This is a genomic window from Micromonospora qiuiae, from assembly GCF_016863555.1.
Lineage (GTDB): Bacteria > Actinomycetota > Actinomycetes > Mycobacteriales > Micromonosporaceae > Micromonospora > Micromonospora qiuiae.
Window position 1 is genome coordinate 1 of sequence record NZ_BOPC01000056.1, and the last position, 57,671, is coordinate 57,671.

A 57,671-nucleotide genomic window follows, 5' to 3' on the forward strand; every position below is an offset into this window, starting at 1 on the left:
AGCGGTGAAAGCTTTCTCCGCCAATTGCCGAACGGCACCGGTGTCGGGCTCGATGCGCTCGCGCGCAAGCATGTTGATCGTGTGCAGTTGGACGCGAAGCTCGGACGGTGCCGCTTCCATGGCGGAGGTCAGCCGCGCGTTGAGGTCTGTGGGGAGGAACCCGTTGGCGGTGAGGATGCCGTCGACGGAGAACCCGCCGCGGTAGCCGAGATGCTCCCGTAAACCAGCTCCGAGGCGGGCGGTCTGGGCGACGAGGTCGGCAGCGTCGCCGAGGGTGGGTACGGCACCGGCGCAGAGAAAGGTTCCGTGCTCGGGGCGGGGTAGCGTGACGAGTTCCATGGGCGGAAATGGGAGCACGGTGCTGCCGAGGACCATGCCGTGCAGGCGTACCGGGGTGCCTTCGAGCAGGGGCATGAGTCGGATGCGCCATGATCCGGCCTTGGCGGTGGGCATTCGTGCTGGTGGGATTCCGCTGCGCCACCACCAGATGCCATCTCCGCCCGCTGTCGGGCCGGTGCCGGTGGGTTGGTAGGAGCAGACGACACCGGCACCCTGGTCGACCAGATGCCCGAGCACCCCGATGTCGGCGGGATTGTTGGTGATGATCGAGGGTGCGCGTGGGATGCCGGCGGAGTCCCAGAGCGCGTCCACTGTCGTCTTGTCCTCGAACATGCGCCACGGGGGCTGCCGCGCGCCGATGCGCCGCCGGTCCCCGGCTCGGGGCGGGTCGAGCGGGTCGGGTAGCAGGAGCGAGGCGCTGTGATCCGGGTCGAAGGCATCGGCCAGAGCGGCGAGCCAACCCGAGCCCTCCAGGCCCGCGATGGCGTCGTGCTGCCAGGCGAGCTGGTCAGAGGCACCGCGTATCGGCCGGGTGCGTACCTTCGGCGGAGCGTCGTCCAGCGCGAGGGCGAGGCATCTGTGTGCGCCGAGCAGTTTTTGCCACGCCTGCGCGTCGTCGGCTCGGCCGCAGATCACGATGACGCGGCCACCGGGCGGCAGCAGTTCGGTCACGTGCGCTCCGACGTTCATCGGCGATGCCGCCCGGAGGGATCCGTGCGGTGCAGGACGAGGTTCGCCGGGGTGACGTGGACGAGTTCGTAGGTCTCCTGTCCCAGCCGGTCATGAATTGAACGGCGGTGTCGGTCGGGGTGGCTGTCGTCGTACTCGATGATGACGATTTTGGGTTGGTGTTTGTCGGGGTCGAAGGAGTTCCAGACGTCGAGTTCGGTGCCTTCGACGTCGATGCTGAGCAGGTCGATGTGGTTGATGCACCACTGGTCGAGGAGGTCTTCGAGGGTTCGGCAGGTGACGACGATTTCTTGATAGTCGGTGCCGGTGCGGTGTAGGCCGGACCAGGAGGGCTTGTGGCGGTACATGCCGAACGGCCACAGGCCGGGGGTGGCGGAGACGGCGCAGGTGTCGACGGCGCAGCAGCGTTGGCGTAGGCGCTGGTGGTTGCGGGGGTCGGCGTCGACGCAGAGGCCGCGCCAACCGAGGTTTTCGACGTAGAGGGTGTTGCTGCCTCGTACGCCGTCGCCCGCGCCGATGTCGACGAAGACACCGTGGGTGGATAGGTGCAGGTTCTCGGCGATCCAACGGTCTTCGCCCCATTGGGAGTGGTAGGGCGGGGGTTGGGTGTAGGGGAGCATGGCGTTCACCCGTGCCACTTCCACAGCAGGAGTTGTTCGCGGGTGCGGTCGAGCCAGCGTTGGGACCAGCGACGGCGTAGCGCCTGCCAGGTGAGCGCTTCGGCGATGGTGTTGCTGAGGGAGCGGTGGGTCAGGCCAGCGTTGGCCGCGCGGCTGGTGTTGACCGTCATGAGGGCGAGTTCAGGGCTGGTGGCGGGGAGCCAGAGCGGATCTCGGTCCAGGGGCGGATGCCGTGGGCGAGGGCGAACTCTTCGCCGACATGGCAGGCGGTGGCGGCCCGGCCGGCGTGGGTAAGGATGGTGTCGACCAGGGTGTGGGCGTTGGTGGTGGGGCCAGCGACGTTGACGATCCCGGTCACCTGCCGGTCCACTGCGGTGCGGATGAACCGTGCGACGTCGGTGGCGTCGATGAGTTGCAGGGCCTGGTCGTCGGACATGGGGACGAGGACGTCGCCGCCGCGTAGGGCGCGTTCGAGCCAGTAGGCGAGGCGCTCGCTGTCGTCGTACCGGCCGATGACCAGGCCGAGGCGGACGATGAGCAGCGGTACGTCCTGGCGGGCGAGGCGTCGTTCGAGGTAGCGCTCGCAGCGCAGTTTGCGGGTGGCGGAGGCGCGTACCGGGTGGGAGGCGTCGGCGGGGATGGTGGGCGAACGTTCGGTGAGGCCATGGCTGCCGGGGTCGCGACGGTATACGCCGCAGCTGGAGATGAGGACGTACCGGCGGATGTCGGTGAGAAGGGGCAGCACGGGGCGGAGGTCGTCGAGGTCGTGGGCGCTGGTGTCGATGACCGTGTCCCATGGTTCGGCCAGGATCGCGGCGGCCTCGGGGGTGGGTGCCCGGCGGTCGGTCAGGATGTGTCGGACGATGCCGCTGAATGGTGAGGGGGATCGGCCCCGGTAGAGCAGAGTGATGTCGTCGTCGCGGGTGATGCACTGCTCGACGATGTGACGGCCGATGAACCGGGTACCGCCGAGGATGAGGATCTTGCTCATCGTGGCCCGCCGGCGGGTGTGGGGCTGTAGCCGAGCACGAGGAGGCGGCGGGGGTGGCCGGAGGTGTTGGGTCCGCTGGCGTGGACCAGTGCGGCGTCCCAGATCAGTACGGTGCCGGGGGCGGCGACCAGGGTCACGGCCGCCTCATCGGGGGCGTCCTGGTCGGGTACGACGGGTCCCTGGTTCAGGGTCGGGACCATCTCGATGGTTCGCCGGTGGCTGCCGGGCCAGATCCGCAGTGCGCCGGCGGCCGCGGTGCAGGGGTCGAGGCAGACGGCGACGGTGAGTACCCGTGGGTAGCCGCGGGCGGCGTAGTAGGCGGCGTCTGTGTGCTTGCGGACCTCCTCGCCGAGGACCGGCAACGTCGCCCATCCGGCGGCGATGTCGATGGTCCGCTTGTACATGAGCTTGTTGTCCATCAGCGTCGGATCCGGAGCGCCGAGCAGGTCCGTGACCACCCCGCACAGCCGGGAGTCGTCGGCCAAGGCGGCGGCGGTCGGGGACAGGTCGACCACTGGCTTGACCTTGAGGACGTACGGCTTGCCGTCGGGAAGGCGCCACCAGGTCACCCTCGGGTCGGCGGACCTGGTGGCGATCATCTGGGCGAGCCGCTGGTCGAGGAGGTCGTCGGCCTCGACGCGCAGTTTCTGGATGGTGGCGGCGGGGACCAGGTCGGGTAGGACGAGGTATCCGTGGGTGGCGAAGTGGTCGATCTGCTGCGCGGAGACGACCGGCGCGATCGGCGTGGTCATGCGCTACCGCCTTTCGTGGCGATGGGGATGAGGAAGTCACGGGTGGGTTTGGTCCAGTGCGATGGGGTCTGCTCGGCCGGCATCGTGTAGGGGTGGGCGGTCCACTCGGCGAAGTGACGGTCGAGGACCTGCCGGCGGGCGGGGCTGATCGAGGTGCCGCTGTGGAAGAAGCTGAACCGGCCGCCCGGTCGCAGGCAGGGGATCGCCACCTGGGCGACGAACTGCGCAAAGTCGGCGTCGGCGTGCCCGTCCGGCGGCCAGGTGTCGTACATGATCGCGTCGAACGCCTCGGCGGGCAGGGGCACCAACTGCCACGGTTCGGTGTGTACCCGTACGGGTGCGGTGACGTGGTCGAGCACATGGTCACGGGCCATCAGGGCCACGCCCGGGTGCGGTTCGATCGCGGTGTACGAGCCGACCCGGCCCAGCTGGGTGGCGAAGACACCCAGGCCGAGGCCGACCTCCAGCACACGTGGCCGGTCGCACCCCTCAATGAGCAGGCGCGCGTGTTCGCGCATCAGGTCCGCCTCGGCGAAGAACATCACGTACTGCGTCCCGATGCGCAGACCTTCGGCATCGACCGTGGCGGGCTGGGCGCGCAGGTGGGCGATGTGCCGCCGGTGTACCTCGGACAGCACGGGCGGGCTCACAGCCAGTCTCCGTCGCGGAACCGGGCCAGTGGATCGACGTCGAGGAACCGGCTGGCGAAGGTCGGGGTGGTGGCAATCGCCCGACGGACCACCTTCTCGATGCGGGCCGTGGTGGCGGTGTCGAGGGCGCGGTCCACGGAGACCAGGACGTGAGCCGGGGCGTCGAGGTCGCCGCCGTTGCGGGCGACGATGGTGACCTCGGCGTACACCGAGAGCTCCGCCAGCACCCGCCGCGCGGCCTCGGCGGCGACGGCTGTGTAGATCTTCCCGCCGTGGTGCACCGGGTTCTTTCCGGCAGGTGCCTCGCCACTGGCCGGCCGCAGCGGCTCGATGACCCCGCTGTACCGGTTGCCCCGGCCGACCGCCCCACAGTCACCCTTGCCCAGCGAAGTGCCGAACGGCGCCAGGTAGCCGCGTCCCGGCACGTCCTTGGTGTTGAGGTGCAACGCCAGGGCAGTGATGTTCCGCGCTCGCGGATCGCGGTCGAGCAGCGCCTTCAACTCGGCTGCGACGACCTCCTGCGCCTCACCGAGAGCGACCCGGTACGCCGCCCACGAGCCGACCCGCTCTGGGTGCAGCGGTAGCGCTGCGGTGACCTCGAGCGTCGAGCCGACCCGGACCACCATGACCTTCACGTCCGTGCCGGCAGCGGGCACGTCCAGCCGGAACGCGGCGCTGGTGAGCCGACGTTCCAGTTCGACCGCGAGGTCGGCGGCGAGCCCGCGCCGGCTGGTGCCGACACAGACGACGGTGTCGTTGGCCACCGACTCGACCTCAAGCACCGCGCGGATGTCTCGCGCCGTGCCCGGGCGATAGAACCTCGGGTCGTGGTCGACCGCGCTACCTCGGGTGTTGTTGATGTGCAGGCGCAGGTGTTCGAGGATCCGACCGTCGCCGAGCGCGGCCGGCAGGACATCCAGGACCACCTCGCGGAAGAGTTCCTCGACCGGCACCTGGACCTCGCCAACCCGGTCGGTGATCTTTCCGAACAGGTAGCAGTCGGCTGGCTTGCGAATGTCGAAGCCACCGAAGCGAACGTCGGCGGCGGCACCGACCAGGTTCACCTTGTCGACCCAGTGGTTCGGGATCGCCCCGAACTCCCGCAGGCACCACGACGAGTACCGCTGAGAGAAGGCGTCGGCGACCAGGTCGGCCAGGCTGTCCGGATGGCCGACACCCTTGCGCTCGGCCACATCGAACGGCTGGTCATCGGGCGCTACGCAGGCATGACGAATCGAGATCTGCATGTGAAGAGGTCCCTCGGGCTCAGAGGTCGTCGGTGTCGGTGTCCGCTTGGACCGGCGGATCGACCAGATAGGACAGGCATTGCGACAGGACCAGAACCCGCTTGGCCGGGCACGGCTCGTTGAGGTCGGCGGGCCGGAAGGTGCCGTCGTAGAGGTTTCCGTAGCCGGTCGGCACGGAGGCGCACCGGCGAACATCGCCGGTGACGGTCACCTTGAATGAGGTGACTCCGGCCGTACACGGCTGGCCGCGGAAGGAGAGCAGGCCGTCGAGGTACGGCCGGTTGAACACGTACTCACCGGAGTTGTCTAGGATCAGCGCCTTCTGCTCCTCGGTGTAGCCCTCCGGATAGCGCACGCCCTGGTGAACGCCCTTGAACACCTTCGCCCGCACGTGATCCACACCCAGCTCCCGCAGGCGGGTCAGGTCGCCGGCCAGCCGGGGCAGCAGCGGCGGGTACAGCACGTACAGCGCCGTCACGTCGAACCCGGCCCGCCGCAGGACCAGGTAGTTACGGGCGTACGAGTCCAGCTCCAGCCCGCGCAGCTCACGCTCCGGCTGGTGGATCGCAGCCACGATCTTCGCCACCCGCTCGGCCGGCACGCTGTCGGCGAAGCTCTGCACGTCGTCGGAGGCGAGATTGGTGTTGATGCTGATGAAGTGGTTGTTGGTCAGCCCCGCGCACAGTTCGACGAAGCCGGGGTACATGAACGGCTCGCCGCCGGACATGTGCACCAGGCAGACCTTGCCCAACTCGTCGAACCGCCGTACCACCAGCTCGGGTGCCGGTTCGTCGAGATGCTTGCGGTTGAGCACGTACCGGATCTGCGGGTGGCAGTACTCGCAGAAGAAGTTGCAGCGGTTCGTCAGGTGCCAGTCGAACTCCCACTCCCACGGCGGCTTCGCCTGGGTCATCGCTGAGGTGCGCATCGGTCCTCCGCTCGACGGTCGGATCACCCGCCGAAAGCCATTGATGGCGGTACGTCGGCGGGGGCCACGTCCAGCAGACCCCGGACCAGCCCGACCCAGGCAGGGGATAGAACCGTCAACACCGTCAATTCATTGACCGAGAGCACCAACACGATTCGATACGTTCGCGATACTGTCGGTCGACCCTGCTGAGGAGCCGATGGTTTCGCGTCCCGACCGCACCAACCACGCCCTCGCCACACTGATGGCCGAGGCCGGGCTCACCCCGCGTACTCTCGCCCGGGAGATCAACCGGCTGTTCGGTGCCGGCACCCTCGCCGAGACCGCGCCCTACCACTGGCGCGACGCCGGCGGAGTGCCGCGCCCACCGTTGCCGGCGCTGACCGCGTACGTGCTCTCCCGCAGACTCGGGCGCATTGTGACCGCCGGGGACCTTTGGCACGGGCGACCCGACGCGGTAGATGGCACCCTGGTGATGACGGCCAGCACCGGCATGGACGGCCCGTGGACCCGCGCGAGCACCATGCTGGTCGCCGAGGACTGGCTGCTGGGAGGACTGGTGGACCGGAGGATGTTCCTCTCCGTATCCGGGGCCGCCCTCGCCCAGGCGGTGAACATCTACCTGGACACCCAGCTACCCGCCGGCACCGCGCCACCGGCCGCAGCCCCCGACGACCCACTCGTGGAGCAGATCGAAGCCAGCGTGCCACGCCTCCAACTCCTCGACGACGAACGAGGAGGAGCCGCCGGCCTCGGCTACGTCGGCGCCCAGGTCCGCGCCGTCCTCCTGGTTCTGCGCGACGGCGGTCACACCGACGCCACCACCCGCCGCCTCCTGGTCGCCCTTGCCGACCTCGCCCAACTCGCTGGCTGGAAAGCCTTCGACGCCGACCAGCACGGCCTGGCCCAGCGCTACTTCTTCACCGGCCTGCGCGCCGCCCACGACGCTGGCTACCGCTCGATGGAGGCACACATCCTCGCCGACCTGTCCTTCCAGGCCGCCTCCCTCGGTGACGCCGACGACGGCCTGCGCCTCGGCATCGCCGCCCGCCGGATCGCCGGCCGATCCGCCGCGAGCGTCCAAGCGTCCGTGCTGTCCCGCCTCGCGTACGCCCACGCCGCCGCCGGCCGCGTCAATGACTGCGAACGCACCTGGACGGAATCCCGCGACCGGCTCGCCGCCCGGCAACCCGACCGCGACCCCGAATGGATGTACTACCTCACCCCGAACCACCTCGACTGCCAGGCCGGCTACGCAATAATCCTCGCCGGCCGGCAAACCATCGCCAACGGTCGAGGCAGCGACGGACGCGCCCTACTCCGCAAGGGCGAAGCACTCCTACGCACCGGCGCCTACGCTCGCCGACCAGACGTGCCCTACCAGCGACGAGCCCTCTACGAAGGTGCGTGGCTGGCCCTCGGCTACACCGCCCACGGCAAACTCGACGACGCCTGCGCCGTCACCCGGATGGCCCTACCCCGCCTCGAACAGGTCCGCTCACCCCGCAGCACCGCCCTGCTCAACACCCTCGCCCAGGAGCTACGCCGACGCAAACGCCACCAGGCCGTCGCCGACCTCCTGCCCGACCTGGAGAACGCCCTCGCGCGCCAGCCAACCTGACACTACGGTCGAGCAAATGAGCCGCCGCGACATCGACGCCCTCGTCATCGGCGCTGGCGTATCCGGCCTCACCACCGCCATCTGCCTCGCCGAAGCCGGCCTACGCGTCACCATCTGGACCGCTGAGCCACCACAGCAGACCACCTCCTACGCCGCCGGCGCGATGTGGGGCCCGTACCTCGTCGAACCCGTCGATCGGGTAGGCGTCTGGAGCGCCCAGACCCTGGATGTCCTGCGGCAACTCGCCACCGACCCGCAGACCGGGGTACGGCTCGTCTCCGGCATCGAAGCCTCCCGCAAGCCGGTCAACCCGCCCGAGTGGGGCAGCCAGCTCGACGGATTCCGGCTGTGCGAGGCGGACGAGCTGCCGGAGGGTTTTGCCGCTGGATGGCGCTACACCGCGCCAATCGTCGACATGCCTACCTACCTCGGCTACCTCGAACAACGGCTGGCTGCGGGCGGCGGCCGAATTGAGATCCGGCGAATCGACTCGCTCGACCAGGCTGTGGGCGTCGCGCCTGTTGTCGTCAACTGTGCCGGCATCGGTGCGCGGGACCTCGTACCGGATCCCGAGCTGACCCCGATCCGTGGGCAACTCGTCGTCGTCGAGAACCCCGGCATCACCGAGTTCTTCTCCGAAGACACCGGGCTGTCTCCTGACCTGGTGCACTTCTATCCGCAAGGCGAGACCGTCATCCTCGGTGGCGCCGCCCAGCCTGGCGACTGGAGTCGGGAGCCTGATCAGGACACTGCTGCAGCGATCATCACCCGCTGCAGCGACGTCGAACCACGGCTTCTTGGCGCACGGGTGCTTGGGCACCGCGTGGGGTTACGCCCCACGCGGCTGTGCGTCCGAGTCGAAGGGCAGCGGCTCGAAAGCGTCACGCTGATCCACAACTATGGCCACGGCGGCGCCGGCATCACGCTCTCCTGGGGCTGCGCCGCCGAGGTCGTGGCCAGACTCTGACGGGAGAGTTTGCCGCTACGGTTTCTGTGACCTACGCCGTCAAGCCCCGCGACACGATCAGAGGACGCATTGCCGGATCCACTGGCCGGAACAACGTAGGTGATCGAGGCTGCCCTGCGACCCACCGGGGCCAACTCGCGGGCTGCGAGAACGGGTGCCTCACACCCCGTAACTCAGGGAACAGTGAACCGCCCCGGATCTTGTAGAGTTTTTCCTAACCCGAGGATCCGCTTGTGTCCGCAGGCCGATGACCTGCGGCTTTCCCTTTTTCTGCCTGCGTGTGCCGGTTGCACCGGGCGTTGCTGTGGTCGCCTGCTGAAGATCAGCCAGGCGCGTTCGTCATGGTCCAACGGTGAGAGGAGGGACCGCGGTGGACAGCGTCTCGTTGCCCTCCCATCCGAGGGAGCCCCTTACTCGAAACCTTCTGATCCGTAGCCTCGGAGAGGCTGTCCAGTGCGGTGCGGCGTCGGCTGGTAGCTCTGGTTCTACCCGCTCGCCGGTCCTCCGTGGTTTCGACCCGTCCGGCGCTGTTGCTGTCAATCGTTGCTGCCATGGCGGGACGGCCGTGCCTCACTGTTCGTCGCGTAGACGGTTTCGCGCTTCGTCGACCAGCGTCCGGTACTCCGCTTGCACCGGGTCGAAAAGTTCGCGTTCGAGGAGAGCGGTGAGGTTCCAGAGCGCCCGCTGTTCGGCCTGGTCCTCGATGACGTCTGCGAAGTCACTGGTGCGCTCATCGGTGCGGCTCAGCCACTCGAACAGAACCAGCGCCTCGTCATGGCTCAGCCGGACGACTACCTCGCGCTCCTTCATGTCGGGCAGCGTAGGCCACTCGCAGCTTGGGAATTGGACAAGATCGGGTCAGAACTCGGCGTTTCCCCTTGTCGGCTTGGCCGGCGGTCGCCTCGTTTGGCCTCTCGTGACACCACCCCATGGCCCGTGGATGGTGGCGGACACCTACCGCTTCCACGCTTCTGCGGGTAGGCAGTTGGTGGCGGGCTTGCCGTAGATCAGCCTCCCGGACGGTGTGGTGTAGCAGCGATCGAGTTGGTCCTCGGCTTGAAATAGCGGGCGCCTGTCGATCTCCACTCCCTGGCCGTCGTAGCTGACCAACTGCGGGTCATCGTCGGCCTTGAGCCGCGCACCGGTCGTCATCAGGCCGAACGCCCCGCCGGAGAGGCGCGCGACGGTGGTACGGCCGTCTCCGTGGTCAAGCACCAGCCGGTCAACGCGCCCGCTGACCCGCCCACTGACGCTGACGTCCCCGCCGTGATGCTCGGTGGACGTCAGCAGGAGTCTTTGCACGGGGCCGGGCAGCCATTCGCCGTGCGGCCAGGGATCGGTTGTGCCTCCGATGTACGGCACCTGGTTCGATCCGGCGGACTGCAGGTCACACGTCGAGTAGCCGACGTCGTTCATAAACAACACCAATGCGTGGCCACCGCGCTCTGTCGCCACTGATAGGTCGGCCAGGGACAGCGAGACCCCTCGCACACCCCCAGGCAACCCAGTCTTCTCCTTACGGACGTTCCACCACCTGAGGCATTGCTCGGCCGCGTCGCGCAGCGTCGGCGACAACTCGCCAGACCCCATCGCCAGTACCTGGACGGTCTGGCCGTCCGGCCCGTCCCACACACTCGCCACGCCGGACGTCACGACCAGCAGCACGGCTCCAACCACGGCGGCCCTCAGCCGCAATGTACGAGCTGGGCGACGGCCCGCCGCCTGTAGGAGATGGGCTCGCATCTTCCGCGCCGCCATTGGCGGCAGGTCCCGCTCCATGGGCGGGTCAAGGATCTCGTTCACCGCTTCCCCTCCTGGATCTCGTTAGGCATCAGGCGGGCCAGGCGGCTGCGGGCACGACTGACCCGGGATCGCACCGCCACCTCGCTGATTCCAAGAACAGCCGCCGCATCCGAGTACGAAACGCCCGACCACAGGCACAACGCCACCGCCGCCCGCTCGGCTGGCGAAAGCCGGCGCATCATTGCCAGGATTTCGGCCATCCGCCGCTCGTCGTCCAGCCGCGCGGCCACCTCATCGGCAAGATCACCATCCGCATGCCGCTCCGATGGCAATCGTCGCAGCAACGCCAGCCACCGTCGGGCCGACCGCCATTCCGAACGCACCGAGTTGGTCGTCACCACGAGCAACCACGGCAACGCCGAACCGTCCACTAGGCGAACATCGTCCCGGCGGCGCCACGCGACCAGGAACGTCGCCTGCGTTACGTCCTCTGCCGTCGACCACGACCCGGTCAGCCGGAACGCATGGTTGTAGACCGTGCGGGAGTACCTGTCGAAGAGCCAACCAAAGGCCGTCTCGTCACCAGCGATGATCGAGGGCCACAGCTCCTCGTCCGACGGCCGTACCTGATGCGTCACACCACACTATGGCCGCCGGCGCCCTTCCTGTTGCGGCGCATCGTGATCAGGATTCCTGTCGGCGCTGAGGCGGAACTCTGGGGAGGGTAGCCCCATGTCTCGGATAGTCCCCGCTTGCGGCGCACGACTACGCGGTCACCGCGATAACGTGGCGGACCGCGGTCGTGCTGATTTAGCCGCCGTTGTGCTGCAACGGTCGGGAGCATCCGATCACCCACAGATCACCCGGCGATCAACTACGGCTATCGCGCTCACTCGTAACCACCTCTGTCGACCCCCTTCGTCGCCCAGCGAGGATTCCTCCGGTTAGGGACCGGCGATGGGCGCACTCTGGCCTACGAAGGCAGATAGAGGCCCGATGGCCGCGGCGCTCCGGGTGACAATCGCTGGATGGGCGCAGCAGGCCGGATGGTTAGGGCCGTGAGGCCGCCGGGCACGCCGAGGGCGTCGAGCGCACGGTCAAGCCATGCCGGTTCATCGGCGCACATTTCAGCCATCAGGCGGTACTGCCCCGGCACGGCCAGGCGACGGTGAACGACGACGCTCTCGCGCATCAGCCCACCTGGCAGCGTCCGCCGAAAAGCTACGCCACGGTGGCCGACATGATCGATGTCGTCACCGGGAGTACCGACTCGCTGTTGGCCGGAGGTGAGGACCACACCCAGGACATGCGGATGGGCGTCGAACAACGGGTCCAGGGCCTGGCGAAGTGCCTCCTCTTTACGCGGCAGAGAGTCCTGGGTAAACGTAGAGAGCGGCCACAGGGCGCCAGCGTCCTCCAACCACAGCCAGGCTGCTCCAGCTGACTCCGTCTTGACGGCTTTCGCCACAAGCGCACGCAACAGACGAGGGCCTTGATCCGCCGCCCATACCGGGCCGGAGACCACCGTCCCGGCCGGTGCCGGGCCGGGTCGCACGGTGAGCGTCGCATCTTCCAGCGCAACCTCGACGGTCGCCCTGTCCGCCGCGGACTTCTGCGCGGCGGAGCCCAAAGCTTCCCGCCACTGATCAGTTGGCTCGTGGGGCAGTTCGCCGTCCCAGTGCACCCCGTGCCGATGCTCAAGTTGCCGGAGAAACGCTTGCGCCTGGTCCACCTGCTGGTTGTACTCCAGGAACTTCTTGTCCGGTCCGAGCGTCCGCAACTCAAGGAATACGTCGCTGCCGGCGCGGACCGCCCGCAGGTCTCCCGGGCCGCCCTCGGGCTTGCTGGGCTCCAGCACTACCCTGGCGCCGGCTACCTTCGCCTGCACCGCGAGCCTCGCCAAGGCAAGGTGATGGCGAAATTCGTCGGCGACAGGGTTCGCTCGGAGGTTTCGGCGTAGATGGCCGACGCCCGGCGTCGCGGCATCAACCAGGTACTGCAGACGCGCCCACAACCCCACCACGGTCCCGAAGGCGCCGATGCCCGCCAGCGAGGCGAAGTATGGCCCCATGGTCGGGCCCGCTACACCGTTGGCGGGACGCACGGCCTTGTGCAGCCAACCCTGCCCGAAAAACGCTTCGAGATCATTGATCATGCGAGACGCCGTCTGACGACCCAGTGGTGTCAGGTAAGCAGCCTCTGCCGGATCACCGACCGCGATGGACCAGTCGAGCTCACGGCGGCCTGCCTCGACGTCACGCCATCCATCGTTCACAAGTCAAGCATCCTCAACGCCGCCACCGATTTCCGTCGCCCCGGCGCCGGGAGCCCAGGTCACATTCAGGTTGACCAGGTGCCAGCGAACTGGTCAGTGCAGCATGGTCAGGGGCGAGCCAAACTCACTACAACCTCACTGCCGCCTCTCATCTTTACTGCGGCCCTAATAACCTAGCTAGCGCTCGGGCCGGGCGGGATCGCACGGCGGTCGGATCACGTCCCGGCGCCAACACGCGCGAGAGCCAGAGAGTTGGCCGTTGGCGGAGCCACCTGCCGCGCGGGCCGCACTACGTGTCCCGAAGCTGATGGTGGGGTTTTCGTACCATCGGCCCGACATCGAGCCCGCTGAAGGGGGACGCGCCGTGTCGGTGCCGGACGAGCCTGAAGAGATAATTATCCACATACCCGGCGGTCGAGCAGTAGTGATCGGCCCCGATGCCGAAACGGAGGAGCCGCGGTGGGGACGCCGAGTCGCCAATCTCGCTGCCGGTGAATGGGCGTCCGTGCTACGGACGCTGGACCCGGTGACCCGCGCGTTCGTTGAGTCGCAGCGCTGGGCCGGCTCACTGGTCGAACTTGACGAGGTCTCCCGGTCGATGTTGCCGACCGCCCGGAAGATCGTCGAGGAAGACGGCTGGATCCAGGCCACTCTCCGCAACGACGAAGGAAAGTTCTCGCGGGTGATGCGGATTCGTCCCGGCACCGGTGTCGCCTCCCTCGTCGGCGGGGCTGCCATCCTGAGTGCGGTTGCGGCCCAGGCACAAACAGCCCAGATGGCCCGCGACATCCGCGTCATCCGGCGACGTATGGATTCGCTCTACCAGCACTTGCAAAACGACCAGATCGGTGCTGCCGCGAATATCGCCGAACAGGTCGACGGTCTGGTGCTGCGGCTTCGCGAACATGGCACCGACGGCGTCGACCCGAGCGAGTTCCCAGTCATCCGCAACAGCCTGGGCGACACAAGAAACAAATGCCTACGCCACCTTCAAGATGCGGTCACCACCTTGGAAGACGCCGATTATGGGTCTCCAGGTGAGGCGCAGAAGAACATGCACATCGACACCGCGCAAAAGGTAATATTGTACCTCGACCTGCTCGGGAAAATTCATCTCGACAGCGTGCAGTTCGAGCTCGCGCAGGTCGCGTTCTACTACCACTCCGGGAAGGCCGACGTCGCCAGGACCTGGAGCGCCAGCACCACGAAGGCTCAGGACCAACTTCGCACTCAGATCGAAGACGTATGTGGCCGGCTCGGCCGACTGGACGCGAGCATCCGTGCCCTGTTCCGGCCAGCCCTAAAACATGCGCTCGGACGGACGCAGAAGGCTGGCGCAGCCGTGACCGCTTCTGCCTACACGACGGCACGCCAGGTCGCGAGAAGCAAAACCTTCCGCATCCCCGGTGTCTCATTCCCGATCCCGGTGGCGGAAGCCGCCGCTGTCGGCGGCGCGGTGTTCACGGTTGGAACCGCCGCGGTCAACGCGGTAAGTCAGGCCCGCGCGCAGAAAAAGCTGGACCAACGACTGCGGCAGTTGGAGGAGGCCGGGATCCGGAGCCTGCAGACCGTGGACCAGGCCAGACCGAATCTCGAATTACTCGAGACGCTGGCCGAAGAACTTGCCACCTCCGGCGGGCCGCGATAGGTCGCACGGCCTGCGGCACGTCGCCGCGTCCCTGGCCCATGAAGCCGGATTCCAGTTGTCCCATGCTTCGGGCCACGGCCACCACGATCGGCACCGTTCCAGGCCGGCTCAGCTAGGCCAGCTTGGCTACAGTAGCTGGCTGACGTTGGCGTCGGCCGGGCCAGCGTGCCGCTGCGCCGGCCATGATCAGGCGGCTGCAGAGATGCCGACGGTCACGACCAACGGTACTCCAGACGTAGACCCTGTCCGACGAAGCGATACCGGCCGCGGCTCGCCGGGTCGAACGGGTTTGGCAGCATACGGATTTGGCGGTTCTCCTTCATGACGTTGGTGATCACTATCAGCCGCCACTGCCGGTTTCGGGCGTTCTCCTGCGCCGCGATAACCTGAGTCTCGCCCAACTCGATTCGACCGCCCTCGGCGAGGGTGGTCTTGACCTCGTAGTACCAGGTGCGGCGCCGGCCGGGGACTTCAAAGTCCCAGCCCAGGCTGTCGTCACCGGTGCCGGGGAAGACCCGCTCACGGTATCCCGACACCCAGCACTCCGGGCTGAAGTCGGTGCCATAGTGCCGCTCCAGCCATCGATAAGCGAACCACTCGCCAGCAAAACCCACCCCCAACTTCTGCAGGCTTGACAGCTCGGACTCGAACCCACCGCCGCCGAAGCCGCCACCGGCGAGCCGGCTGCCGGGGCCGGACCGGGCGTCGGTTTCCTTGAGGCCGGTGAACCTGCGCGGAGTGGCCAGGAACGCGGGTGTTCCGTCCAGCGAATTGTCGAGAGCCGCGCGTAGCGAGGTGAAGCCGTCGTTTAGGTCGAATGGCTTGTCGTCGATGTTTACGATCCGCCGCTGCCGTTCCCGTTCGGCGCGTTGCTGCCGCTCCTCGGCTTTTTGGCGGTCGAGGTCGTCGGGGGTGAGACCAAGCGCGTCAACGTCGTCGGTCGCGGGCATGTCCGCCGGCCAGACGCCGAGCGTTTGCAGCCAGCGGAGCACGTCCGGAAGCGTTAGCATGCCGAAGTCGAGCGCGCCGGCCGAGTCGAGTGTTGCGCGCACCGCCGGGCCTACCAACGCCTCGTCCGTCCACGGAGCGGGGACCGGGCGGCGGTGCCGTTCGAGCCAGGCGCGCACGAGTTTGGCTAAGCGGCTGGCGGCGGTATCGACCAGCTCGGCGTTGGCCTTGGCGCAGTTGCTTCGCCGCGACAGGGGCGGGCCGCTGGTCGGTGCCTGTGCGCCCAGCCGCGCCGTGAGTTCCTCCTCGACGCGCGTCGCCATGAGATCGGTCGAAAGCACGTCGACGGTGGTGCCCCACTCCGGGTCCGGCGTGAGCGACTCAACCCGCCGGAGTTGCGGCCAGTCTGGCTGGGGGTCGCCGGCGGCGAAGCGGTCCCACCTATGCCAGCGCAGCCGGTCGAGCAGCGAGTCGCGATGGTGGCGTAGGTGGTCGGCGAAGTCCTCGGCGTGTTGCGCGCTGTGGTCAATTGGCGGATAGCGCCCACCCATGCTGGACAGGGTGTCGTTGAGTTCGCGTACCGGGATCTTGAGCTGTTGATGGAGCACCGCGAGCGTCGGCGCGTCAAGCGCGGCACCGAACAGCTTGTCCGGCCCGTGGTCGAGTCGGTCGGCCAGCTCAGTAAGCCGGTCTCGGGCCTCCTGCTCGCTTTCCACCGACGGCGAGTCGGGGTCGAACGGCGCGGCCGCCTCGGCGCCCAGGTAATGCGCGACGACTGGATAGAGCCGCTGTAGTACAGGTCGCAGGGAAGACTGGATTCGCCGCGACATCGTCCGGACGTCCTCGGCCGTGACGTCGCAAATCTCGGCCACGTCGTCGTCGGCGAGTTGGGCGACGGGGACGCCGACCCGCCGCGTCCGCTCTGCGGCCCATCGGAAGGTGCGGGCGTAGTCGCGCCGGCCGATGAGGTATGACAGCGGCTCCGCCATCGCCTCAAGATTGTTCCAGTCCAGCTCCGACTCCGCACCCTCGACGATCAGGGTCGGGTGCTCGGGGTGCGGGACCGGCAGCACGCCGTGCAGTCGGTCCGGGAGCCGCCTTGTCTCCTCGCCGAGACGCACCTCAACCGTGTGAGCGAAGGTGACCCGCACCCGCCGCAAGGCGTCGAGCGTGTCGTCGAACGCCCGCTGGCCGAGGCGGCTGAACTGGCTGCGCTGGTGTTCGAGCAGCGTCGCCACGAACAGCGTCAGCCACGGCAGGATGCCGACGATCGGACGGGCGCCGGTGGCGGCCGGCAGGCCGAACTCGTCGCCGTCCAGCAGCACGATCGGCGTGACGCCGTTGGCGCGTGAAACTCGGTCGCCGAGGCGACGGCGCAAGATGGCGGTCACCGTCTCGGGATGCGCGTCCACCTCGAGGACCCGCCACCCGAAGTCGGCCATCAGCCTGAGCAGGCTCTGATCGTCGTCCCGCGATGCGACTACTACGTCGGGCGGTTCCTGGTCGCCACCGTCCGGCTCGATCGGCAGGGCTGTTGACGAGCCGCCGATGTTGACAACGAGGTAGCCCTGGGTGTCCGGCGGGAACGGCTCAGCCTCGGTGCCACGGCCGGCGCAGGCCGCCCACGCCGCCCGGTACGTGTTGTGGAACTGTGCCGCATGCATCTCGGTAACCGCGCCGGTGTGAAAGAGCGCGCCCAGGTGACGCACCAGGCGCGGGGCATCGCCGTCCCGGCCCCACACGCCCAAACCCAGCTCGGTCAGCCGCCGCAGAGCCATCGTGTCGTCGTCGAGCAGGTCCCGCATCGGCTTGGTGAGCAGCATCGCGAACCGCGGCGGCAGGTCGTCACTGCGAACCGGGAACGTCCAGCAGTCGGCCGGCCTCGCGAAAGCCCCGCCGCTCTGGCCGGGCCGTTGCGTCGGCAACCAGGCCACCGTACTTAGAAACGCACCGAGCGGCGTGCATCGCTGTTGCGGGTCCTTGTCGCCGGGCCGGTCGCGTTCCCAGACGGTCGTCAAGGCGTCAGCCGCCCAGGCGCCCTTGAGTCCGCGCAGGATTTGCCGTGCCAGGTGCTGGCGCACTCGGTCGGTCAGCCGTTCCCAGTCGGCCTGTCCCGGCATCCACCAGAGCGGGCTTTTAGCCACATAGGGGGTTTTTGGTGACCACGTGAGCGATGTGGTCGGCAGGACGTTCGCCCACTGCTCGCGGACCGGATCGGGCAGCCCGCGTACGGCCGTGAGCCGATCACGGGTCAGCTCGCGGCCGTTGATCTCGCGGCTGTCGCGTACCGATGAGAGCGGAAGCACCTCGCGTACGCCGATGCGCCGCAGGAAAACCACCCAGTCGGTGACGCGGTCGCCGGCTGGCATAACCTGCGCCGGGGGTGCCAGCAACCGGCCCGCGAGCGAGTACAGCTCGGCCGACCGGTCCTCTGGAGTGGCCGCGATCGCGGACAGTTCCTTGCTGGTGGTACCCGGCCAGTCGGACGAGAACAGGCAGTCGCCGGCGGCCATCCAAGTGCCGCTCGCGGTAGGCAGTCGCAGGCCCAGGGTGGCTAGGTCGGTTTTGATGCGGGCACCGCTGCGGCTCAGGTTGAAGACGAACGTCAGCGCGTCCCGGGCGACCCGCTGCGCGCGGCTGTCCGCGAGCACGGCACGGATGTGTTCGAGGATGCCCCGCGTCTCGAAGCCGCGCACGAGCCGGTTCTCCTGCAGGAACTTACGCGCCGGGGTCTGTTGCCGGTTGACGTGCCAGGTCAGATCGCCGTGCAGGTAGAACAGCCGGTTGGACAGGCTTGCCGGCAGCGACAGGTCGGCGCCGGAGTCGATGTCGTCCTCGTCGGCGATCCGCTGGGTCGTCGGCGGGAAGAACGGCGCGGCCTCCCGGCTCGCGGATGTCTCGCCGGTCCGCCGGCCGGCGCACGGCGCGAGCTCGTTCGAGTCGGTCAGCAGAATGCGCCGCGCCCGCAACGCCTCGGGCGTCTTTTCGAAGAGGCGCGCGATGTCCGCGTAGGCCTGGTCCCAGTCGCTGATCGGGCGGCGGTCGCGCTGCATCACCGCCATCATCTGCTCGACCCAGCCGGCCAGGCGCTCCGGCTCTGGCGTCACGTCAAGTCCGAGCCGCGACAGCAGGCTCCTCAGCCGCGCCTGCCGGCGCGTCGGCAATTCCCGCAGGAACTCGGCGCCGCTGGCTGCTGTCGCGAACGCTGCGGTCAGCATGCCTGTGTCGGGTACGGGCCAGCGCCATGCCGCGGCTGGTGTGAGCCAGCGGCCGGGCGCCTGTGCGGGCAGCAGTGGACGCTCGTCCAGCGGTCGGCCCTGCTCCTCGGCGCGAGAGGTGAGGAGCCCCAGACGTTCGTCGTCCCAACACAGAAGATCGAGTACAGCGGTGGGGACCGCGTTGTCCGGCCAGCCGGTGAGAGCCTCTGCCGCGTCGAGGCAGAGTTGCGCCGCCGAGGTGAGCAGCAGCCGGTTCAGCGGGTTCGTCTCGTCGATGTCCGTGCGGGACAGGTCGGTGAAGAACGGCGCGTTGAGGTGCCCCGCGAACGGCGACGGCGCCTTGCGGCCCATCGGCAGGAAGGTGTAACACCGGCCGACGTGCGCGTCCGCGGCCGCGTATGGCACCGCGACCGAGACTTCGATCGTCGCCGTCGACTCGGCATACCTGGGGTCGAGTTGGCGCCGGTCGATTGCGTCCTGCACCGCTCGCCGGTAGGCGGCCGGCTCGACCGGCCGAGACAGCACCAGATATGTGCCGTTCTCGTCCAACGTCACAAGGTCGCAGGTGAAGTCACCGGCCACCACCGGCGCGCTGCTGCGTACCCGGGTCAGCACTCGCTCTTCGCTGGCGGAACCGCCCTCTCTCCGGACAGTGACACTTTCCAGCCGCTTCAGGAACAGCATGAGCGGCACCTCTGACGCTTCGAGCTCGTCGAGGCGCTCGGCCACCGCATCGACGGCGCCCTCGTCGAGCGGCAGCCGCACCACGGTGGCATAGCCGTCGGCCCAGAGCGTGGCCACCCGAGCGGGCGTTCCGTCGGCCGGCAACGTGATGCTGTAGAGCGAAACCTCGTCGATGATCTGCCGAGTGAGCACTGGATCTCCGCCGACCAGCCCTGGCACGTCGTCCTCGGTAGCAAACCGGAAGCAGAACCCCGGCTCTCCGTTGTCCAGCGCGCTGTAGACCTCCGGAGTCGCGCATATCTGGAGCACGCTCTTGAAGCCGACGCCCTTGTTGCCGATGCCCTCGCCAATCGGCTTGTCGCTCAGCCCGAGTGAGCGGATCCGCCGGGCGTTGCTGGCGGTGAACCCGCGCCCAGTGTTGGCGACATAGAGAGTGCCGTGTGTGCCCTCGTCGCGTGCCAGCACCACTGCGATGCGCCCGCTGCCGGCGTCCGGCGGCTGCGCGTCGTACCCGTTTTGAATCAGCTCGAACAGGAAGCGGCCGCCGTACTCCCGCATCGTCTGGCCGATCATGCTCTTCTGGCTGCGCGCGAAGTCCTGATCCTCCCGGGTCATCAAATGGGCCTGGACGAGGCGCTCGGCTCCGTCACGCAGCTGCGCGTCGGCCTCGGCGCGTGAAGCCGGCTCGGTACCTTCCATTGGCTGTCTCCCCGGAGTGGAACTACCGCCTCTTGCGTTCCAGGCTGCTGCGGAGGTTCTTCGCGCCCACCTCCGAGACCCCGGCGTGCGCCAGGGCATATCCCACGGCAGTGTCGACGTCGAGCAGCCCGCCGCGCACCACGGCGTCCAATACCTTGCGGGCGTGCTCACGCTCGTGACTTCCGGTCCAGTTGTTGTGCCCGCCGAAGAACACGGCCCGGTCGAGGGCCTTCTGCGCGTCGGGGTCCAGCGCCGGCACCTGGGGATACACCCCAGACAGGTCCTCTGCCTGGGTCCCGGCAGCCCAGCCGGCCAGCGGGGTCATGGCACTTTCCAGGACCACCAGCGCCGATCCGCGCGCCAAGTCAGCCGCTTGGCGCAGCGACCGGGCGTCCGGGTGGAACGCCACCACAGCGCCACGTGGCCGGTTTCGGTCGAGCGGGTAGCTGAACCGGTAGCGGTTTGCCAGTCGGTGGACTGGGCCAGGGCCCCCGTGCGCCTTCGCGGCGTTGTAGAACACCACCGGAGTCACCCCGTCGGCGGCAGCCTGATCCTCGATCCACTGCACCACAATCTGCTCGAGCTCCTCCCAGCGCTGCAGATTCTCGTCGACGTCAGGGATCCACGCGGCCACCCGCAACAGGCTCGGGTGCTGCCGCCACGGTTCGTCCGGCTGATTGGTCACTCCACGCCTCTTTCGTCAGTCACTCGCGACCAAGTGAACCAACAGGGTCCGACATGGAGCCAGCCGTCGAACGGCTTGAGGTTTCCCGGTGCCGTCGAGGGCGGTCCCTAACCCGGGAGCCGCGGGCGTGTGGCCCCCGAAAGTGTCAGGGGCGGGGTGTCTACTGGAGCCGCCCCTTGCGCGGGGCGGACCGGGTCAAACTTAGCTGTGAGGAACGGCGCCAATGGACGTTCTCGCTCAAGTGCCAATCGTTGGCGAGCATCTCGGACGAGATCGGACCCCGGATGACGACTACCTGACGGTAATGATGTTGTCCGCCGGACTGGCCGGCATCGTTCAGCGGAGGAAACAGGCGGCGGACGGGTCGGCGAAGGAGGCGGGGTTGTTGCCGGCCCCGTGGCGGGTGGGCTTCTCGCGTCTGTGGTGGCGTTTCGCCGACCAGGGGCTGCAGCCGCTCGACAGCGACCTCGCCCTGCTGGAGCTCTGTGCGCAGCCGCTGGCGACGTGGCCTGTGCAGCTCGACCTATCGTTCAATGACCTGCAGAACTGTCTGCTGGCCGACGGTGACCTGACCGAGTTCGCGGTGCAGGGCTCTCGGCTCGCGCGGCACGACGTGGAGGCCGAGTGGACCGAGAACCAGGTGCACCTGGCCCTGCGGGAAGCCGCGGCCGCGAATGGCTCCTCGGACGAGGAGATCGGGGACGCGTACGCGGTGCTGCGGCGCTACCTCATCGACCACGCGGTGGTCGCTGACCGGGAGGTCCGCGGCCTTGAGCGGCGTTTTCCGGCGAAGGACAACAGCGGCCAGACGCACGTCCACCGGCTGATCAGCCTCGCTTACCACCCGAGGCCCGCCCGGGCGCCGCAGGAGTTCCTCCTGTGCCCTTCGTGCCGCAACGTGCTGGTCGATCCATCGGCGTGCTGCGCGACCGCGGGTTGCCCCGGGGGTGCACCGCAGACGTGGACGGCCGTGCCGATGGCGGTGGTCTACGAGCAGCACCGGGCGACCCGCAAGTACATCCATGATCCGGGCCTGGTGGAGGCGCGGATCATCGACGCGCTGTCGGTCGACTCGCTGGCGCCGGTGGTCAGGGTTACGCCATATCCGGGAGTCGACGCGCTGGACGTGTTGATCGAGTTCCTGCGCCCAGGCGCGAGTGGCGTGCCGGAGGTTGCCGAGACCTGGGGCGTGGACGCAAAGGACCAGGTCAGCGCGCGACTGTTGGGCCGGGGATTCACCTGGCCGCAGGCACCGGCGTGCGACCGGCGGTACCTGGCGCTTCCAGCTCACCGGGCGGTGCAGCCGGGCTACATCAGCGACCTGGAAGCCGAACTGGACGGGCGGGTCTCGGGCGTGCGCGTGATCGACGAGAACCATCTGGTGGCTCGGGTCAAGGAGCGGGTGAAGGAGTTGGCCGGGTGAGAGAGACCTCGTCGTGGCGAGACAGCTTGATGAAGCAGATGCGCCGGGAGCAGTTCCCGGAAGCGGTGATGGCTCGGGACGCGTTCTGCCGAGTCGAGATGGGGCTGCACTTCCTGACGAAGCACTTCCCGGGCGAGCCGGTGGGGGCGCTGCAGCCGCTGCTGTCCGGGTACGTCGACCTACCGCCCGAGCTCGTAGCGACGTGCCGGCGGGTGCGGCACCGCATGGGTGACGTGGCCCGGCGCGGCTACTGGCGCAGGCTGCTCAACCACTACCTGCGGGTGCCGCAGGAATGGCGGCGCTTCGCCCGCACCGACGCCGCGGACGGGCAGGTCAACGACAACACGGTGTTCACCGTCGCAGGTTCGGCGTTGTGCCAGGACCGCGTGGCGACGTACGACGCGGCGCTGGCTGACCCGCTGCAGTACAGGTTGACCCCGCCCCGGCCGCCGGCGCCGGCCGGGCGGCGGTACGAGTTCCGCGTCGGAGACGGCGTCGAGGTGGTGCACCTGCCGTCGACGCTGCCGCCGGCCCCGCCCGTCGCGCGGCTTTCCCTCGTGCCCCGCCGCTCTCGGGAACCCTGGACGGTGTCGTTCGAGAAGGAGCTGTTGGAGACGGCGAAGGAGATCGACCGCAGGCTTGTCGGCAAGCCCCACATCACGAACCGGAACTGGCACAAGCGCCTGACGGAGAACATGCGCTTCAGCTCCGTCGACCGCAACGGTCCCGGCCTGGTCGACAGACCCGAGACGTTCGTGCTCGACGGCGTGTCCCACATTGTCGGGCTCATGAACTCGGGCAAGACCACGCTCACCGACGTGTTGGCGGTCAACCGGGTGCTGAAGCACGGCAACCGGGTCGGGATGGTCCTGGGTTCGGTCGGTGACGTCTACGCCAAGGTGTCGTTTCTCCGGTCGATCGGCATCGACGCCGTGCCCCTGATCGGGCGCAGCAACCGAGCCGAGCACGCCGCACGGTACTGGCGCTCCGCGATCGAGGAAGCTCCCGTCCTCGTTCCCGACGACGACAACCCTGCCGACCCGGCTGCCGCCTACGCCAACGCCTCCTGCCTGCTGGAACCCTTCCGGCGGTCGGCCAACCCGGACTGGAAGCCGCTGGAGCCGAACGAGTTTCCGTGCCACGGCAAGCTCCGCGATGCCGAGGCAGACGAGCCGGCCGCCTACGACTGTCCGCTGCTGTCGATCTGCCCGGCGCAGAAGGCTCACCGCGAGATCGCCAACGCGCAGGTCTGGGTCACCACCGCGCAGTGCCTCATCGCCAGCCGCGCGGAACCGGCTGACGCGTCCATGCGCTGGTTCGAGGCCTTCCAGCCGCACACCGACCTGCTCGTCATCGACGAGGCGGACGCGGTCCAGCAGGTGCTGGACTCCCGGTTCGTGCAGACCGAGCCCTTGGTGGCTGCGGGCAAGGGCTGGACGCACCGGATGGTCCAGTACACCAACGCCGCCCTGGACAACCAGAGCATGGCGCCGGCGGCTGATGACGAGGTGGACCGCTGGCACACGCAGCTGCAGATCCACCAGAACGCAGTCTTCGTCCTGAACCGGCTGGCTTTGTCGCCGTCCGGGCAGCGGCTGAAGGAGTTGCTCGGCGACGCGCCGTTCACGGCGCACTCGCTGTTGCGCCGCGTCGCCCGGGCCCTGTTCGGTCTGCCCTCGCGCGGTGACGGGGACAAGCGCGTCGAGGACCTCGCCGACGACTTCTACCGCCAGGAGCTGCAGGAATTCGCGGAGAGCCCGCTGAGCGAGCAGCCGCACAGCCTCGACGAGGTAGTCGCGCAGGTGACCCGCCAGCCGCGGACGGACGCCGCGGTGGCGCTGGCCATTGACGACTGGCTCGACCGGTGGCTGGAACCGAACATCGAGGCAGGACACGTGCGCCGCGAATGGTTCGACCAGCGTCGCGGCCTGCTGCGCCTGGTCGTCGAGGCAGCGATTTGCGCCGGCCGCATCACCACGACCTTCTTCGCGATGACGACGATGTACCCATCGGTGCGGGAGCACCTGCAACTGCCCGACGAGGAAACCTTCTGGGCCGACCAGCCGCCACGCGACTACCGGCCACTCGTTCCGGAGGCTCCGATGGGCAACATCCTCGCTCTGCGGTGGGCCGACAGCCGCAACGGCGGAGCGTCGCTACAGCTGCTGTGGGTTCACGGAGTCGGCCGGTGGCTGCTGCACCACGCGCACGACCTCCTCGCCTGCGAGGGCGTGCAGGGCCCCCACGTGGTGCTCACCTCTGCCACCAGCTGGGCGCCCGGATCGTCGTTCTACCACATCCCCATCGAGCCCACCGCCGTGCTGCGCCCACCCCCCGAGGACGAGACCGCCCTGCGAACGTCACACATGGCGGTCAAGGCGCAGAGGGCCGGCGCCGATCCGATCTTCGTGTCTGGCAAGACCGGCAGCCGGCGCCACGACGCCCTGCGGCTGCTGGTCACCGCGCTGTGCCAGCCCGTCGACGGCCGGCCGCGCAGCCTCGTCGACGAGCTGCGGGCGAAGCTGCCCGAGAACCGGCGCAAGATCCTGTTCGTGGTCCTGTCCGGCGACGAGGCACGCACTGTCGGCGACCACATCAACGCCCGAGTGCCCCAGCTCAGCGCGCGGATCGTCGTACCCGACGCCGCCGACCCCGGCGTCGGCGGCATCCAACGCCGTCTCGTCGGGCGCTTCGGCACCGGCGAGGAAGACATTCTCGTCGCCGCCGAGATGTCGATCCAGCGCGGCTACAACATCCTCAACGCCAACGACACCGCCGCCCTCGGCGCCGTCATCTACCTGACCCGCTCCCACCCGCCGCCCTTCGACCTGGCCTTCCCCCTGTCACTGGTGAGCCAACTGGCGATGGACCACCTCCAACGGCCGCCGGCCGCCGCCCCCGGCGAAGTCGGCAGCCTCGTGAAGCAGCTCCGCTCCACTGCCCGCAAGGTCTGGTTCGACGCCATCGGCCGCCCCATCCAGTTCCGCGCCCTCGACCCGCAGGACCGGCGCGTCTTCGTCGCCAACAACCTCGTCCCCATGAGCCAGACCATCGGACGCAGCATCCGGGGCAACCAGCCGACCACCGTGCTGCTGTGCGACGCGGCCTTCGCCGAGCGACTCGCCGACCCCGAAGAGAAAACCGCGGACACGGCGCGTACCAGCATCGTCGTGGCCACCGACCAGTACCTTGGACAACTGCTGGCCACGCCCGCCGACGGCGCGAGCCAGCACCGCCTGCGAGAGCACGCCGTCAACACCGCCGTATGGGGCCTGATGGGCCACCTGGTCCGCACCAACGACCCCTTCGGATCGAGGAGGACTCCCCGGTGACCGACACCGACACCAGCGAGAACACGGCCAAGCCGCCCCGCAAAACCACCGGCGACCACTTGCGGCTGCTCGCGTTCGACATCGAGCCAGGCGCCCGCTGGGACGTGGAGTGCGACGTCGCGGCGATGCCCGCCGCCTGGCTCACCGAACTCGACAGGCAATGGCGCACGAGGCCGTTCGGCCGCCCCGGGCACTCGCTGCCCACCAGCAGCCTCAAAGAGCTCCTCTGCGGCATCGACCCGGCGATCATGTACGTCAACTGGGACCTGAGGTCGAACGACTTCATCGTCGCGTTCCCCGGCATCGACACGTACGTGGTCACCGACGCGATCGCCAGCTGGGCCACCACCGAGATCACCGACCAGGTCGACTGGTACCAAATACTCAAACCGGCCGACCTCGTCTTCGACCGCCGCTGTTTCAATCTCCTCGAATACGCGGTCCGCGCCAACGGCACCGCCGCAGTGGCCCCGCACGTCTACCAGATGCTGCCCTCGTTCCTCGCCAAAGAGGTCGTCGACAACAAACTCGACCTGCTCGGCAAGGCCCGGCGCGACTTCATCCTCGGGCCACCGAGAAGCGACGGCCGGCGCAGCGCCGTCCTCTGGCCGCCCCAGCGGACCGACGACGACCGCGCCGGCCCCGGACTCGTCACCGCCAAGATCGACTTTCACATGGAGACGGCACCCAACTTCGCCGTACCGCGCATCCACGCCGATGTCAGCATCAGCCGCTTCCCCCTTATGCCGGTGGCCTACGTGCCGTCGCGCGGCAAAGGCCCCACCTCGGCCACCATCTGGCTCCACGGACCTCAAGGCTTCCTCGGCCGCGATGACGAACCCCACACCCTGCTGTCCGCGCCGGCACGGCAGATGCGGATCCCCGGCGGCGGCTGGCAGTGGCAGTGGAGCCCCGGCCTCGCCCGCGCCCTCGCGAAGCTCACCCAACTCTCGTTCCCCGACCCGCACAAGACCCTCGCCGACCCGGCGGCAGCCGCCGACCTGCTCGACGAACGGGCCATCCGCGCCTACTTCCTGTACAGCGGAGGCACCAAAAGCCAAGCGGTGGAGGCCGACGCCGCACCCAGCGTGGACGCCGACGGCAACGAAACCAGACGAGCCAAGACGCTCGTCCACGCCGCCAACACCGGCCTGGTGCCAGGAGACCACGTCGACGTTCATGACAGGCTGCGCGGCCTCTTCACCCGGCGCGGAATCCGGCCACTGCCTGACCTCGAGCGTGTCGGCTCCCGCGCCACCCGAAAGATCAAAGCCGCGTTCGACCCGAACACCACGTACACCATCGAACTCTGGACGCAGAGCGACATCACCCGCGAGGCCGTACTTGCGACCCTGGAGCACCACTTCGGCCTCGCACGCGAGTCCGACCCGGCCGACAACAGCGTGGCCCACTTTCACGGCGACCTCAACATCACCGTCCGCCTGCGCAACGGTGCCGAGGTCGGCGTCGGCGTCCAACCCGACCCGGACAAGAAGAAGACCGACGACGCCATGCTCCAGCTGCACACCAACCGGCTTGCAAGGGAGGTGCTCGGCGGGAGCACCGACCGCCTGGGGGCCATCGTCGAACTGCAGGACGCTGCCTTCTTCCAACGCGCCCGGCTCATCGACCCGAAACCCGGCCTGAAGAAGGCCTTCGCCCGCACCAATCGGCGCCTGCAGTGCCTGCGACCAGCCCAGCTGTTCACCGAGCCGAAGACCTGGCCCGAGAACGCCAAACGGAAGAAGCCCGAGCCCTACCCCGGCACCCGGTTCGGGGCCGGCACCATCCTGCGCGTGGCGTCCGCCATCAACGACTGCCTGCGCCAGCTCGGCCGTTTCGGTCCCTACCACATGCCCGTCGGACTGCCCGACATCGAGCAGGTCGGGATCTGGCTACACCACGACGGCCCCACCTGCATCCCGATCGTCATCCGCCAACAACCCGACGGCACCGCAACCGCCTACCTCCCCGGCGCAGATGGCAGCCCTTCTCACACCGTCCCTTACGCCGACCTACCCGCCCTTCTCGCCGATGGCAAAGGACGGATCGGCCCTGGCAGGCAACAGAAGAAGATCCTCGCCGGCTTCCTCGTCAACGTCCTGGGCATCGGCGGCACCGCCGACTCGGCAACCCACGACCGCATCATCATGGTCAGAGCCGCCGGATTCCGGAACTGGGGCTGGGACTGGATGCAGGACAAGCACCTGCGCCCCGACCAGCTGATCCTGCCCGGCGTCGACATCGAAGACGACGCCGACCTCCCCGAGACCAACGGACCGGACAAGACACCAGGCCTGCGCATCGTCCGCGTCCGAGACCGCTCCAGCACCATGGAAGTCCCCCGCGGTTTCGCCAACGACCTCGACAAGCACCACCCCAGGGTCAGCGGATTGTTCCGCGCTAGCGAACGCGTCTACTACTCCGTCAACCCCAAGTCCGACCAGATGCAAACTCCACACGGCCGCACGAAGCTCGACCCCGACATCCACACCAACTTCTCCGTGCAGGCGTCGAACCCGGTGCCCCTGGAGATCTGCGTCGCCCACCAACGGCCCAACGACGATCCGGCAGCCCTCGCCACTCTGGTGTCACTGCTGCGTAGAGCACATGCCCACACCGACCAGGCCACCAAATATCCGGGCGTTCTGCACCTCTGCTCGCTAGCGGACGAGTACCTGTGAGGCGCCCAACCGATCGGCGGATTGCTGGAGCTACGGCTCCTCCCTTCGGCACCGGGGGCGGCTCCCGAGTTAGTGCCACCGCCAAATTCCGGCTGAGGCTGAGCTACTCGGGGAGTCCGGACGGCTGCGTACTGGGCTATGCCTCAAGAGTGACTCGCGGGGCAGCCTGCGAGCCCGCGGCGACTACGACGAGCGGTCGGCCGACATCCCGGCCTGCTGCGCGAACCCGAGGCAAGAGCATCGTCAGCGGCGACGTTCATCGTAGGCGATGACCAAGTGCGCGGGAGGCATCGCACGCAGGCCCGGTAGAAACCGGTGGAGGGCAGCGCTGGCCTTGCCCGAGGTGCCGATCCAGCAGTCGCGGACCAGCCGGGAGAACGTCTCAGGGTCGATGCTGCGCTCCGGTGGGAAGCGCAGCATCTTGCCGCCGTCGCGCCCCAGATCCGGATCCGCATCCGCATACATCAGCTGGACCAGCTCTGCGGGAAGATAATGCCCGTCGATCAGCTGATGATCGGTATGCAGCTTGGTCATCGGATGGGCGAACTTGACGAACGCGCTGGTACCGGCCAGCCGAAAGTCAGCGACCTTCGCGGGAGGGACGCCGTCCGGCCGGGTGCAGGCCAGCATCGCCTCGAGTTGGCCGAGCAGGCGATCGTTGCCATTGATCCGGTGGATCAGTCCTTTACTGTCACGGTCCAGCACCTTGTACTGCACGATAACGAAGGCGTCCGGCTCGCTGCGCCAGTAGACCAGGTCCGCGCCGGTCTGCGTTTCAGCCGACTTGAAGTTGATGTTCTTGACCAGCAGCCGGCGCCCCTCGGACTGAAACTCCACCCAGCCGCCCTGCGACCGATGCTGCTCCCAGCCCTCGAAGGGAATGATGTCGTCCTGGATCAGGTCGTTCTCGTCCGGCCTCAGCTCCGCGACGAAAGCCGCCACCTCGGCTGACGGCTCGTCGGATAGCGGGACCGGCTCGAGGTCACGCCAGTCCGGGGAGAACAGGCGAGCCGCGGTCATGTTGGCGTCCCGGGCTTCCTGCAGAGCGGGCCGCCCTGCGACCGCGGCGCCACCGGCCGGTGCGGGTGGGAGCAGCACGGACCGGACTATCTCGTCGAAGCCGGTGATCCGTTGCCGCAGCTGGCGAAGAGTCGCCTCGTCAGTGCTGGGCGGGATGGGCCTCGCCGACGCGTGCAGATTCCGCCGCCACCAGTGGGCCTCGTTGACCGGCAGCCCGCTGATGATGGCGTCCACCGGGATTGGTGTGGCCAGCACAGTCCAATTCCGGATCTCTAAATTGCGTACGCCGGTCGTCCCGCTGCCGAGCCTGCCGAGCGCGTGCGCCCGGGCCAGCGCCACCACCGCCCATCCGGAACCCGGCGAGCCGGGCAGGTCGACGTTGCCGATCAGCAGGGCCAGCTCGATCTTTTGGTGCTTCCAGTACTCGGCGGCGACCTCGCGGTCTAGGGAGTCAATGCGCCGGCGAGGCTCAGCCGCTTTCCGAACCGGTGCACGGCGAGCGCGCCGCGTTCCTTCTCGTGCCGACTCGAACGACTTGACCGCCGCCATCGGCATCGGCTGAAAAGTGGCATCGGACAGGACACCGTGGCGGACGAGCTCGACTTGCTCGGCCGTCAGCTGGATCAACGTCGACAACGGGTCAACCGCCCTTCGCGAGGGTACGTCGCCTTGGTAGGTACCATACGGCTGCGATGATGCGGATCATGTTCACCTTCCGGCTGCTGCGGTAGACGCGTCACTCGGCGCGGTATGCGCAGGTTCCGTCGAGATTGAACCGTTGAGCGAACTCGACGTCGTGGTGACCGCAGCCGCCGGCACCGCCCGAAGCCGAGAGGCTGAGCTGGGAGGGCGGTGGCGCTGCGCGGATCCCCGAGGGTTCACGGTGACCGATGTGGTCGTCAACGTGGTGGACTTCAGTGTCGGGATGTCTACGAGGCCATGGCACACGCGGTGCGGCCCTCGGCTAGTGCTTCGGGTTCTGGCCGAGTTGCGGTTCAAGGGCATCACCGTTGGTCGAATGCTGATCTTTCGACCCAGCCGATGCTCAAGTACCTGAAACGCGGACGCGTCGGCGTTGAAGGCGCCAAATCGCCTCTATTGCCGCCACCCGGTGACCCGCTACCGGCAACACACGATCCCCAACCCCTTGCCCACACCCGACAACGCCTGAAGACGAGAGTCCATTGCGCGGAGACGCGCTCCGCGGTTTCGGCGAGCGGCCTGGAGAAACGCACCAGCGGCACGAGCCGTCTGACCGGATTCGACACGGGCTCACCGTCGGAACACCATGGTCGTCGTTACCCGCCCAGCCCCAGGTCGAAAGCATTTGATCTGGGAGATCCTCGCCCTCAAGTACCCCGTCGGCCGCGACCGATCACCGATCGGACGCTGCGGCGCCTGCTCGAGAGCCTGGTCTGGGAAGACCATGCGGGCGCTGTGGGTGGAGCTTAGGCTGTCGGGCTCGTGAGCTCGCGGACGCGGTCGCTGTAGAAGCCCTGCTTGTCCGCGTCCATGACTCGCTCGCAGTACTCCCGGGCGCGTCGCCGATCACCGACCATGAAGTAGTACTTCCCGAGCTCGAAGAGGCTGAACAGGTCGAAGGCGTCGAGCGCCAGGGCCTGGTTGTAGAAGCTGAGGGCGAGGCGATCGTTCCCGTTGAGGGCGTGCGCCCACCCGAGCTTGGAGTAGACGACGACGGCATCCGGCCGCTCCGCTCGAACGGTCTCGAGCAACTGGATCGCGCGCCCGTAATCGCCATCAAGTCCCGCCGCGACGGCAAGCCGGAACCGCGAGTACGGCCGGTCGACGGCGTGCACGAGGCGCTCGTGGATCGCCACCGCGTCGCCGTACCGCTGGAGGTTGGTGTACAGCTGACCGAGTCGCTCGAGCACCTCGCGTCGCTGATGACCCTCGACCGGGTAGCCACGATCGAAGGCGGCGAGCAGCTGCTCGTACGCTTCGGCCGCTTTGCGGTGGTACCCCAGGCGCATACAGATGCCGCCGAGCATCCGCAGGTACTGAGGATGGCCGTCGCTCCGATCGACAGCGGCCTCCGCCGCCTCCAGGGCACCTTGAGCGTCGTCCTCGGCGAGCCGCTGCTTGGCCAGTTCGAGGTAGTAGAGCGGACTCGACGAGGGCGGCCGGAAGCCGAGCTGGCTGGGCTCCGAGCGAGCCGGCATGGCTGCTGTCGCGGCCTCGGCGCGCAACCGGTCAAGGCATGCCTGCACGGCGGCGCGCATCGACCCGCAGTTCGGAAAACGGTTCTCGGGCCGCCGCGCCATCGCGCGAAGGATCACGTCCTCGAGATCGGCACGCACATCGCGGTTGACCTCGCGAGGCTTGGCGATCTGCACGCCGGTCAGCAGCTGATGCGGGCTCGAGTAGGGCAACCGTCCCGTGGCCATCTCGTAAAGGAGAACGCCGATCGAGTAGATGTCGCTGACGTCCCGGGCACGCTTCCCCTCGAGCGCCACCTCCGGGGCCATGTACGCCTCCGTGCCTTGGCGCTTGGTCCAGACCCACACATCCTCGAGCCGGCGGCTCGACCCGAAGTCGGTGATCTTCGCTGCGCCAGACGCCTTGTCGACGAGGATGTTCTGCGGCTTCAGGTCGTTGTGCGAGATGTTCGCGGCGTGGACGGCAGCAAGGCCGTGGAGGATCTGCAGCGTCCACTCCAGGATCTGTTCGAAGGTGAGCGGCGCTCGCGTACTGACGCTGTCGAGGACCTTCGCCAGGTCGTAGCCATCGACGAACTCCATCTCGATTACGAAGAGCTCGCTGATGTTGTGGAAGCCGTGGACTCGAACGATGTTCGGATGATGGATGTCCCTGATTATGTCGGGCTCCTTGCGAAGCACCTCCTCGCCCTTCTCCTGGTCTTTCGGAATCTTGATCGCGACCGTGGCACCATCCTTCAGCCTCCGCGCCTGCCACACCTCGCCGAAGCTCCCCTTCCCGAGCTCGGCTAGCAAGCGAAACCGATCGCCCAGCTCCTCGCCGGGTTTGCCGCGAAACACGATCAGCGCCATGCCTGCGCCCTCCCCAGGGCGAGCCGCTCATTGCGCTCGTCGCGCAAGAACTCGCCGAACACGAGACGTTCGGAATCGGGAGCGGGGCGCATCACGCACTTGATGATCATCAACGGTGTCCGTGCCGGGTCCACGTCACTGCCACGACGCCTGAACCCTTCGCGGTAAGTTGCGATGGTGGCGTCCATGCTGCGTGGAGCCGAGCCGCTGCGCACCCAGTAGATCAGGACACACAGCTTCAAGCCCGGGGAAGCGGTCGACGCGACCGCGAGGTTCTCGACCTTGCCCCGCAGCTTCCCCTCGTCACCGCGCTCGAACCTCTCGAATTCGAACGCGAGCGAGGCTTCGCCCGAGTGCTTGTCGAACCACACGGAGTCAGCGCGCACGTCCCCAAGACCGTTGTCGCGGGCCCACCAGATCGGGCACTCCGCCACGGCAGAATAGCCCTGCGACTGCCCTGCGGTGGCCAGGACCGTGAGGAAGTGCGAGTGCACCGTGAGCCCGATGTCCGGGATCCCCGACGACAGCAGCATCGGGAAGTGCTCGACCATCAGTTCGCGGTTGGTGAGCCCGTCAAACACCAGGTCCGCCGGTGATGTCGAGCGGTCACCCATCATCCTCCCGACCTCCCCCAGCGCTCGCACACGCGCGGTGACTCACCGCCGTGGATGAGCGCCTTGGTGCCGACCTTGACGACGAGCGGCGCGATGATCGCCCGTCCGCAGATCAGCGCCTCACCGGTCGACAGCGTCGGGAGCTCCGCCAGGTCCGCTGCAGAGAAGTAGTCGGAGGTCTTCTGGATGAACCGCTGGTCGTCCGGGTTCTTGATGCGCATCGCGACGATAGTGTTGCACTGACTCGTCACGTCGGAGTCGAGCTTGCTCGGGCGCTGGCTGACGATGGCGAAGCCCACGCCGAACTTCCGGCCCTCGGCCGCGATGCGCTTGATGATGTTCTTCGAGATCGCAGCCTCGCCGGCGGGCGCGAAGTTGTGCCCCTCCTCGTAGACAATGAACACCGGCCGGGTCGGGCGCTGCTTGTCGGCCGCCGCCTTCATCAGCTCGCTCGAGATGAGCGCGACGATGACCTGCCGCGCCGTGTTCGAGAGCCCTTGGAGGTCGATGATGCAGACCCGTCCGGCCTCGGCATTGTCGTCGCCGACCATCTCGTAGACGTCGAACGGCTCACCGGCCGCGCGTGAATAGAAGCTCTGGGCCTCGTTGATCATGCGCCGAAGGCGGATGGCGGCGATGTTGGCGCTCCCTCCGCGGAGCGCGTTGGCCTCGCCCTGGCTGCCGGACTCCGTCACCCACTCCTTCAGACGGTCGAGATCATCGAGGACCGCGAAGAGCTCCTGGATGTCGCGAGGCTCGTCGATGTTCTCCTTCCAGTAGCGGAGCGCGACGTCGAGCACGCGCTGCTGCGGCTCCGTCAGACCAGGGAGCACACCGGAGAACTCGTCCACGTCGAAGTGGTCAAGCTGAAGAGCGAGGCGCATGTTCTTCCCCGCGTACTTCTCGTCGAAGCTCCGCAGCTGCGGCGTGTAGACCTTGATGCCACCCCCGCGGTCCTGCAGCTGCTGGAGGGCATCTTGGATCTCCGCGAGCTTCTGCCGGTCCCGAGGATCCTCGACCTTATCGAGGCGGTCGTTGAAGTTGAGCTTGCCGGCTCGGAAGGCCTTGCCGTACTCCCCGTGCGGGTCGAAGACCACGACCGACGCGTTGAGCTGCGAGACCAGCCGCTCGATGACGCGCCCGACGGTGTAGCTCTTCCCCGAGCCGGTCATCGCAAGCACGGCGAGGTGCTCGGTCACCAAGGTATTCGCGTCGAGGAAGACCGGGACGATGTTCTCGCCCTTCTCGTAGCCGACGAGGTTGCCGAGATGAATGCTGGTGTCCTCCGAGAACTCGTAGAAGCTCGTGAGGAACGCGTAGTCGACTCCGTAGACCTTCGTCCCCGGCGTAAGGGGACGTCGCGGTATCCGGATCTCACCGGTGAACGGATCCTTGTAGCCGACCAGCTCGAGCGTCGCGTACACGGTCTCGCCCGAGAGCCGCGACTGCGGCAGCAGCTCGACTTCACTGATCCCCTCGCCGAGCGCTGGGCTGAACAGGATGTTCGACCGCGAGAGCCCCACGATGCGGCCCAGCACGTCGAGCTGCGATTCCGACTCGCGCTCCTGGTGCGCGACCCGCACGAACTCCCCACGCCGCGCCGAGAAGCTCGTACGCAGTGCGATCGTCAGCTTGTTGGGCTCCCCGGTGTTGCCGACCAGCTTGCCAATGTAGTTGTCGTCGTCTCGGAACATGCTCACTCCTCATCCATGGTGTCGACGCCCTCGAGCCAGGCTCGATCAACGGCACGGTCCTTGAGCATGCCCAGGGTCGAACGAAGGTAGTTGGACAGGACCTCGCGCGGCATCATCACGAGCTGCTCGGCGTACCAGAGCGGCAGCGGCTTCATCCGCGGGTTGTCGTTCAGCGTCAGGAAGGCGGTGATGCTGGCCAGCCTGTCGAGGGCCTCGGAGTCCCACTGCCCCGGAGCACCGACGGTCTCGATCTTCCAGATCGGCGTTCGGAGGCCGACCTGGATGTGGAAGCCGATGAGCCCGTGGTTCGCGACCGTCCGAGGCTCGAAGCGCTTCATCTGGCGCCCCAGCGCTTCGTAGTAGTAGGCGGCCGTCCGATGCCCTGCGCGCAGGGCACCACGGAGGAAGCGGAGAACACCGACCCGCCGCAGCTGCACCCACTCGCTTTGCACGAGGTCCAGCGTTTCGCTGCTGATCGCCTCGGGGGAACCCGCCGGTCCCTTCTCACGGAGCGCGTTCAAGACGGCGGCGTTGAGGTCGCGGCGCGACTGAAGCGAGACGAGGAACGGACCGTTCGGGTCGTTCGGGTAGATGGACGGCAGGAACCGCTGCCAGAACGCCTCCATCACCTCGATCAGCTCGCGCCACTCCTCCTCGACGTCGGGCTCGGCGAGGCTGAGACTCTGCTCGGCACGCGGGACAAGGAGCGGGATGTCAACGAAGATGACATCCGGTTTCGTGTCCGAATCCAGGAGGTCCGTCAGGAGCTGGTAGACGAGGATGTACTCCTTCCATGCAAGTCGCTCGGACGCGTCCAGGAAGTTCATGTCGTTGATGTCGACGCGGCTGTCCTGGAAGCCCTCCGTCACCTGGTTGCCAGACACGACGATGTCGTGGCGGAGCGCCGCGGCTCCATAGAGGATGCCGCCCAGGGCGGGCATGCTCCGGCTCTTGGAGGAAACTCCGACGGCGTAGACACGATCGAACCGGCGCGACTCGATGCTGCGGATGATGCCGCCACGCACGAAGAGCGGGGCCTTCGAGTCGATGTACCGCATCTTGTTGGCGATCTTCCCGGCAGTGCCGGGAAGCCGCAGGCTCATCGCCGCGGCGAGCGCGCGAGCCAGCTCGATGCTCTTCATGTGATCGTCTCCTCTGAGGCGAGCAGGGCCCCAAGCTCACGCAGGTACGGGTGCATCCCGCGCTGCTCGAGAAACCGGACGAGAGCCCCGCGATCGCTCACTGCCGACGCGTCGGAGGCCGCGAGCCCCTGACGCGTGAGCTCCTCGAGGGCTCGACCGACGTCGTTCGCGCTCAGGTCCACGCCAAGGAGCGCCCCGGCTCGAGATCGCAGAAGCTCTGCTGTCTGCGGGCCGCCGGCCGCAAGGAGCAGCACAACGGGGACGAGCAACCCTTCGCCGACTGCCTCGGCCTTCGGCGGGCTCGGCGGCTGCCGTGCGATCTCCCTGGCCTCCGCCGTGACCGTCGGAGTCCACGACAAGAGGTGCCAAAGCAGGCTCTGGCGATGCGCCTCGTCGGTCAGCGCCGTGTAGGTAAGCAGCTGGAGCGTGGAGAAGAACACCGGACCCGCGGTGTTGGTCGCCTGGTACCGGAGGAGCACGGGCTTGCTCTGGGCATCCACGGCGAGCATGCCTCCGCCGAGCGCCGTGTCGAAGAAGTGGTCCGACCGGACCTTCACCTCTCCGCCGAGGACCTCCTCGAGCGCACCGTCGGTGATGCGAGCAGCCGAATACGCGGCGCGGCGTCGGACTCCCAGCTGGACCGGCGTCTCGAAGTAGCGGCCGAGGTCTAGACCTGTGAACGGCGGCACGACGATGACGGCGACCCGCGCCCGCGCGAGTGCGGACGACAGTTTGCGCATCTCGACGAGGCGCTCGGCATCCAGCAGCCCACCAATGACGACGAGCGGAGGTCCCGACGGGTCAGCCAGGAGCCGATCCATGGGAACGCTCTCGACCTCTGCCGTCTGCGAGAGGACGCCGACCTCGAACAGGTCAGCCTGTGCTTCGACGATGCGCGCTTTCATCGGAGCTCCAGCCTCGAGCGGATGAGCTTCATCTCCTTGAGCTCGCGAATCGCGTCGGCGTGGTCCGGGTGCTGGTCTTCGTCGTAGGAGCCGGCCTCCAGGTCGCCGGAGATGTCGACCCAAAGACCGAAGTGGACGTCCGTGCCAGCGCCCTCGAAGAAGCCTGCGCCCTCCTGGGAGACCTGGCCGTTAAACGCCTCGTAGCGCGCCTTCGTGGTCCCGAAGGTCGCAGCTGGTGTTGGCTCCGCCTTGGCCGGCTTCCCGTTCGACTTCAGGACCCGGTTGAGCGCGCGCAGTTCCTTCTGCCGGATCACCTGCCGGAGTCCCGCCTTGAGCTCGTCGAGCTTCTCGGTGACCTGCTGCGGGAGCCCCTGGACCGCTTGCGCGGTCGCGACAACCTCGGTCTCCAGGCTCTTCAAGAGCTCGGTCTCCGCCACTTCGTCGATCTGCGATTGCACCTGCTGCTTCAGGCCTCCCTCCACGAGGCCGCGGAACTTCTGGACCTCGAGCTTGAGCGGGTTGAGCGAGGCCTGCACCGATTGCGGAGCGTCGGCCGCGAAGTCGCCCAGCGACTGCCACGCGGAGGCGGCGGCCTTGTAGTCCTTGACCGCCTTCGCCCACTGCTCATGGAGCCTCTTGAACCGCGCGAAGAAGCTACCGGGCCGCTCCTGGCTGATCAGGTCCTTCAGCGCGTCCATGCGCTTCCACGCATGCTCGTACTGCGAGTTGACCAGGTACTGGTCGATCATCAGTGTGTACGGCGCGACCGGGATCGTCGCCATCCGCGTCTGCGTGCCTGCCGCGGCGGGCCCTTTCACCGCGTTCTCGAGCTCGGACTTGATGGCCTTGAGTGGCAGCGTGACCGGGGCGACGGGGAACGGGTGGCCCTCGGCCTCATCGAGCGTGGCCGCCTCGCCCAGCAGATGGTCGATCTCCTCGATCATCTCGTCCCGAGTCTTCAGGAACGTCTTCTTCAGCCACGCCAGGAAGGCGACGCGCTCCCACAGCGAGAGCGTCGAATACCGGGTCTCGTAAGACAGGATTCGCGCCGGTGAGCAGTCGAAGTCGAGCGTCGTCTCGCCGATCTCAAGCGGGCACACCCCGAGGATGCGCTCCTCGATGTCGAGGACCTGAGCGACGACCGTCTTGAGCGATCCCTCGGTCAGGCTGTCGATATCGGCGGTCAGGTGGTCCGAGCTCACCTGCTGGACCTGCTTTTCCGCCGTCACCAGCTGCTGCTTGGCCGTGGGGTAGTTGTTGTTCAGCAGAATGCTGGCCTGGGTGGGGAACAGGTCAGTGAGCTTCTTGATCGAGTCCTTGCACTCCCCCTCGAGCCAGGTCGACGCCGACTGGCGGCGGCTCTCGAGCATCGTCCGGTTGACAGCCTTGTAGAGGTCGTTCTTCCTGCGGACGAGCCCGATGCCGATGAGCACCTCGAGGATCTGCTCGAGCTGCTGCGGCGCCTTCATCTCGCTGTCGGGCACCGCGAAGAAGAAGCGGTTGGCGAGCTTGCTCACGGCCGACTGCGTCTTGAGCTCCTCAAGGAGCGCGAAGAAGCACCGGGGCACCTTCGGAAGCAGGCTGCCGTCGGTCGTCAGCACGCCGAGGAGGTCGCCGTACTTCCATGCGGCAGGTGCATCGATGTTCTTCTTCGCCGCCTGCCGGCAGTTTTCGAACTCCACGTTGTTCAGAGGTCCGCCGGCCGTGTCTACGGCTGCATCGAGCGAGCAGTCCTTCGCCAACATGTAGCGGTAGCCCTTCGCGAAATCGGCCGTGTTGCTGCCGGTCTTGCGGCTCCAGATGGGCGCGAGGAGGTACCCGGTCTTGCGGAGGCCGTTCGCCCACTCCCGGCTCTTCGCTTGCCACTCGTCGCGGTAGGAACCCTCGAGCCCCTTCGCGACTTTGCTCAGGCGTGCCTCGTGGGCGTTGTAGGCGGAGCCCCGGCCCGAGTACTTGAGAAGGAACTCCTCCTCCTGCGACACGAGGCGCCGCGTCAGGACGCAGCGGCGGAGGGCCGGCGACGCATCGAGCTGCTGCTCGAACGAGGCCACGTCCGCGCTTGCCGGGAACAGGACGAGGATCGGGTGGACCCGCTCGAGGCCGATGTAGGCGCGTACCTTGTCGAGGGTCTCCTGCGCGTCCAGGCAGTACACGATCGTGCACCGACCATCCGGCGTGACCCGAAGTCCGTCGATCGACGGCGAGCCGAACGCGGAGTTGAGCGCCTTGTGCGGAACGTCTTTGAGCCCCGAGACCTGCTTGGTGTCGTCGTCCTTGAGGTGGTCGTCGAGGAGCTTCGCGAGGCCGAGGCAGATAGCCGTCCCGCGCTTCGCCTTCGTCTGGCTGACGCCGCGAACGTACTGGTCGAGGGGAGCCTCGTGCTTGCCGTCCTTGAAGAAGCGAACGCTCTCGGCTGCCGAGACCAGGAGCTTGTTGAACTCGCGCCACAGCCGGAACGACATCCCGATGAACCGGGTACCGTCGACCCGGTACCCGGGCTTCGAGAAGATGCGGTGGAGCGACTCGGCCGCGAACTCGATGCCCTCGCGCGGGTAGAGCGCCGCGAGCTGCTCGCCCCACTGCTCGAGGTCGGTGTAGACGACGAAGTCACCAGCCGCGCCCGGGGCTCCCCCGACCGCAACGGAGAAGGCGCGCAAGGCCTCGAGCAGTCCGACGACGGACACCTCGCAGTTCGGGGTGAAGTACGTGTCGGTCTTCCCTTCCTTCGCCTTGAAGCCGAACTCGGGGCGGGTCAGCTCGTTCGCGAGCGCGCGCTCGTCGATGTGAACCTGGAAGAGCTCCGCGAAGGCGTGCCCTCGGCCCGCGACCTCGTGGGCGAGCAGCGCATCGGCCATCTCCTCGGTCAACGCCGCCTTCGCCGCTCCGCCGATTGGAGCCGGCAGCTGGCCATACACGAGCCGCTCCACCTCCTGCTTGGGGACCCCGGTCACCTTGCCGAGCAGGGGCAGGACGGCGTCGTCGTTGAATATGTGCGTGGCCCGGGCATCGGTCTTGGCGAAGTCCTTCAGGAGCTCCCACGCACTCGAGCCGTCGCCGCGCTCCCTGTGCCGGGCGTGCGTCTCGTGGATGGACGCCATGATCACGTTCAGCCAGCCGAAGTTCCGGTTGGCCGAAAGAAACGCGCCCTCAAGCGTGCCCACCGGATACTCGACGGCGTGCGGGTCGACCAGGCTGCCCTTGATGTGATCGACGTAGCTCTGCACGTCGGTCAGTTGGTTCGGCTCGATCGTGACCGAGCTCGCTCGCCGCAGGTTCGGACCGATGTGGATTTGGTCGCGCATGCCCACGCTGCACAGCAGCAGGAAGTTCACGTCCGGATGCTGGTTTCGCCAGTTCTCGTGCTTGATGACCTCCGAGACCATCAGGAGGTACTCGTCGTCGACCTTGGTCTGCGTGTCCTCACGCAGGCCCCGCTTCAGGTCACCGGGCGTCTCGACCTCGTCGACGACGATCCAGAGGTGGTTCAGGCCAGCATCACGCAAGACCTTCTTTGCATCGTGGAGCCGGTCCTCGAACGATCGGGTGTCGTCGTCGACGAGCGAGAGCGCCTTCAGGTTCACGCCCTTGGCCTGCATCGCCGCCTTGAGGTCCTCGTAGAGATCCCGCGGACCGCCAGCCGCGGGGTCGGCGTGCAACGTGTGCCGCAGGGCTTCGACCGCCAGGCGAGCCACCCACGTCGCAGCGTCGAGCGCGTCGTCGCACACGGTGCTGTAGCGGATGTAGAGCGGCAGGACCCCATCCTGCAGCGCCGGCTCGAGCACACGCGGCTTCTTGTCGGCCTGATGGAAGGGCGGGATGACGTACTCGTTCTTGTTGAGCAGCCACCGGTCGACGCGACCCGTCGCTTCCGCAATGAGCTCGTATCCAAGCCGCGTCTTGCCCAGACCCCAGTCGCCGAACGCGATGAAGAAGCCAGCGATGTCGTTCGCCGCACCGTCCCAGAAGGACCGGCGGAACTGGTGGAGTGCGTTGAACACCTGGTTCTGGCCCACCATGGAGAAGGAAGGCGGATAGAGTGCGACCCCCTTGGCGGCCCACGGCTTGGTAGTAGTCATCGGTCTTCTCCCTGCATCTCCTTGGAGGAACCCGCGGGGGTCTGCTCCGCAGTGTCGACGTTCATGGTCTTGTGGATGGGCGTGAACTCGATGCGGACGCGACGTGCGCCGGGTTCGCCGAACAGGCCTCGTCCCATGCGGGGCTGTCCTGGGTGGCGGTCGAGCAATCGCAGCTGGTCGTGGTACATCACCGTCCGGATGTAGCTGTCGAGGACGGCGGCTCGATCCTCGTCCGGCACCTGAAGGAGCTCGCCGAAGCGCTCGCCGAGCTGACTCACGATGAGAAAGCCCTCGGCGTCCGTGCAATCGCGAAGCGCCCGCGCGAACGCCTCGTCGTCGGTCAGCCGCACAGGCGCTGCTCCCTCGAATCCGAGCTCGACGAGGTTCTCCACCGCCAGCGCACCAGCGAGTCCACCGGCGTCCAGGCCCCAGGTCGAGGGACCACCATCGAAGGCTCGGATGTGGAAGAACACGGCCAGGGCCTTCTTGAGCGCGGTCGGGAGGTCGTTCGTCGAGGGTGTTCCACCCTGGACGCCCTCCCACACGACCGCCGCGGTTTCGCCCAGAGCCGAAAGGTCAGCGCGCCAACGCGGCCCGAGGGCGAGCTCTGCGTTGTCGCGCAGCAGCGTGTTGAAGCCGTCGCAGTTGCGCTGTGCGATCTCGAGGACATCGCCCTCGGGCGACGTGAGCGACAACGCGCCCGTGGGGATACCGCCCGGCGCCTCGACTCCCAGCTGCCAGCCCGCAAGGCAAAGCCCGATCACCAAGCGCGTGCGAGGGTCACGTCGAAGCAGCTGCTTCGCGAGGGCACGAGCCCAGTCGACGTCAGCGTCCGCCTCGCGAAACGCCTTCCCCAGCGCGACGCCTTCCGCGGTGGCCCGGAGGCCCTTGTCGACCCGCTCGAAGAGGCTAATCCCGTTGATGCGGTAGCGGGCGCCGCTGCGCTCCATCCCGTACGTGTTGATGACGCCGTCGGTCCCCTTGCCGCGCGGCGCCCCGCCCTTGAACTCCATCGTGGGAGCGATGTCGAAGACCACGCGCTCGAGGTCGGCCCGTGAATAGACGCGGCCCGGCTCGGCACGGGACGCCGCCTCCGGGTACTCCTGGATGCGAGCCGCCTCGCTCCATAGGAACAGCTTGGGGAGCGCGATGCGCACCGAAGGCGTGTTCATGCCTGTCCTCGGTGGAGAGCCGCCAGGAACTGCGACAGGCGAACGCGGTAGGGCTTTTCGCCCCGGTTCTGCAGGTGTCCCGGATGAGCCTTGATCTTGGATTGGTAGTCGTCGGTCAGATGCAGCACGTCGCCGTCGCGCTCGAACACACCGAGCAGCTCGAGGTTCTTCAGCATCACGTGGACGGCGCTCGCCCAGAGCGAATCCTGGGTGCTGGCCCCCACCGGCCTGTAGCCGACCTGCTCGAGCATCGAGCGGACGTGGCGCCACAGAGGGCCTCGCCCGGTGCCATCGAGCTCGAGCTGCGCCAGACCCCCACCGACGTGGATCAGCGCCGCCACGTCGCCCGACAGGCCGGCGAAGAGGCGGTGAACCTCGAACTGCAGGAGCACCGCCGCGACCGGGTGCTGGAAGAGTCGCTCTGCGGCAGCCTCGGGTTCGAGCGTGGCGGCACGCTCCCACTCGCCGTGGCGACAGAGCGGTAGGCCGGCGACGATGTAGCTCCGCTCCATCACGTCGGTGCGCTCCATCTTGCCGATCAGCACCTGGCCGTCGTCGGCCACGAGCAGTTCTACGGTGCTGAGAAGCAACGGGCGCTTCCAGCTTCGACGGAGCTGTGTGCTGAGCGGACCCTCCGACGATTTCGACGCCGCGTCGGCGCTCCAGGACTGCTGCTCCGAGAGGAACTCGGGCTCTCGAATCAGGTTCCCGATCACCTTCGACGGAAGCTGGGCGAACAGGTCGAGTCGCTCCGAGGCCGCCACGTCGCGCGGCTCGCGGATGGGCACGCTCAGGTAGGCGTGCGTCTTCTCATCGCCGCCATGGGGCTGCGTCAGGTGCCAGCGTCCGAACCGAGCCCAGACGGGCTCCTCGAGCTCCGGGATCGGCTCCGGGGCGTGTCGCCGCAGGTGCTCGCCCATGAAACGTGCCGCGAGCCGGGTGGTGAACGCGGACGGGCCCGCGTCTCCATCGACGAGGTGAAGGAAGAGCGGGGTGACCACGTGCGCCTCGGGGCGACGTGCCAGCATCGAGTCGAGCCAGTCGCTCAGGTGCGCCTCCTCCAGCCCGAGGTCTTCGAGATCCCCCGGCGTCAGCTCGCCAAGGGTGGCGAGATGCGCGAGCAGCCGGCGATTGCGATCGAGGGGCGAGACTTGCTTCGCCTTCGTCGACGTCTTGGCCTTCGAGCCCTTCGGCGCGTCAGGCTTGTCGTGGATCGGCGCGGGATCGTCGCCGGGTCGGTAGAGGCGAAGCCGCGCCCAGTCGTCGTCGACGCGGAAGAGGAGGTCGTGCTCTGGCGTCGCGTTGTAGTGGACGCGACTGCGGAAGTTGGTCGTGTACTTCTCGATGTGGCACTGGACGGTGATCGGCTTGAAGAGCGGGTAGTTCGCTGCGAACCAGCTCGTGATCTCGTCTCGGGAGTGCTCCTCCCCATCGGCGAACGTCTCGGCGACGAAGCGCTCGAGTAGCTCGTTGCAGCTCTCGTCGTAGATTTTGCCGCCCCTGGCCCGCTTCATCGCCCACGTGAGGACCTCGCGCGCCGGCTCGCGAGTCTCGTCGGTGGGCAGGAGCGGTTGCAACAGCTCCCACGCGTCAGCGTCGACGGGGAAGTTGGTGCCGTTCGGCTGCCGGAGGATCATCAGGTTACCCAGCCCCTCTGTGGCCGCGATGGTGGTCTTGAGGAGCGGGTTGCCGAGGAACCGCTTCTCGATCGCGAGCACGACGCGGGGCTTGGTCGTGGCTCCGCTGCTCGGGTCCACCCAGAATGTCGCATCGTCGCCATCGGACTTCCGATCCGCGACGCCCTCCACGACACGAGCCTGGGCGTAGATGCCCGCGTGGTTGCCGGACATCCAGAGCAGGACGATGTCGCCGACCTGGATGCGGTCCTTGTATCGGTTGGTCAGGAACTGCATCCGGTCGAGATGCTGGAGCGCCTCGAGGATCCGGTACAACTTGGGGTTGGCCTGGAAGATCCAGACCCGTGGTTCCTTCACGTCGACCACGGCAACGACCTCGGCCGGGAGGGAATCATCGAGGGCGGCGCCATCGACGAGCTCGAACATCCCCTTGTCACCACGAAGGAAACGGGCGTCCTGCGTCATGTCTCGGTGCAGCGAGAACCACGGCGTCTTGCGATCGTCGCTCACGGCGAACTCGTCCGGATGGAGCTCCGCCAGCGCCGCCCACACCTCGTCGCGGTAGTGGAAGGCCCGCCGCGGCTGGCTGCGCATCCAGTCGAATGCCAGGTCGACCTTGCGAGGCCTCATGCGGCACCTCCCTCCGACGCCCGCAGCGCAAGCTCTTCGACCATTCGCTTCTGCAGCTCCTTGCCCGGCCGGAACACTGTGCGCAGGCGCGCCGCCATCAGCGACGACTGGTAGTCGTCGTCGAGCACCAGGAGCTCGTCCTGGTGGCGCAGGATTCGAAGCTCGAGGAGGTTGCGGAGTAGGTTGCCCATGAGCTCGTTGGGGACTCGGCCGTCGACGAGGCCGAAGGGCGCGTACCCCTGAGCGCGAACGAGGTCGCCGAGCAGCTCGGCAACGCGGCCTACGGCGCGGGAGCCCACGAGCACCGAGACATCGTGCAGGCCGCCCGACGTGGGCACGTAGAGCTCCACGGTGGGCATCGTCGACGCCGGCGATCGCCAGGCGCAGATGCCCAGGTGGATCACCGCGGCGTAGAACGGGTGCTCCACCACGGCGTCGCGCAGATGTTCGACGAGCACTTCGTTGAGCGGCGCGTCCTCGTCGAACATGCGCTGGCCACGGGCATCGACGATCGGGGCGCCGCTCAGCACGCCGAAGCGCTGCATGTTCCATGGCCGGGGCACAGACGCGCTGCCAAGGCCGAAGCCGTCCTCTCGATTGAGCGGCAGCGGGCGCAGCACCGCAGCGGTCTCGACGGCGACGGGCAGCGCCACGCAGGCGGGTCCGAAGCGCCGCAGCGCGAACTCGAATAGCCCCTTCGGACGCGCGGAGTGCCCGAGTGCGTAGCTGTCCCAGGCAGCGAACGGCCGCGAGCGCTCGGGGAGGTCGGCCATGCGAGCCTCGAGCTCGGCCGGCGCGAGATCGACCAGGCGCTTGCCGCCCTCCAGCTGCGCGAGGAAGGCGTTGAGCTCGGCCAGCAGCGGCGCGAGCTCGCCCTTCGTCCACTCCTCGAGCTCCACGGTCATGCCCGCGCGGCCGGCATCGATCAGCCCCTCGACAAGGATGCTGAGCAGGTAGGCGCGGTACTCGGGCACCGCGAAGCACAGACGACGGCCGGCCTGCTGCGCGTCGCACTCGACCAGGTGCACGAAGGGCGGCGTCAGGTGCCAGGCCACCGGAAGACCGTGCTCGTCGTGAACCGCCTCGAGGGCGCCTGCGTTCTCGAACACCGAGACCCACGGCCCAGCGCCGAGGTCCTCGGCCTCGTAGACCGACACCTCGCCCCACTGGGCAAGATGCTCGAAGAGCGCGACCGCGTCGCTCGGGCGGGCGGGGAGACTCATGCCGCAGCCTCCATGACGAGTCCACAGGCCGCTCGCGCGCTCTCGGCCGCGGCCCACCGGCGGAAGTTCGTCGCCGCCTGACGGGAACGCAGGACGACCCACTGCTCCGGCTTCTTCGGGTCCTTCCCGATGCTCCAGTCCCAGCCCGACCATCCGTTGGCGGCGTACTGCTCACCGCAGGGAGCCAGCCTCCAGTCGGGTAGCCGGAGCGCCTCGAGATCGCCGATCATCTCGGACGGCGTCTGGTAGCGGACGGCGGGGTCGGGCGAGACAGCCTTGTTGACGATGCGCGCCAGGCTCTTGGGCACGTACGGCTGCATCTGCCCGAAGGAGATCACGCCCTTGCCGGACGCGGCCCGAGCCAGCGCACGGTCGACCACCTTCTGCCTGTCGAAATCGTCGACACCGCAGCCCGACGCCTCCGCCAGCTCGCGAAGCTCCTTCCTCGCCTCGCGGTCCAGGTAGGCGTCGTCGTTGTACGGCAGAGCGCCGTGCACCATCTCGAAGAGCACCAGGCCCACCTGGTAGAGGTCCGAACGCAGGTCGTAGCGGCTCGGTGTCGCCCATCCCTCGGCCGGCACGTAGAGCGCGCTGTGGCGCGAGGCGGTCACGCTCGCGCTCGCATGAGCGAGTCGGGCGACCGAGCCGAAGTCCGTAATCTTCGGCCAGATGCGCCCGTGTCGCTGCGAGATCAGCACGTTCGCGGGCTTGATGTCCCGGTGAACGAGGAGTGCCTGGTGAAGCTGCGCGAGCCCGTGGAGGATGCCGATCGCCGCGCAAACGGCCTCCATCATCGGGAGCGGCCCGCCGCTCAGCCGCGAGAGGATGCTGCCGCCGTCGACATACTCCATGGCAACGAGGACGAAGTTGTCGCCGAGGCGCTGCGCGTCGTGGACGCGCACGAGGTTGCTCCCGTTACCCTCGGTCCTGGTCGCCCTCACGAGCAGGCGCGGCTCCGCGAAGAGGTCGCCGCTCGGATCGGGGTAGAGGACCTTCAGGAACACCGGCAGGTCGAGGGGTACGTGATGCGCACGGAAGGCGTACGCGTTCGCGCCCTCGGTGTTCTCCGCCTCGAGCCTGTACTTCCCGGTCGCAGCGATGAGCTGCTGGACGTCCTGAAGGGTCGTGCTCATTCGTCGAGTCCCCACCACGCGACGAGCACCGCGTCTCGCCAGGTCTTCGGCTTGAAGTCCGCGCCGCCGTTCAACACGGTCTCGGGAGAGCCGAACGCGATGGAGGCGAAGCCCTTCTCCTGCGCGCGGAGGGACTGCGGCGCGACGAGGTCGACGGTCAGCTCGAGCTCCGCGCCCACCAGCTGGACGATTCCCTCTGCTTTGACGCGCGAGGCCGACGGCCCTCGGAACTGCGAGGAGCCGGCCTGCAGCACGCAGATGCGCTCGACTCCCTGCTCAGCCAGGAAGGTCGAGAGCAGCCGCCGAAGGCTCAGCAGCGCGTGCCCCTCGCACGCATCGGCGGGTAGCTTCTGCGACGTGGACGGAAGCGGCAGAATCCGGGGTTGGGCCCGGGTGCCATCGAGGAGCGCCCACTTGAAGTCGGTCGAGCTGGGAGCGATGCCGAGGACCTTCATGTACCATCCTTCGCCAGCTCCGGGATGTCGTCTGCGGCCGGCGCCTTGACTGACCCCGATAGGATCGCCTGCACGTCGAGGGTGCCTTCGACCAACGCTTCGACGTCGGCCTTGGCGTCCTCGACCAACAGGGATGCCCGCCGCATCAACTCCAACGCGGCGCGCGCCAGCCGGCCGATCCTCTTCTGCACGGGCTCCTCGGCCAGTGGCACCAGCACGTGGTCGATGAGATCGGGGGCGACGCGCGGATGCGTAGACCCCGATGTGATGTCAATGACCTGGTTCAGAACCAGGGGAGACCTCAGGACAAAGAAGAGGTAGTAGGGATCGACACCGGGCTTGGTACGGTAGGTCACGAGCTCGGTCGATCCTGCCGCCTCCTCCAAGTGCTCCGGGCAAATGGCAACCTTGTTGAGGTAAGGACGCAGCTTCGAGAACAGGATGTCGCGCGCGCCAAAGCATACCGACGAGCTGGAAGGCTGCTCGTCAATCGCGGTCGACACGTAACCCGTGGAGGAATCGACCTGCGCGAGTCCGATGTAGGACAGACCGCGGGCCTGCACTTCATCGGCGCTCACGCGCTTCGTGAAGCGGTCGGCGAGCATGGAAAGCCGTTTTGCACGAAGTCCACTCTGCTCGATGACCAGGATCGCCTTCGCTCGCCGCGGCGTGAAGAACTGCGCGCCGATGGCTCCTACGAGTCGTGCGGGGGACACCAGCGCAGCGACCGGGCGGATCGAAGTGACCTCGTAGCCCGACCCCGAGACGTTACTCGCGGACTTCACCTCGAACGTCTCGGACGTCAGGGGCGCTCCGAGCGCGGCTTCCAGGAGTTCCGTGGCTGCCAGCCAGCTCCGCGAGGAGACGGCCCGGCAGCGCTCCGCGAGCTCGACCTTCGCCCCGATGTAGTCTTGGACGCCTCGCCCGGGAACGGCTACCTTCGCAGCGCGCGTCTCCTCGATCCCGAGGTACTTAATCAGAGTCCCGATACCTTGACGCTTGAGCTGAAAATTTCCGAAGCGAGATAGGAAGAAGGCAGCTAGGTAGCTTCCCCGCACCTTGTCGGCGCGCACCCTCACGCCAATGATGTGTTGCGTAATGTTGCACTCTTGAATGTGTGCAGGAATCTTAGCCAGTGCGCCCAAGCGGCCTGCTTTCGCGAGGGCGAGGTCCCCCGGCTCAAGCTTCGAACGGTGGATGTCCTCGTGTACTTCGAGCGGGATCCGCGCGAGGTCCGTCTCGTCTAGAAAGAGGTCCCCGATGTTCTGCACCCGGAGGAGCGGTACGCCGTTGGGGGTGTCGTACAGGGATGCGGGTAGCTTCGAGCCGAACGGGCCCGTGAAGAGCCGCCCCAGCTTGCCGAGCACAACAAGCTCGTGGCCGGAACGGTCCAGCTGGTCCTCGAGCTCGGTGTACTCCTGCCGGTAGAACTCGGCGGCCAGTCGAGACGGACGAAGCTGTGCGGGGCCGACCCACACAGCAGAGGGGGCTGTCGTCATCGCCCCCCTCCCACAGTCGTCACGTACGTCGACGAGATCGAGACGAGGTCGTTCCCGCTTGGATCCGGGACCTCCGTCTTGCCCTTCTTCAGGTACCCGACGTGTTCGGCTACAGCCATGAAGACCGGCCCCTGCTTCTCGGCCGGGTGCCGCTTCTTCTGCAGGTAAAGAAAGCTGGTCTTGGCGCCCGTGCCAGCGATGGAGAAGGTCTCGGTGGGCAAGCTCACGACCGCGCGCACGATTGCCTTGCCGCCGAGGAACTCGCCCGTCTCCTCATCCTGAGTCCCCATGAAGTACTCGCGGATGTAGGCGTCCCCCGAGTTGCAGAGGATGCCGTCAGGCACGACGATCAAGAGCCGCCCGCCCGGCTTCAGAAGCTGAAGGTTGCGGTCGATGAACAGCGAGGCCGGGTCGGCCTTGGCGAGCTCCTTCCGCTTTGCCCGGTTCCCGGGGGGCCATGACCAGCCGAGCTCGAGGCCGCGCTCCTCGTCGCGCATGCGCGCCAGCCCGCGGGGATCGTCGTACTTGCCGGAGCCGAACGGCGGGTTGGTCAGGATGACGTCGAACTTCCCGATGAGCCGGTCGAGGTGCGGGTCCGCGAGCGAGTCGTCGACCTTCAGCAGCTGGCTGTGGTCCTCGCCGTACAGCAGCATGTTGATGCGAGCCTTCTGAATCGAGCCCGCGGCCTGGTCGGCGCCGAAGAAGCTGTGCCGTTTCATTTGGCCGAGCCACTGCAGCTTGTCGTCGTCAGAGTGGCCGACGTGCCGGTCGTCGAGCACACGCCGCTTCACCTCGCGCAGCGCGCCTATGGGGAAGCGCCCAGTACCGCAACAGATGTCGCCGCAGAGGAAGGCGGGAAGCGCGGCTTCCTCGTCGGTCTGGGGCTTCCAGCGCTCGCGCTGCCCGTCGTCACCCCGTCGGGCCCAGAGGTCCGCGTCGGGGATGTCGTGGAAGACCATGCGGGCCATGCACTCCACGACCTGGCTCGGCGTCAGGTAGGTCGCGAGCCCCTCGTCGCTCGCGTACTTGCCGCGAAGGAACACGTCGAAGGCCCAGCCCAGCAGGTCCTCGTGGATGAGGTGCGCCCGCATCTCGCGGGCCTTCTCGCTGTTGCCGAGGAGCTCGCGGTCCGGCACGGAGAGCCGGATGGGCTTGCCCTCCCGGTCGCGCAGCTCGAGGACGTCGATGGCGCGCGCGAGGACTTCAGGATTCTCGAGACGCAGCGGCTCGTCGTACGAGAAGATCGTGTGCACCTCGCCGGTGATGTCGGTCGCCTTGTACTGCGGGAGGTTGTTGATCTCGCGGAAGGCGTCCTTGAGCTGGATGACCGCGTCCTTGTTGTGCTTCCGCACGTAGTCGGCCGAGTAGATGTCGGCGAACCGCTTGCCCTTCGCGGCGCCGCTCGTGAGCACGTAGCCGGGCGCCTTCTCGAGGTGGACCTTGAGGAAGAGCAGCTTGCCGAGCTCGTCGATGGCGGCGTTGGTGGGCTTGACGCCGCCGCGCGAGTAGATGGCCTCATGCAGCTCATCGAACTTGCGCTGGATCGCCCGGAAGTCGCCACGGTGGTACTCGGCCGAGACCTCCTGCACGAGCCGGGTGCGGGTGTCGGAGATCGGCCGGGCGACGGTCTTCCACTCGTCCTGGGCCGGCAGCGCCGAGACCTGCGCGTCCTTCTCGACGTCGAAGATGAAGTCGTTCTCGCCGTCCCACACCCAGACGAAGCGAAACGGCTTACCGGCGGCGGCGCCGAGGCCGGCCTTGAACTTCGCGTCGTCCTGCACGGGAGGCCGCGAGGCATCGCCGGGCTCGCCGCTGGCGAAGAGGATGACGGGCTCGTCCTCGTCGAGCGCGACGAGCTCGGCGGTCGCCGACATGGATCCGTCGCCGAGCGGATCGAAGAGCGCGAAGTCGTCCTTGATCTGCTGGTAGCCGAGCTGCGAGAGCTTCTCCCGCGCGCCATCGCGCAGTGCGTCTGTAGTGCTCTTCTTCTTCGCCATCGGGGTCCTCTCGCTACCGTCGCCGGTTGAAAATGTTGGTGCCCGCCACGACGAACTGCGCGGTGAGGAGCTCACGCGCCTGGTGCTCGGGCAGACCGGTCTCGCTTGCCACCGCGCGCACGACGCTCGCCAACGGAGCGCCCCGGCGTCCATCGAAGAACGCCTCGGCCGCCTTCCGAACGCGGCGGTCGTCGGTGATGGCGGTCCCTCGCGCCGCCCACATCTCGCTTCCGGTGCGCTCCAGGGTCGGGTCGAGACGCATCAGCAAGAGGGCCCGCTCGGCACCACCCGCTTCCGTGAGCTCGAGGACGGCCTCCGAAACGCGCTCGGGCGTCGCGGGACCCTGGCCGACCAGGAAGTCTCGGATCTTCGAGGTGATGAGGCCCGTCATGCGTCCTCCTCGAGCGGGAGGCGCAGCTGGGCGTCGGTCGCCTCGTCCCGCGAAGTATTCTTCGAACGCCGGATGCCCTTGACCGGCGTGAGCGACAGGGCCGGCCAGATCGCCGCGACGCCGTCGACGGCCAGGAGGTCCTGCGGCTCCACCCACGCTGAGTGAACCATGAGCTGGCGCTCCTTCGGACTCGCGGCCACATCGATGATGCGGCCGAAGAGCGTGCAGAAGTCGCGGGCGGGTCGCGTAACCGTGCCCTTGCTGTAGCGGAAGCTCCAACGCCGCAGGACGCTAGCGACGACGTCCGGAGTCGGCGAGTCGTCGCCGCTCACGCGCATGACCTCCTCAAAGAGCGCGCAGCCGCGAACCCCTTCGAGGATCACGCGAGGCTCGAAGCGAGAGCTGACGTAGCGGCGCCCGAGGCTGGTCGCCACGGCGTTCACGGCGTCGCCTCCCGGAGGTAGTCGTCGGCAGCTTCGATGAGCGCGGTCCGGGCCAGCAACGCCTCGCGGCGACGCTGCATCGCTCGGGTGAGCCGGGTCTCGAAGTCCTCTCGCCAGACTTGACCCAGCACCGGGACGAGCAACTCGTCGAGGTCGCGCTTGTTGACGAAGCGTTGCACGGACCCGGACGAGAGCAGCCGGAGCTGCGTGCGAACGAGGGGATGAGCGAGCGCGACGGCGAAGACGCGGGGCGTTTCGTGGAAGCGGAGGGCGGTGAAGGTGGCGCTCCCGAGGAGCGGCTGCTCCTCCCGTCCGAGCTCCTCGTCGAGGTAAGCGACCTGGTCGCCCGCGCCCGTCGTGCACAGCAGGACAGCGCCCACCTCGAGCCGCTGCCGCATGCGAGAGGACAGATCGGAGTGGGGCCGAACCTCACCGCCCTCGACGAGGAAGGTGCTCTCGTTCACGTCGTCGGCCTGAACGGCGAAGACCTCCTCGTCATCGGCGAGGCCACGAAGGCTGGTGCTGGCGGGCTTCGCCAGCTGGAGCAGCGACCGCATGGCCGACGCTGCTGCCGAATGGCGGAACACGCGCCCGCGGTTGAACGGGACATCCCACCGGTCTGCCAGCTGTGATCGGAGAACCTCGATGGCGCTGCTGGGGGGCTTGACCCCGGAGACACGGTGGTCGATCTCGGCGTGGATCGCCGTCACCACCGCGTTGAACTCGGCGCGGGCGCTCGCGGTCAGGTCGACGGCCTGCTGGTACCGCAGCCCGAGCGACTCCTGCAGGCTGCGCGGGGGTAGCGGGATCGGGAGGCGCGCGATGTCCGAGAGGCGAAGGCGCGGCAGCGCCGACGAGCCACCGCGGTACGCGAGGTCACGCAGGATCCGGTTCAGCGTGGGCGTGCAGAACACGGCGGCCAGGTACTCGGGCAAGACCGCCGGCCGGGGCCGGATGATGGTTAGCTCCGACGATACGGCGAGCTCTGCAGGCATCCCCGACTGGACCGCGGCCGCGCGAAACGGCTGGGCTGCCCGCGTGAACAGGACGTCGCTCTCCTGGACATTGATCCACTTGGCGGCGGTGCCGTCGACGTGGGTCATGCCGCTCAAGTCCAGCTCGCAGGGCCGCACGTTGTTCAAGCGGAGCATCGGGATCCCCGATGCAGCCGAAGGCAGTCGAGCCCCGTCGTGAATGGACTCGACGATGTCCTCGAGGCTGACGTGTCGACTGCCCTTCGAGCTCATCGTCGACCGCACCAGCTCGCGCCCGAGGTAGAAGGCCGGGTCGAGGCGAACGTGCCGCTTGCCGAGGTCGGTGCGGGAGAGCGCGGCTACGCGCATTCGGCCACCTCCCGTTCGAGGAAGTCGTCGAGCTTCGACCGCGCCGCGCCGATGTCGCCGCGGAGGTCGTGTGCCTCCACGTCGACCATGAGGATCGGGTAGTCGTCGGCGGGCGCCGGCTTGCGGAGCATCACGACGGAGCACTTCACCCCCGTGCCGCGGAAGCAGGTTCCGGCAGGCAGGCTGACGACCGCCAGCAGACGTGCGTGTTCGAGCAGCCACTCGCGGAAGTCCGCATGCCCGGCGCTCGAGAGCAGGCCTTCGGGCAAGACGGTGACGAGGAGAGCGCCATCGGCCATCGCCGCAAGTGCGTGCTCGATGAACAGCAGCTCTGCAGGCACGCGGCTGCGCGCCTTGCCCCCGCGCTTCGACAGCTCGAACCGGCCCAGCTGGGCTCCGCTCAGCTGGAGGCCGAACGGCGGAACGACGATCACGCCGTCGTAGGACCCGTCGAGGTTCGACTGCAGGAAGTCAGCGAACACGCGCTCGACGCTCGGAAGCAGGCGCTCCAGCAGCGGCTCGAGCAGGCGAAGCTCGGCCGGAAGAAAGATCGTGCCCTCCGCGCCGAGGAGCGCGGCGATCTCCGCGCCCGCTCCGCCCGAGACCAGGAGACGACGAGCGCCGAGCTGATGTGCGCGCACCAAGGGTGCCACGCTCTCGGTCAGCCCGGAGAACTGGCCCTTGTCGGGAAGCAGTGAGGACAGCGTGACGACGAGACGGACCAACTCATCGGGCGCGTTCGGGCGGAGTCGAAAGCCGGCCAGGAGCGCAGCCGCCGTGCGGAGCGGTTCAACTGCGACCGACTCGTCACCACCGAGACGCGAGACGGGCACGTCGCCCGTGGGGCGGACGAGGCCCGGTCCGAACACCTCATCGCCATCCAGGCGAGCGACCAGCTGCGCGACGCCCAGCTTCGCCGCATCACCGTGACGGGCGGCCGTGCAAATCAACTGCCCCCAGGCTCCGAGGACTCCTGCCGACGGGAAGTGGCTGCGGTCGGCTACGGGCAGTGCTCGCACGGGGACGAGCCCCTCCTGCTCACGAGCGTAGAACGACGGATAGCTGCCGCCGTCGACGATCACGAATGCATAGCCCTCGCCCGCGAGGAGCTCGAGGTAGCGGTCGGACACATCACCGCGCTTGGGACGAAGCAGCACACCGCGCTCGCCGCCGAGCATGAACTCCCCAGCGAGAGCCAGCCGCCCGATGACCGGCTGTGCGGCGTCGGTGACGTCGATCCCGAGGCTGCTGAGGTAGGTGTTCGCGTCCAAGACCATCTCTCCGTCACGCGCTCACGCGCCCATTGACGCTCAAGAGAGTAGTCAGGGCGGGAGATGCCGTCAAGAGCTATCACGCGCTCACGTTCCCAATGGCTCCAGAGCTGGCCCTGTGTGTTGCCGGTGCCGAGAACGTCATCCTGCAACATGCTGGGAGCTCGAATACCCGCAGCAGGTGCCGATTGACAGACCCTGCCTAGCATCTGAGAGTTGACCAACGTCTACATAGCCCGACACTCGCCCATCGAGACACGCGGGCTACGAGCCAGATGCAGGGCGACCAGCACCATTATTGTCATTCTGGTGCAGCCCGTGCGCTGCGACCTGCTGTCGTCTCCCGCCGCAGTCTTCAGTCCCATGCGACGCTGCCGGACGCTGGGGCAAAGACAGTCCGAAGATGGGGCCGTCGGTGGTCCATCTGAGGAACAACGATTGGACACCCTGCGGCATGTCGCGGGTCGTGCCAGCCCGCCGTGCCGACCGCGATGCGGCCCGTCGAGGCCGGATCGTAAGGGGGTCGTGTAGCGATCGTCGTCGGGCGGTCGTCGGATTTCGTCACCGGGACGGACCACTGACCGGCAACACACGGCGTACACCCGTGTCCGACGAGCCACATCCCTGGTCGCCTAGCCGACAGCAGCCCCGACCGGCAGCACGTTGGCAACCATCATGATCTCGATCGCCAGAGGAGGACACTCTTGACCATGCCACAGCCGCCCCACTCGGGCGACGGCCACCACCCCACGCCTGTCCCGACACAACCCAGCCCTTACGGACAGCCGCTACAGCCGACGGGGTCCGTGACCACACCGGCCAAGCCCAGCCGCAAGCCGATCATCGTCGCTGTCCTCGCCGCCGTGGCGGTACTGGCCGTCGGCGCCATCGGATACGCCGTCTGGGACGGGTTCATCCGCGAAGACCCTGGTGTGGCCGCTTGTAAGGCCATGGCCGACGGCAAGCAGGCCGACGGCAGCGCCAAGACCAGCGATGACGACAAGCTGACCGAGGCCGAGTACCGCGAGGTGCGGAAGGTGTTCGAGGACTCCCGCCATGACAAGATCCGGGAACACGGCACGGCGTTGATGGACATCGTGTGGCAGGTCGACCAGCTTCCGGAGGATCAGGAGTTCGGGGCGCTGGCGTTCCTGGCGCCGATGGGCACACACATCTCGGGATTGCAGACGGCCTGCGCGGATCAGGGCGTGATCGTGAACCTCAGCCAGGACTGATGTGAGCTATCGATAGAGGCATGAAGTTGCCCGGAGGATCACAGCACAGCAACGAGATGAGGCTGGTCCGGCGGTGCCTAGGCGCTGGCACCCGTCGGGTCGCCGCAGTATCCGGGGGCACAGGCTTCGGGCATGGGTACCGGTAGCCATATCGCCACCCGTCCCGGAGGCCGCCGACCTGCCAGGCCCACTGGGGCCAACTCCGCTGTCCGGTCTGCTTCGACGGGCGTCGCTGCGGCGCCGCACCAGCGGTGGTCCTGTTGAACGGCCAAGCAGCCGGGTCGTGGTCACGTCGGTTGTTCGGCTTGGCGGCTGGTTTGACTGCCGTCTGAGGAGACGAGAACCCGGGCGTGGAGACCGCGTCGGCAGCTCTTGCTGAATACGTTGTGTTCGGTCGATGGGCGTCTCTAGGCTGCCACGGTCGGGTAGTCGGTGCGAGTGTTCGGGCGGGGTGATGAGGCGATGTCGCTGACCGACACCATTGGTGCCGACTTGCAGGCGATGGCGGCGGGTGTGGACCGGTCACAGCAGGAGGTTGCGGCGGTCGTTCGTGCCGTCGAGCAGATCGCTGCCCGTGCGGCGGCTTCCGGTTTTGTCGGCATCACGGCCGGTCTTGCGCGGGTGCGTGACGTGCTGGGGCAGGCCCGATCCCGGTTGAACGATGCCTCGGGTGTTCTGGGTGAGGCATCGCGGTCCGTAGGTGCTGTGGCGCAACAGCCGTCGCCGCAGGAGACCATTGCCGCGCTTACACCGGTGGTCGCGGCGCTGACCGCGGTGGAGGGCAGCGTTGCTGGGGCGGCGTCCGCAGTCGACGAGGCGCGGCGGCTCGTCGGGGCGACGCTGCAGGGAGGTCAGCCCGGTCCGACGCTGGGGCGTCTGCAGCAGGTGATGCAGATCCTCGCGGCTGTCCGTACTCGTGGGTCTGAGGCCCGACGTCACGTCGATGCGGCGCTGGCGCAGGCCCGGCGGGTCGGTGAACTGGGAAACTGACCACGGGCGGTGGTAGCGACATCAGCCAACCGCCCACCCCACCCGACACCTTTACGAGCGCAACCCCACCAACGGGTTCTTCCGGACGACTCCCCGAATGGTTGACCGACGCCGCCCGCGAGCTGCCTCGACGCCAAGCGAAGGACCCTACCTCCGGCGTGGCGCTGATCAATGGTCAGCGGATACCCATGAAGTCGGGCCGCGACCCGGCAGCCGCCGCCGACCTGAAACCGGCATACCAGCTCATCGCCACCACGACCGACCATCTGGAGGCCAAACTCGCCGCCCGGATGCGCCGCGAACACGTCACCCACGCGGCTGTGGTCACGAACAACCCGCCCTGCGACTACACCCCCTACGGCTGCGAGAAGATCCTCTCCCGGCTGCTGCCAGCCGGCGCGCAGCTGGACGTCTACGTACGCGACGATGACGGACAGGTACGCCACTGGCGGACCTACACCGGCAACGGAAAGGCGATCGCATGAAGGTGACCTGGACCTACGACCGGGGCGACCACCGCGACAACCACGAGGTCGACCTGACCGACTCGGACGCCCTGGAAGCCCTCCTGTGTGAGATTCACCAGGCCGGCGAGCCCGTCGTCGTCACGATCGTCAGCGACATCACCGACGACCCTGACGACCTGCCACCCGGCCTCCAGATCGGGCTCGGCCACCCCACCCACGCCTTCGCCGTGCACATCGCCGACGACGGCGGCTACCTTTCTGATCCCACCGTTCAGCCTCCGGACCAGGGACTCCACTTCGACTTCGGTGGAGTACCCACCGAATATCCCGCCAAGCACCTCCGACTGCGGCCCGACATGGCCACACAGATTGCACGCACCTTCCTCAAGACCGGCGGCAGACCGCCGAACGTGGCTGCTGCCAACGATTAGCTCGCCCCACCAGCGTTGATGTGGGACTACCGCTGGCGTGGGCGCGCCCCCCCGCTGCCGCTCGCGTTCATGAATCGTCCGGTGCAGCGGTTCGCCTATTCGACCACGCCGATTAACTCGGCGCGGGTCTGGGACGGCGCTACATCCCGCCCGCGCCCCACTGATGGACTAGGACTGCGGTGAAGTGCGTAGGAGTCGCCCTGGGCCCCCGTCGGCACGGTGGAGGTGAGGGACAGCAACACCACGTGCGGAGTCGAGCCGCCCGGCCCCTCCAGTGACGGGGGAGGTGCCTGGAGCGCTGGCGCCACCACCTTCGTGGCGCAGTCCGGCAATCGCCACGTTCAAGATCAGGACGATCTCGTGGACAGACGAGATGCCTTGGCATGCCAGGAAACGGCGCCCAAATGATGGGCACACGTACCCGGCATCGGCCATCATCACGCTTCCGCTCGCCTGCTGCGGGGTGTAGTTGAGGAGTGACGTGAATGTGATCCTCATGTTTGACTGTCATGTATGCGATCGGGGCAGGCGCGGCTGGCGATCGACTGTGGAAGCGCCACGACGACGGCGGTGCTGGCGTGGCCGGACGGGTCGTGGTCGCCGCTGTTGTTCGACGGTGAGCCTGGGCTGCCCAGTGCTGTGCTTGTCGCCGCTGATAAGTCGGTGGTGACGGGGCAGCGGGCATGGCAGGCGGCTGCCGCTGATCCGCAGCGGTTCGTTCCCCGCCCCC

General features: G+C 67.7%; 43 protein-coding genes (1 of these 43 running past the window's edge). 11 read left to right on the forward strand and 32 right to left on the reverse strand.

The window, feature by feature from the left end; all coding sequences use genetic code 11:
* From Vqi01_RS20025 to Vqi01_RS20055, 8 genes are all read right to left on the reverse strand, one after another.
* On the reverse strand, nucleotides 1-1,011 hold a 1,011-nt coding region (locus Vqi01_RS20025), incomplete at its 3' end, for a hypothetical protein (protein WP_204036353.1).
* A gap of 14 nt (nucleotides 1,012-1,025) precedes the next feature.
* Nucleotides 1,026-1,649, reverse strand: a complete 624-nt coding sequence (locus tag Vqi01_RS20030; protein ID WP_204036392.1) for an FkbM family methyltransferase — start codon at nucleotides 1,647-1,649, stop codon at nucleotides 1,026-1,028.
* Nucleotides 1,650-1,654: 5 nt separating this feature from the next.
* Nucleotides 1,655-1,819 (reverse strand): hypothetical protein, encoded by a 165-nt coding sequence (locus tag Vqi01_RS30850; RefSeq protein ID WP_239098525.1) that lies wholly within the window; start codon nucleotides 1,817-1,819, stop codon nucleotides 1,655-1,657.
* Nucleotides 1,816-2,640 (reverse strand): NAD-dependent epimerase/dehydratase family protein, encoded by an 825-nt coding sequence (locus tag Vqi01_RS20035; RefSeq protein ID WP_239098526.1) that lies wholly within the window; start codon nucleotides 2,638-2,640, stop codon nucleotides 1,816-1,818. The genes Vqi01_RS30850 and Vqi01_RS20035 overlap by 4 nt, the downstream gene beginning before the upstream one ends.
* Nucleotides 2,637-3,392: a phytanoyl-CoA dioxygenase family protein gene (locus Vqi01_RS20040; RefSeq protein WP_204036354.1), complete on the reverse strand. Its 756-nt coding sequence runs from the start codon at nucleotides 3,390-3,392 to the stop codon at nucleotides 2,637-2,639. Before Vqi01_RS20040 ends, Vqi01_RS20035 begins: the two co-directional genes overlap by 4 nt.
* Complete coding sequence (locus tag Vqi01_RS20045; protein WP_204036355.1) at nucleotides 3,389-4,042, reverse strand: class I SAM-dependent methyltransferase; 654 nt, start codon at nucleotides 4,040-4,042, stop codon at nucleotides 3,389-3,391. Before Vqi01_RS20045 ends, Vqi01_RS20040 begins: the two co-directional genes overlap by 4 nt.
* The gene (locus Vqi01_RS20050) at nucleotides 4,039-5,289 is read right to left on the reverse strand and encodes a methionine adenosyltransferase (protein WP_204036356.1); all 1,251 of its coding nucleotides are present in this window, start codon (nucleotides 5,287-5,289) and stop codon (nucleotides 4,039-4,041) included. Before Vqi01_RS20050 ends, Vqi01_RS20045 begins: the two co-directional genes overlap by 4 nt.
* Before the next feature lie 19 nt (nucleotides 5,290-5,308).
* Complete coding sequence (locus tag Vqi01_RS20055) at nucleotides 5,309-6,217, reverse strand: radical SAM protein (RefSeq protein ID WP_239098527.1); 909 nt, start codon at nucleotides 6,215-6,217, stop codon at nucleotides 5,309-5,311.
* A gap of 199 nt (nucleotides 6,218-6,416) precedes the next feature.
* On the opposite strand from Vqi01_RS20055, the gene Vqi01_RS20060 reads away from it, so the two are divergent.
* Both Vqi01_RS20060 and Vqi01_RS20065 read left to right on the forward strand, forming a co-directional pair.
* Nucleotides 6,417-7,838 carry an NsdA family TPR-like regulatory protein gene (locus Vqi01_RS20060; protein WP_204036357.1) on the forward strand — a complete coding sequence of 474 codons (1,422 nt, stop codon included), beginning with the start codon at nucleotides 6,417-6,419 and terminating at the stop codon, nucleotides 7,836-7,838.
* 16 nt (nucleotides 7,839-7,854) lie between these two features.
* Nucleotides 7,855-8,805, forward strand: coding sequence for an FAD-dependent oxidoreductase (locus tag Vqi01_RS20065; protein ID WP_204036358.1), 951 nt, complete (start codon nucleotides 7,855-7,857; stop codon nucleotides 8,803-8,805).
* Nucleotides 8,806-9,375: 570 nt separating this feature from the next.
* Here the strand turns inward: Vqi01_RS20065 and Vqi01_RS20070 are convergent.
* The 4 genes from Vqi01_RS20070 to Vqi01_RS20085 all read right to left on the reverse strand — a co-directional run bounded on the left by Vqi01_RS20070 (nucleotide 9,376) and on the right by Vqi01_RS20085 (nucleotide 12,823).
* Complete coding sequence (locus tag Vqi01_RS20070) at nucleotides 9,376-9,615, reverse strand: hypothetical protein (protein ID WP_204036359.1); 240 nt, start codon at nucleotides 9,613-9,615, stop codon at nucleotides 9,376-9,378.
* Nucleotides 9,616-9,759: 144 nt separating this feature from the next.
* Nucleotides 9,760-10,470, reverse strand: coding sequence for a hypothetical protein (locus Vqi01_RS20075; protein ID WP_239098528.1), 711 nt, complete (start codon nucleotides 10,468-10,470; stop codon nucleotides 9,760-9,762).
* 134 nt (nucleotides 10,471-10,604) lie between these two features.
* Nucleotides 10,605-11,186, reverse strand: coding sequence for an RNA polymerase sigma factor (locus Vqi01_RS20080; RefSeq protein ID WP_204036361.1), 582 nt, complete (start codon nucleotides 11,184-11,186; stop codon nucleotides 10,605-10,607).
* A 335-nt stretch (nucleotides 11,187-11,521) separates the two neighbouring features.
* Nucleotides 11,522-12,823: a hypothetical protein gene (locus tag Vqi01_RS20085; protein WP_204036362.1), complete on the reverse strand. Its 1,302-nt coding sequence runs from the start codon at nucleotides 12,821-12,823 to the stop codon at nucleotides 11,522-11,524.
* 259 nt (nucleotides 12,824-13,082) lie between these two features.
* Here Vqi01_RS20085 and Vqi01_RS20090 point away from each other — a divergent pair, with 259 nt between their 5' ends.
* Complete coding sequence (locus tag Vqi01_RS20090) at nucleotides 13,083-14,471, forward strand: hypothetical protein (RefSeq protein ID WP_204036363.1); 1,389 nt, start codon at nucleotides 13,083-13,085, stop codon at nucleotides 14,469-14,471.
* Between the two features lie 212 nt (nucleotides 14,472-14,683).
* On the opposite strand, the gene Vqi01_RS20095 is transcribed toward Vqi01_RS20090, so the two are convergent.
* Nucleotides 14,684-20,020, reverse strand: coding sequence for an ATP-binding protein (locus Vqi01_RS20095; RefSeq protein WP_204036364.1), 5,337 nt, complete (start codon nucleotides 20,018-20,020; stop codon nucleotides 14,684-14,686).
* Nucleotides 20,021-20,042: 22 nt separating this feature from the next.
* The gene (locus Vqi01_RS20100; protein ID WP_204036365.1) at nucleotides 20,043-20,705 is read right to left on the reverse strand and encodes a hypothetical protein; all 663 of its coding nucleotides are present in this window, start codon (nucleotides 20,703-20,705) and stop codon (nucleotides 20,043-20,045) included.
* Nucleotides 20,706-21,009: 304 nt separating this feature from the next.
* Between Vqi01_RS20100 and Vqi01_RS20105 the strand changes: the two genes are divergently transcribed.
* From Vqi01_RS20105 to Vqi01_RS20115, 3 genes are read left to right on the forward strand one after another with little or no spacing between them, the layout of a single operon-like run.
* The gene (locus Vqi01_RS20105) at nucleotides 21,010-22,128 is read left to right on the forward strand and encodes a restriction endonuclease-related protein (protein ID WP_204036366.1); all 1,119 of its coding nucleotides are present in this window, start codon (nucleotides 21,010-21,012) and stop codon (nucleotides 22,126-22,128) included.
* Nucleotides 22,125-25,460 (forward strand): pPIWI_RE_Z domain-containing protein, encoded by a 3,336-nt coding sequence (locus Vqi01_RS20110; RefSeq protein WP_204036367.1) that lies wholly within the window; start codon nucleotides 22,125-22,127, stop codon nucleotides 25,458-25,460. The genes Vqi01_RS20105 and Vqi01_RS20110 overlap by 4 nt, the downstream gene beginning before the upstream one ends.
* On the forward strand, nucleotides 25,457-28,144 hold the full coding sequence (locus Vqi01_RS20115; RefSeq protein WP_204036368.1) for an RNaseH domain-containing protein: 2,688 nt from the start codon (nucleotides 25,457-25,459) through the stop codon (nucleotides 28,142-28,144). Before Vqi01_RS20110 ends, Vqi01_RS20115 begins: the two co-directional genes overlap by 4 nt.
* 243 nt (nucleotides 28,145-28,387) lie before the next feature.
* On the opposite strand, the gene Vqi01_RS20120 is transcribed toward Vqi01_RS20115, so the two are convergent.
* The 18 genes from Vqi01_RS20120 to Vqi01_RS20205 form a co-directional block, all read right to left on the reverse strand.
* Nucleotides 28,388-29,800: a hypothetical protein gene (locus Vqi01_RS20120; RefSeq protein WP_204036369.1), complete on the reverse strand. Its 1,413-nt coding sequence runs from the start codon at nucleotides 29,798-29,800 to the stop codon at nucleotides 28,388-28,390.
* Nucleotides 29,801-30,612: 812 nt separating this feature from the next.
* On the reverse strand, nucleotides 30,613-32,193 hold the full coding sequence (locus Vqi01_RS20125) for a serine/threonine-protein kinase (RefSeq protein ID WP_204036370.1): 1,581 nt from the start codon (nucleotides 32,191-32,193) through the stop codon (nucleotides 30,613-30,615).
* Nucleotides 32,184-32,810 carry a hypothetical protein gene (locus Vqi01_RS20130; RefSeq protein ID WP_204036371.1) on the reverse strand — a complete coding sequence of 209 codons (627 nt, stop codon included), beginning with the start codon at nucleotides 32,808-32,810 and terminating at the stop codon, nucleotides 32,184-32,186. The genes Vqi01_RS20125 and Vqi01_RS20130 overlap by 10 nt, the downstream gene beginning before the upstream one ends.
* Entirely contained in the window at nucleotides 32,807-34,501 is a 1,695-nt protein-coding gene (locus Vqi01_RS20135; RefSeq protein ID WP_204036372.1) for a helicase HerA-like domain-containing protein, read from the reverse strand. Before Vqi01_RS20135 ends, Vqi01_RS20130 begins: the two co-directional genes overlap by 4 nt.
* Before the next feature lie 2 nt (nucleotides 34,502-34,503).
* A complete protein-coding gene (locus Vqi01_RS20140; protein WP_204036373.1) occupies nucleotides 34,504-35,643 on the reverse strand; it encodes a hypothetical protein in 1,140 nt (379 codons plus the stop codon).
* A complete protein-coding gene (locus Vqi01_RS20145) occupies nucleotides 35,640-36,548 on the reverse strand; it encodes a hypothetical protein (protein ID WP_204036374.1) in 909 nt (302 codons plus the stop codon). Before Vqi01_RS20145 ends, Vqi01_RS20140 begins: the two co-directional genes overlap by 4 nt.
* Nucleotides 36,545-40,624: a hypothetical protein gene (locus Vqi01_RS20150; protein WP_204036375.1), complete on the reverse strand. Its 4,080-nt coding sequence runs from the start codon at nucleotides 40,622-40,624 to the stop codon at nucleotides 36,545-36,547. The genes Vqi01_RS20145 and Vqi01_RS20150 overlap by 4 nt, the downstream gene beginning before the upstream one ends.
* Nucleotides 40,621-41,796 carry a hypothetical protein gene (locus Vqi01_RS20155; protein WP_204036376.1) on the reverse strand — a complete coding sequence of 392 codons (1,176 nt, stop codon included), beginning with the start codon at nucleotides 41,794-41,796 and terminating at the stop codon, nucleotides 40,621-40,623. Before Vqi01_RS20155 ends, Vqi01_RS20150 begins: the two co-directional genes overlap by 4 nt.
* Nucleotides 41,793-44,063 (reverse strand): EVE domain-containing protein, encoded by a 2,271-nt coding sequence (locus tag Vqi01_RS20160; protein WP_204036377.1) that lies wholly within the window; start codon nucleotides 44,061-44,063, stop codon nucleotides 41,793-41,795. The genes Vqi01_RS20155 and Vqi01_RS20160 overlap by 4 nt, the downstream gene beginning before the upstream one ends.
* Nucleotides 44,060-45,286: a hypothetical protein gene (locus Vqi01_RS20165; RefSeq protein ID WP_204036378.1), complete on the reverse strand. Its 1,227-nt coding sequence runs from the start codon at nucleotides 45,284-45,286 to the stop codon at nucleotides 44,060-44,062. The genes Vqi01_RS20160 and Vqi01_RS20165 overlap by 4 nt, the downstream gene beginning before the upstream one ends.
* Nucleotides 45,283-46,419 (reverse strand): serine/threonine-protein kinase, encoded by a 1,137-nt coding sequence (locus Vqi01_RS20170; RefSeq protein WP_204036379.1) that lies wholly within the window; start codon nucleotides 46,417-46,419, stop codon nucleotides 45,283-45,285. Before Vqi01_RS20170 ends, Vqi01_RS20165 begins: the two co-directional genes overlap by 4 nt.
* On the reverse strand, nucleotides 46,416-46,874 hold the full coding sequence (locus Vqi01_RS20175) for a hypothetical protein (protein ID WP_204036380.1): 459 nt from the start codon (nucleotides 46,872-46,874) through the stop codon (nucleotides 46,416-46,418). Before Vqi01_RS20175 ends, Vqi01_RS20170 begins: the two co-directional genes overlap by 4 nt.
* Entirely contained in the window at nucleotides 46,871-48,373 is a 1,503-nt protein-coding gene (locus Vqi01_RS20180) for a restriction endonuclease subunit S domain-containing protein (protein WP_204036381.1), read from the reverse strand. Before Vqi01_RS20180 ends, Vqi01_RS20175 begins: the two co-directional genes overlap by 4 nt.
* The gene (locus tag Vqi01_RS20185) at nucleotides 48,370-50,370 is read right to left on the reverse strand and encodes an HsdM family class I SAM-dependent methyltransferase (RefSeq protein ID WP_204036382.1); all 2,001 of its coding nucleotides are present in this window, start codon (nucleotides 50,368-50,370) and stop codon (nucleotides 48,370-48,372) included. Before Vqi01_RS20185 ends, Vqi01_RS20180 begins: the two co-directional genes overlap by 4 nt.
* A 13-nt stretch (nucleotides 50,371-50,383) precedes the next feature.
* A complete protein-coding gene (locus tag Vqi01_RS20190) occupies nucleotides 50,384-50,761 on the reverse strand; it encodes a hypothetical protein (protein ID WP_204036383.1) in 378 nt (125 codons plus the stop codon).
* Nucleotides 50,758-51,204, reverse strand: coding sequence for a hypothetical protein (locus Vqi01_RS20195; protein WP_204036384.1), 447 nt, complete (start codon nucleotides 51,202-51,204; stop codon nucleotides 50,758-50,760). Before Vqi01_RS20195 ends, Vqi01_RS20190 begins: the two co-directional genes overlap by 4 nt.
* The gene (locus Vqi01_RS20200; RefSeq protein ID WP_204036385.1) at nucleotides 51,201-52,547 is read right to left on the reverse strand and encodes a restriction endonuclease subunit S domain-containing protein; all 1,347 of its coding nucleotides are present in this window, start codon (nucleotides 52,545-52,547) and stop codon (nucleotides 51,201-51,203) included. The genes Vqi01_RS20195 and Vqi01_RS20200 overlap by 4 nt, the downstream gene beginning before the upstream one ends.
* Entirely contained in the window at nucleotides 52,538-53,818 is a 1,281-nt protein-coding gene (locus Vqi01_RS20205; RefSeq protein ID WP_204036386.1) for an N-6 DNA methylase, read from the reverse strand. Before Vqi01_RS20205 ends, Vqi01_RS20200 begins: the two co-directional genes overlap by 10 nt.
* Nucleotides 53,819-54,624: 806 nt before the next feature.
* Here Vqi01_RS20205 and Vqi01_RS20210 point away from each other — a divergent pair.
* From Vqi01_RS20210 to Vqi01_RS31350, 5 genes are all read left to right on the forward strand, one after another.
* A complete protein-coding gene (locus Vqi01_RS20210) occupies nucleotides 54,625-55,053 on the forward strand; it encodes a hypothetical protein (RefSeq protein WP_204036387.1) in 429 nt (142 codons plus the stop codon).
* A 462-nt stretch (nucleotides 55,054-55,515) separates the two neighbouring features.
* Nucleotides 55,516-56,043, forward strand: coding sequence for a DUF6244 family protein (locus tag Vqi01_RS20215; protein ID WP_204036388.1), 528 nt, complete (start codon nucleotides 55,516-55,518; stop codon nucleotides 56,041-56,043).
* Between the two features lie 101 nt (nucleotides 56,044-56,144).
* Nucleotides 56,145-56,528, forward strand: coding sequence for a DddA-like double-stranded DNA deaminase toxin (locus tag Vqi01_RS20220; protein ID WP_239098529.1), 384 nt, complete (start codon nucleotides 56,145-56,147; stop codon nucleotides 56,526-56,528).
* Nucleotides 56,525-56,941 carry an Imm1 family immunity protein gene (locus Vqi01_RS20225; protein WP_204036389.1) on the forward strand — a complete coding sequence of 139 codons (417 nt, stop codon included), beginning with the start codon at nucleotides 56,525-56,527 and terminating at the stop codon, nucleotides 56,939-56,941. Before Vqi01_RS20220 ends, Vqi01_RS20225 begins: the two co-directional genes overlap by 4 nt.
* A gap of 513 nt (nucleotides 56,942-57,454) precedes the next feature.
* Nucleotides 57,455-57,671, forward strand: partial view of an Hsp70 family protein gene (locus Vqi01_RS31350; protein WP_204036390.1) — the beginning only. It continues 1,664 nt past the right edge of the window; only the first 217 of its 1,881 coding nucleotides appear in the window; its start codon is at nucleotides 57,455-57,457; the stop codon falls past the right edge of the window.

What these genes read in the sequence shown, in the direction of transcription:
- Vqi01_RS20125 (WP_204036370.1), bottom strand. Translation starts at nt 32,193, where the DNA reads ATGGCGCTGATCGTGTTTCGCGGCAAACCCGGCGAGGAGCTGGGCGAT.
- Vqi01_RS20040 (WP_204036354.1), bottom strand. Translation starts at nt 3,392, where the DNA reads ATGACCACGCCGATCGCGCCGGTCGTCTCCGCGCAGCAGATCGACCAC.
- Vqi01_RS20060 (WP_204036357.1), top strand. Translation starts at nt 6,417, where the DNA reads ATGGTTTCGCGTCCCGACCGCACCAACCACGCCCTCGCCACACTGATG.
- Vqi01_RS20145 (WP_204036374.1), bottom strand. Translation starts at nt 36,548, where the DNA reads ATGAAAGCGCGCATCGTCGAAGCACAGGCTGACCTGTTCGAGGTCGGC.
- Vqi01_RS20130 (WP_204036371.1), bottom strand. Translation starts at nt 32,810, where the DNA reads ATGATGGGTGACCGCTCGACATCACCGGCGGACCTGGTGTTTGACGGG.
- Vqi01_RS20185 (WP_204036382.1), bottom strand. Translation starts at nt 50,370, where the DNA reads ATGGCGAAGAAGAAGAGCACTACAGACGCACTGCGCGATGGCGCGCGG.
- Vqi01_RS20095 (WP_204036364.1), bottom strand. Translation starts at nt 20,020, where the DNA reads ATGGAAGGTACCGAGCCGGCTTCACGCGCCGAGGCCGACGCGCAGCTG.
- Vqi01_RS20030 (WP_204036392.1), bottom strand. Translation starts at nt 1,649, where the DNA reads ATGCTCCCCTACACCCAACCCCCGCCCTACCACTCCCAATGGGGCGAA.
- Vqi01_RS20140 (WP_204036373.1), bottom strand. Translation starts at nt 35,643, where the DNA reads ATGAAGAGCATCGAGCTGGCTCGCGCGCTCGCCGCGGCGATGAGCCTG.
- Vqi01_RS20190 (WP_204036383.1), bottom strand. Translation starts at nt 50,761, where the DNA reads ATGACGGGCCTCATCACCTCGAAGATCCGAGACTTCCTGGTCGGCCAG.
- Vqi01_RS20105 (WP_204036366.1), top strand. Translation starts at nt 21,010, where the DNA reads ATGATGTTGTCCGCCGGACTGGCCGGCATCGTTCAGCGGAGGAAACAG.
- Vqi01_RS20225 (WP_204036389.1), top strand. Translation starts at nt 56,525, where the DNA reads ATGAAGGTGACCTGGACCTACGACCGGGGCGACCACCGCGACAACCAC.
- Vqi01_RS20200 (WP_204036385.1), bottom strand. Translation starts at nt 52,547, where the DNA reads ATGCGCGTAGCCGCGCTCTCCCGCACCGACCTCGGCAAGCGGCACGTT.
- Vqi01_RS20160 (WP_204036377.1), bottom strand. Translation starts at nt 44,063, where the DNA reads ATGAGGCCTCGCAAGGTCGACCTGGCATTCGACTGGATGCGCAGCCAG.
- Vqi01_RS30850 (WP_239098525.1), bottom strand. Translation starts at nt 1,819, where the DNA reads ATGACGGTCAACACCAGCCGCGCGGCCAACGCTGGCCTGACCCACCGC.
- Vqi01_RS20035 (WP_239098526.1), bottom strand. Translation starts at nt 2,640, where the DNA reads ATGAGCAAGATCCTCATCCTCGGCGGTACCCGGTTCATCGGCCGTCAC.
- Vqi01_RS20170 (WP_204036379.1), bottom strand. Translation starts at nt 46,419, where the DNA reads ATGAGCACGACCCTTCAGGACGTCCAGCAGCTCATCGCTGCGACCGGG.
- Vqi01_RS20180 (WP_204036381.1), bottom strand. Translation starts at nt 48,373, where the DNA reads ATGACGACAGCCCCCTCTGCTGTGTGGGTCGGCCCCGCACAGCTTCGT.
- Vqi01_RS20165 (WP_204036378.1), bottom strand. Translation starts at nt 45,286, where the DNA reads ATGAGTCTCCCCGCCCGCCCGAGCGACGCGGTCGCGCTCTTCGAGCAT.
- Vqi01_RS20070 (WP_204036359.1), bottom strand. Translation starts at nt 9,615, where the DNA reads ATGAAGGAGCGCGAGGTAGTCGTCCGGCTGAGCCATGACGAGGCGCTG.
- Vqi01_RS20055 (WP_239098527.1), bottom strand. Translation starts at nt 6,217, where the DNA reads ATGCGCACCTCAGCGATGACCCAGGCGAAGCCGCCGTGGGAGTGGGAG.
- Vqi01_RS20065 (WP_204036358.1), top strand. Translation starts at nt 7,855, where the DNA reads ATGAGCCGCCGCGACATCGACGCCCTCGTCATCGGCGCTGGCGTATCC.
- Vqi01_RS20135 (WP_204036372.1), bottom strand. Translation starts at nt 34,501, where the DNA reads ATGTTCCGAGACGACGACAACTACATTGGCAAGCTGGTCGGCAACACC.
- Vqi01_RS20175 (WP_204036380.1), bottom strand. Translation starts at nt 46,874, where the DNA reads ATGAAGGTCCTCGGCATCGCTCCCAGCTCGACCGACTTCAAGTGGGCG.
- Vqi01_RS20215 (WP_204036388.1), top strand. Translation starts at nt 55,516, where the DNA reads ATGTCGCTGACCGACACCATTGGTGCCGACTTGCAGGCGATGGCGGCG.
- Vqi01_RS20050 (WP_204036356.1), bottom strand. Translation starts at nt 5,289, where the DNA reads ATGCAGATCTCGATTCGTCATGCCTGCGTAGCGCCCGATGACCAGCCG.
- Vqi01_RS20155 (WP_204036376.1), bottom strand. Translation starts at nt 41,796, where the DNA reads ATGAACACGCCTTCGGTGCGCATCGCGCTCCCCAAGCTGTTCCTATGG.
- Vqi01_RS20150 (WP_204036375.1), bottom strand. Translation starts at nt 40,624, where the DNA reads ATGACTACTACCAAGCCGTGGGCCGCCAAGGGGGTCGCACTCTATCCG.